The following is a 42,509-nucleotide window of genomic DNA, read 5'->3' on the forward strand; positions in this document are numbered from 1 at the left end:
GCACGCAGGAGCGGCGAGGCCAGGTCCCCTTTGTCAAGGGTCGAAATCAATAGAGAGCTCGATCCTTGCGGTCATCGTAGTGCTTGCCTGAAAGCTGACTAAGCACCAGTCACTTTGTAGAGGCGCCAAAGCCGATCGAAAAACGACTCGATCCGACCGAACGCCTGGCCGCCAACGAGCTCGTTCGAGCCGAAACGGTAGATTTCGTAACCGGAAAGACGAAGATCACGGTCAGCAGAGACCATATCGGCATAGACGTTCAGGGAAGGCTTGCCGTCTTGGCTGAAATGCTGCGATCCGTCGACCTCGATCACAATGCGAACTCGATCGCGGAGCAAGAGCAGGAAATCCATGCGTTGTCGCACAAATCCCTTTCGGTGTCGTAACGCGCTGACGACTGCTGGATCATAGTGCAAGTAGACTTGGGGAATCAGCGCCGGCAGGGCTCCTCCGAGCTTTGGGTGATAAAGCTGGAAGTATGTTTTGAACATCTGGCGCTCGGCGTCTGATGCAAGCGATTGGTGCAGGCGTTGGCCGAGATCCTTGGCTGCATCGGCTGAATGGTCCTGCAGATCTCTCCACCATTCGACAAGTTCGCGCCACAAAAGTCCGTCCTGGCCGATCGGCTTGTCATAGACAAGGCAGCTCGACGCGTTGGATAGGATTGTAATATCATTGTTGATGGCGTCGCCGAGACCAATCTCGGGTTTGGGGCCATTCGAGGCGAAGATTAGGTTCTTTGGGGAGCCTGTGGGAGAGCGGGAAATAGTACCCAGACGATAGATCGGGTGACCGGACAGTTCGCTTTCAATTGCAAGTCGGTAGCCGTCGAGCCTCAAGACCTCGTTGATTGCGGTCACGAGTATCGGCAGTTCAGGACCCCGTCGTCCGAGGGGGTGCAGGGCAGCCTCGAGAAGCCGGCCAAAGCGATCAATTGAGCATGTCAGGGCTCCGATCTGCTCGAAAAGGGTTTCGACACTCCAGTCGCCCGGGAAGTTGACCATATGCTGCTGAATCTCTTCCTCAAGGATGCGCAACGAGAATGTCCCGAACGTCATCATCTCGATCGGAAATAGCTCCTTGACCAGCGCTACGACGTCGCGCTCGCCGCAGAGATCGTCGCCGAAGCATTTGGCGATGTCGCGCCGTGTAATTTCACTGATCGCGGGCGTGTTCCTTTCTAGGATCGCAAGCGCTTCCTCTTCCAATCCAAAGGCGCGGCTTTGACGACCAAGATCTCGCGCGATCTCGGCCAGCTCATATTCGGTCTTGCCAGCAAGCGCCTGTAAAGCGCGCTCTTTCTTGCTGCTGCCATCGGCTGCCGACGGCATAGTCAGGCCGAACTCTTCTCCAATCGCCGGGAGGGTCGCATGGGTGTAAGCATTGCTCAGTTTGTTGGCGATCATTTCCGAAATATGAATGCGTCTAGCCATCGAGCATTCTCATAGGCATCTACGGTCCACTTTTCGACTTCTTGCGTACCAATCCGCGTCTACTCGGCCGCTTGCATGGCTGCGCCAAGCGCAGCTCGCAGAGCAAAGGCTGGTGGGCCCGGCAGGACTCGAACCTGCAACCAGACCGTTATGAGCGGCCGGCTCTAACCATTGAGCTACAGGCCCCGCCGCGAGACGGCCGCGAAAGCGGCGGCCGGCAACGGTGCGCGGTTCGTTTACAGGGACGGAGGCGGGGGTGCAATGCTGGCTCGGGCGGATGCAAACGCCGGCGCTGCAGGGCCTGACCATTTACGAATAACCGAAATTGGCGATGATGCCCTTATAGTCCTGTTTTGCCCGACGGCGCAAGCCGCCTCCGCCCGGGACTCGGTTTTCGATTCCGTAACCCCTTGTGATCCCTACATCTTTCTACTGTGCATGGGGTTGTTTTCGCACATTTGTTGGGAGGGGTCTTCCGATCCCCTCCGATGTCGCGTTGGCGCGCTGCAGACTCGCGGCAGTTCCACAGGCCTAGTCCACCGACACGCCGGCGAACTCCACCACCTTGCGCCACTTCTCGGTCTCGTCGGTGACGAGCTTGCCGAACTCGGCCGGCGTCATCGGCTTGGGGATGCCGCCGGTCTCGGTGAGGCGCGCGACCAGCTTCGGGTCCTTCAGCGCCTCGTTGACGGCCTTGTTGAGGATCTCGATCACGTCGGCCGGCGTGCCCTTCGGCGCGGAGATGCCGTAGAAGCCGACCGATTCGAAGCCGGGCAACGTCTCGGCGATCGCGGGCACATCGGGCACGCTCGGCCAGCGCTGCGGCGAGGTCACGCCGAGCGCGCGGACGTTGCCGCCCTTGGCCTGCTCCATCGCGGAGGGCAGGTTGTCGAAGATCAGCTGCACCTTGTTGGAGATGATGTCGGGGAAGGCGATCGCAGATCCCCGATAGGGCACGTGCACCATGTCGCACTTGGACATCACCTTGAACAGCTCCGCCGACATGTGCACCGAGGTGCCGTTGCCGGACGAGGCAAAGGAGATCTTGCCCGGGTTGGCCTTGCAGTAGTCGATGAACTCCTGAACCGTCTTGGCGGGAAACGCATTGGAGACGACCAGCATGTTGGTGAGCTGCATGATGCTGGCGACCGGCACGGTGTCGCGCAAAAAGTCGAACGGCAGCTTCTTGTAGAGCGAGGTCGAGATCGCGTTGTTGGGCGCGACGAACAGCAGCGTGTAGCCGTCCGCCGGTGAGGTGATCGCGGCAGCGGCCGCGATGTTGCCGCCCGAGCCGGTGCGGTTCTCGACGATGAACTGCTGGCCGAGGCGGTCGGTCAGCCACTGCGCCATGATCCGCGCCACGATGTCGACCGGGCCGCCGGCGGAGAAGCCGATGATCCAGTGCACGGGACGGTCGGGATAAGCGGCGGAGGCGGGAGGTGCGGCGCCCAACAGCGTTGAAAGGAAAACCAGCCCGAAAACACTGTTACGCAAAATTCGCAACATGACGCCTCCCATTGTTCTATTGTCGTTGGGCTGCATGCTTTCACAAAATCGGGGCGCTGCCTACATCGCCGCAAGTCGATGTTGACGCGCCCCCGCCGGGACCGACCATGAGATTCGCGATCACCCTTGTTCTCGGCGCGGCGCTGCTTTCAAGCCCCGCGGCCGCTCAAACCGGAGGCAACGCCATTCCGACCACGACACCCGGCCTGGCGATCAGCTTGGGCACCGCGACGCCCGGCGGCGGCTTTCCGCTCTATGGCAACGCCTTTGCGCAAGCGATGAACGCCGCCGATCCGCAAGCCATCATCGCCCCGCGCAACACCAAGGGCAGCAACGAGAACATTCCGCTGCTGGAGAAGGGCGAACTCGATCTCGCTCTGGTCGCGGGCGAGCCGGCCTATGAAGCCTTCGCCGGCATCGGCCGCGCGCCGGTACGGTTGAAGATTCTCACCGCGATCTATTCTAACCCCGGCATGTTCGTGGTGCGCGCGGACAGTCCATACAAGACCATTCGCGATCTCTTCGGTCAGCCCGTCGCATTCGGCGCCAAAGGCTCCGGCCTGCCGATCCTGGCGCGCTACGTGCTGGATGGTCTCGGGTTGAAGCAGGACGAGGACTTCAAGGCCGTCTATCTCGACCGCGCCGGCGACGGCCCCGCGATGGTCGAGGATGGCCGTGTCGCCGCACTCTGGGGCGCCGGCATCGGCTGGCCCGGTTTTGCGGCGGTGGCCTCGAGCGCGTCAGGCGCGCGCTTCATCGCGCCTGACAGCGAGGAGATCGCGCGCATCCGCGCCAAGCACGCGTTCCTCAAGCCGCTGACCGTGCCGGCCGGCAGCTATCCGAACCAGTCCGAGCCGATCGCCTCGCTGGGGTCCTGGAGTTTTGTGCTGACGCGCGAAGATCTGCCCGACGATGTCGCTTATCGGCTCGCGAAGACGCTTCACGGCGTCGAGCCGACATTCTGCAAGCAGCTCGCGCAAGCCTGCGAGACCACGGCCGCGAACACCGTCGCCGCCGCGCCGAAGCCCGAGCTGATCCATCCCGGCGTGATCAAGTATTTTCGCGAGATCGGGGTGGTGAAGTGACGGTCGCTCCTTAAGCGGCCGTCATTCCGGGGCGCGCACGGCGCGAACTCCGGTGCGCACTTGCGCACCTGAGAATCTCGAGATCCCGGGTCTGGTCCTTCGGACCGTCCCGGGATGACCTCTACGCGGTCACTTCTTCACCATCGCACACGCTGGGTCCGGCGGACCGAACGCCTTGTCGCCCGAGATCGTCGTGAGGATCTTGTAATAGTCCCACGGATATTTGCTTTCCTCCGGCGTCTTCACCTGCACCAGCCAGAGGTCGTGCACCATCAGATTGTCCTCGCGCAGTTTGCCGTTGCGGGCGAAGAAATCCTCGATCGGCTTTTCCCGCATCTTGGCTGCGACCTTGAGCGGATCGTCGGTGCCGGTGTCCTTGATGGCGTTGAGATAGTGCATCACGCTCGAATAGACGCCGGCCTGCCACATCGACGGCATCTTGTTCATCTTGGCGAAGTAGCGCTTCGACCATTCGCGGGTCTTGTCGTCCAGGTCCCAATAGAACGACGTCGTCAGCAACAGCCCTTGGGCCGCCTGCAGGCCGAGGCCATGGATGTCGGTGATCAGCGCCAGCAGCGCCGCCATCTGCTGGCCGCCCTTGAACACGCCGAACTCGGAGCCGGTCTTGATCTCGTTCATGTTGTTGGGCGGACCCGCCGCGATGCCGATGATCTTGGCCTTGGAGGCTTGCGCCTGCAGCACGAAGGAAGAGAGGTCGGGCGTTGCCAGCGGCGGCTTCACCGAGCCCAGCACCTTGCCGCCATTGGCGGTCACGACCGCCGAGGCGTCGCGCTCCAGCGAATGGCCGAACGCATAATCGTCGGTGATGAAGAACCAGCTGTCGCCGCCGCGCTTGACCACCGCGTCAGCGGTGCCGACCGCGAGCGCGCGGGTGTCGAACACCCACTGGATCGCGTAAGGCGAACAGAACTTGCCGTGGAAATCGGCGGTGCCGGTCGAGTGGGTGATGAACAGCCGCTTCTTTTCGTTGGCCATGTTCTGCACCGCGAGCCCGACCGCGGAGACCGGCACGTCGACGATCAGATCGACCTGGTCGACGTCGTACCAGCGCCGTGCAATCGCGCCGCCGATGTCGGCCTTGAGCTGGTGGTCGCCGACGACGATGCTGATCGGCTTGCCGAGCACGGTCCCGCCGAAATCGTCGATCGCCATCTGCGCTGCCGTCACCGAGCCCTGGCCGGTCGGCGCCGAGGCCGGACCGTTCATGTCGGTGAGCACGCCGATCTTGACGACGTCGTCGGACACCTGCGCCATTGCGGCGCCCGGCATCAGCGTCGCCAGGAATGTCGCTGCAAAGCCGGCAGCGACCGGCAGTCCAAATCTCGTTGGCTTCATGCTTGTCCTCCCCTGATCCGGCGCGTTGGCCGGTGTGTCCCGGGTATGGCCCGGCTGAATTGGTTTCTTTTGCAACTATTTGGGGGCGGGCGTCAACGTCAGCCGGCGAAGCGGATTTGTCCGGCCGGCGAGGGATCGTAGCCGGTCAGCTCCGCGGCGCGCTGGAGCAACCGCTTTTCGCTGAGGAACCGGATCAGGCCCTGCATCGCGGGCCGGAAATAGCTGCGATGCCGCATCGCGAGGTCGAAGTTTTCCCAGACCAGCGGCACGAAATCGAGGCCGGCCGAGCGCGCGGACGCACGCGTCGCGATTCCGCAATCGGCTTGTCCCGCGCGGACGATCTCGGCGAGATCCGGCCCGGTCAGGGCCGGCGTCTCGATCCGACGCAAATCGCGCGTCGACGCGGCGGCGCGCTTGAGCAGCACATCGAGCAGCATCTGCGCGCCCGTGCCCTGTTGCCGCACCGCCATCCTGGCCCCGAGCGCGAGCACGTCGGAAAGGCCGCGCAGCCGCTTGGGATTGCCCGGCGGCAGCACGAGACCTTGCTCGCGGCGCACGAACGCGACCAGCAATGCATCATGCAGGTCCGGAGCGTCTCGCAGGACGGTTGCATTGGCATCGGCGGCAAGATTGCCGTCGGCATCGAGGCTGTGGAAGTGCATCGCCACGGCCATCACCTCGTCACGCTGCAACCGCTCGAGCCCGCGCGCGCTGCCCTCGCTCATCGAGCCCAGGCCCGAGCCGGATTCGCGCAGCCCCCAATCCAGAAGCTCGTCCTGGCTGCCGCCGACGACCGGCGGCGGCTCCGCGATCAGCATGCCGGCCGGGCGCGCCAGTCCGGACAGCACCCAGAGGTCGAGTTCGTGCCGCGGGAAGAGCCACTTTCCGGTCACCTTGGTGCAGGGGATCGCACCGGTGGTGACGAGTTCGTATAGCTTGCGTTCGCCGAGCCGAAGATAATCGGCGGCTTCGCTGGTCGTCAGGAATTCCATCCTGCATTCCTATGCAAATTCTTGCTTCTTTTTGACGGTCGACGCAGGTGGAATTCTGCATTTCAAGTTTTGTCCGCCACGACCATGCCTGATCATCTCGCTGCTTTGCAACACATCCTCACGCGCGATCTCTGCTTTGGTGAACGATCCTGAATCGCTCGCGTGGTGCCCATCTTGCGGGCTGTCGCGCGCGCAACTGCAATGGGCATATGCCGCTCCGCGTGTTGCCGAGATTTCCCGAGTCGTCGGCGCGCGGACGCGGAGGGTAAAGTCTGTGGCCGGTAGTGGCTTGACCTGCGCTCTATCTGTTGTTGTCTGCATCCGGCGCGGCAACGAGCAAACGCGTCACGAGTGCGGCGCAATCGATCATCATCATGATCGCGTCATAGCCAGTGGGAACCCGATCATGGCCGTCCGCCGCCTCTCCGTTGCACTCGTGCTTCTCTGCGGCCTTGCCGCAGGCGTTGCGGCGTCATCCGCGGAGGACCGCGCGATCGTGCTTGCCACGACCACAGCGACGCAGGAGTCCGGCCTGCTCGATTACCTGCTGCCGATCTTCCGTGAGAAGACCGGCATCGACGTGACCGTGATCGCGCGGCGCGCCGACGAGGTGCTCGAGGGGGCACGAAGGGGCGAAGTCGACGTCGTGCTGATGCATGCACGGCCGCAGGAGGAGAAATTCGTTGCCGACGGTTTTGCGGTGAAGCGCTTTGACGTGATGTACAACGACTATGTGCTGATCGGGCCGAAGAGCGATCCCGCCGGCGTGAAGGGCAAGGACATCGCGACCGCGCTGAAGGCGATCGAGGCCAAGGGCGCGCCGTTCGTGACGCGCGGCGACCGTTCGGGCACCCATGCCGCCGAGCTCGCGCTCTGGATCGTCGCCGGCATCGACATCGCGAGCACCAAAGGCGGCTGGTATCGCGAGGCCAAGCAGGGCATGGCCTCCGCCCTCGATGCAGCGCGCACAGCGAACGCCTATGTGCTGTCCGACCGCGGCAGCTGGATCGCTTTTCGGGAGCGCGGCGATCTCGACGTCGTCGTCGAAGGCGACAAGCGTCTGCTCAATCAGTACGGCGTGATGCTGGTGAACCCCGCGAAGTTTCCGAACGTGAAGAAGGAGCTGGGGCAAGACTTCGTCGACTGGCTGATCTCGCCTGACGGGCAGGCGGCGATCGCCGGATACAAGGTGGACGGACAACAACTGTTCTTCCCCAATGCGGACAAGTCGGGCGGCTGACGTTCGTATCGCCAGCGGTTGCCAAACCGGGCGATGCATGGTCCATCATGGCGCATGACCCAGCGCCTGCCGCCCTTGCTGACGCCGCTCGACGCCGCGCTCGCCGCGTTGCTGAAGGGGCTCGATCCGCTCGCGCCGGTGGAGTTGCAGCTGACTGAAGCGGCCGGCTGCATCGCGGCGGGCAATCCGCTGCTCGCGGCCCGACCGTCCCGTGACGTCGCTGCCGCCGACGGCTGGGCGTTTTGGGCCAACGATCTGGTCGGCGCGTCCTCCTATTCACCGCTGCCTCTCGCAACAGCGCCCGCCTGGGTCGATGCCGGCGACGCGATGCCGGCGGGATGCGACTGTGTGCTCGATGCCGACGCAGTCGAGATGTCTGGTCCGCTCGTCCAGGTGTTGGCGGAGAGCGCACCGGGGCAGGGCGTCAGGCGCGCCGGAAGTGACATCGACGGACGCACGCCTGCCGCGGCAGAGGGGTATCCGGTCGGTCCTGGCGCTCTGCTGCTTGCGCGCGCCGCCGGACTGGACCGACTGAGCGTGCGGCGTCCGCGACTGCGCATTGTCAATGTACCAGGTGCAACGCTGACCATGCATCTGATTGCGGACATCGCACGCACCGCAGGGCTGGATGTGCAAACGCACGAGGCCGGCGCGCGCGACGCGGGATCGATCGCGGAGGCGATCGGGGCGCCCACCTGCGATCTCCTGCTGACGATCGGCGGCAGCGGTGTCGGTCGCAACGATGCAGCGGTCACGGCGCTGGCCCAGCGTGGTGACGTGATCGCCCATGGTCTTGCGCTCCAGCCCGGACGCACCGCCGCGATCGGGCGGCTCGGAACCATTCCTGTCGTCGCCTTGCCCGGATCGCCGGAACATGCGCTTGCGGTCTGGCTTGCGCTCGTGCTGCCGCTCCTCGACCGTCTGTCAGCGCGGCTGCCGCGCCGACCGATAGCCTTGTCGCTCGCGCGAAAAATTGCATCCAGCGTCGGCATCGCCGAAATGGTCCTGCTGGCCGAGGAACATCATGCGTGGGTGCCACTTGCGGTAGGAGAATGGCCGCTCCAGGCAATTGCCCGCGCGGATGCATGGCTGCTTGTTCCCGCCAGTCACGAGGGATTTGCAGCGGGCGCGCCGGTCGATGCCTATCTGATGCGGGAATGATATGGGTTTAGCATGACCATGATCCCGCAATCGCAAGTCCGCAGCGCGCTCGAACAGGAACAGTTCCTCAAAATCCTTTCCCGCGAGGAGGCGCTGGCACGCTTCGAGGCCGCGCTGTTCCCGCGCGCTCTTTCGAGCGAAACGCGCAAGCTCGGTGCTGCGCTTGGCGCGTCGCTCGCTGAAGACATCACTGCGCCGATCGACGTGCCGCCGTTCGACCGTTCCAATGTCGATGGTTTTGCGGTGCGCTCTGCGGATCTTGCGACAGCCGGCGAAGGCGCGCCGGTTCGCCTCGGGCTGAATGGCGAGACCATTCACTGCGGCACCGTACCGGCGGTGCAAGTGGCGGCGGGAACGGCAACGCCGATTGCCACCGGCGGTCCGCTGCCGCGCGGTGCCGATGCCGTGATCATGGTCGAGCATACCCAGCCGGCGGGGTCCGGTGCGATCGACGTCCGTCGCGCGGCCTCGCCCGGGCAATTCATATCCTACGCAGGATCCGATATCGCGCGTGGCGAGGCGCTGCTGCGCGCCGGCACCATCATCGGCTCACGCGAGGTCGGCATGCTGGCGGCTTGTGGTATTGCCGAGGTGAGCGTCGTGCGCAAACCTCGTGTTGCCGTGATCTCCACCGGTGACGAATTGGTTCAGCCGGGCGAGGTGCTCGCGCCCGCTGCGATCTACGATACCAACGGCGCGATCGTCACTGCTGCGATCGACGAGAACGGCGGAGAGGCGGTTTTCCTCGGCGCCATTCCGGACGACGAAGCTCAGCTCGAAGCCGCCATGAGGGGTGCGCTGGCGGACGCCGACATGCTGGTGCTCTCCGGCGGCACGTCGAAAGGCGCGGGCGACCTGTCCCATCGCATCATCGGCCGGCTCGGCCAGCCCGGCATCATCGCGCATGGCATTGCGCTCAAGCCCGGCAAGCCGCTGTGCCTTGCGGTGTGTGACGGCAAGCCGGTGGTGATCCTGCCGGGTTTTCCGACTTCGGCGATGTTCACCTTTCACGACATGATCGTACCGGTGCTGCGCAAAATGGCCGGACTGCCGCCGCGTTCCGATGCCAAGGTGAACGCGACCGTGCCGGTGCGCATTGCTTCCGAGCTCGGCCGCACCGAATTCGTCATGGTCTCGCTGGTCGAAGGCAAGGACGGCTTGATCGCCTATCCCTCCGGCAAGGGGTCCGGTGCGATCACGTCGTTCGCGCAGGCCGACGGCTTTCTGCGCATCGACGCACTCGCCGACAAGATGCCGGCCGGGACCGAGGCCGAGGTGACGCTGTTTACGCCGCATGTGCGGGTGCCCGATCTCGTTATCGTCGGCAGCCATTGCACCGGCCTCGATCTCGTCACGGCGCAACTCGCGCATGCCGGCCTGACCGTGCGCTCGATCGCCGTCGGCAGCCTCGGCGGACTTGCGGCGGCGCGGCGCGGTGAATGCGATCTGGCGCCGATCCATCTGCTCGACGAAAAGAGCGAGACTTACAATACGCCTTACCTCGCCGAAGGACTCGAGCTCGTGCCGGGCTGGCGGCGGATGCAGGGCATCGTGTTCCGCAAGGGCGACAAGCGTTTTGAAGGCCACAGCGCGAAGGATGCCGTGGCCGCGGCGCTCGCTGATCCCTCCTGCATCATGGTCAACCGCAACCAAGGCGCCGGCACGCGCATCCTGATCGACCGGTTGCTCGGTGGTGCGCGCCCGGAGGGCTATTGGAACCAGCCACGCTCGCACAATGCGGTGGCCGCGGCGGTCGCACAGCACCGCGCCGATTGGGGCATGACCATTGCGCCGGTCGCCAACGCGGTTGGCCTCGGTTTCATTCCGCTCGCGGAGGAACATTATGACTTCGCGCTGGTGACGGCGCGCAAGCAGCGTCCGGCAGTGCGGGCCTTTCTCGATGCGCTCGGCTCGGACGAAGCGCGCGCCGCGCTGGAGCGCGCCGGCTTCCGACCGGCGTAGTCTGGCGTCGTTCGGTCAGCGCTCCGCTACGAGGTTTGGATTGTCTCCCCGCCGGTCTGTTCGCGCACGCGCTGCCGCTCCTCGGCTTCGGCAAGTGCGCGCTGCGCGGCGGGTGGCAGCGGGCCCTCAACGATTTCAGGCTTGCTCCGCCACTTCGTGTCGTCGACTGCGACCGAGCAATCGAGTGCGAAATCGATCACTTCGAAGATAACGTTCAAGAGGGGGTCCGTCATGGCTGATCCGGGCAATGTCCCGATCATTGGTCGCTCGCGTTCTCGTCTCGGTTCACGGCCCGCGAACCCAAGCTCACGCGGCCTTAAGCGGCGTCATCGAGTGCGGTCAGCCGTTCCGCTTCCGCGATATCTTCAACGGTGTTGGCATTGAAGAACGGATCGAGCGGCTCCGTCGGCCACGTCACGGTCGCGAGCGGGTAGCGCGCGGTCCAGCGGTCGATCTTGCGGAGGTCTTCGACCACCAGCGCATGACGCAGTTCGTCGCGCAAGCCAACGCGCCACAGGCCGATCACCGGATGCGATTGATCGCCTGATGCCGCAACGGCGAGCTCGGCATTCGCCGCGATGCGTTTTTCATGCAAGCGCGCGACCAGATCGCGCGGCAGGAACGGGCAATCGCAGGCGGCACTGAGCACCCACTTCACCTCGGGCCGGTTCGCCGCGGTCCAGTCGAGCGCGGCAAGGATGCCGGCGAGCGGGCCGGGAAAGCCGGGCACGTCGTCGGCGATGACCTGCAATCCGAACGCGGCGAAGCGGACGGGATCGCCGTTGGCATTGAGGATCAGCCCGCTGCATTGGGGCGATAGGCGCGCGATCACGCGTTCCAGAATGGTGCGGCCGCCAATGGTACGCATCGGCTTGTCGCCGCCGCCCATACGCCGCGCGAGGCCGCCGGCGAGCAGCACGCCTTGCGTGGTCGGAAAGCTAGTCGTCACCACCTTCACCCTTGCGCTTGTGCTTGGCCGATTCTTCCTCGACGTAAGCGAGGTTCTGGTCGTAGACGATGCGCTCTGCCCCCGACAACGCGATGAACCGTTTGCCGCGGGCGCGGCCGACCAGCGTCAAGCCCACCTGCCGGGCGAGATCGACACCCCAGGCGGTGAAGCCGGAGCGCGACACCAGGATCGGAATGCCCATGCGGACCGTCTTGATCACCATCTCCGAGGTGAGCCGTCCCGTGGTGTAGAGGATCTTGTCGGATGCATCGACGCCGTGGCGGTACATCCAGCCCGCGATCTTGTCGACGGCGTTGTGACGGCCGACATCCTCGGTGTAGCAGAGCGGCTCGCCCTCCCTGCACAGCACGCAGCCGTGGATCGCACCAGCCTCCAGATAGAGCGAGGGCATGGTGTTGATGGTCTGAGTCATCTGGTAGAGCCAGGAGGTGCGCAGCTCGGCCTTCGGCAGCGCCACGCTCTCGACCGCCTCCAGCAGATCGCCGAAGGCGGTGCCCTGCGCGCAGCCCGAGGTCTGTGTGCGCTTCTTCAACTTGGCTTCGAAATTGGTGTGGTGCTCGGTGCGCACCACCACCACTTGGAGGTCGTCGTCGTATTCGACCTCGGTGACCGCGTCATTATACTTCAGCATATTCTGGTTGAGCAAATAGCCCAGGGCCAGATATTCCGGATAGTCGCCGATCGTCATCATGGTGACGATCTCCTGCGAATTCAGGTAGAGCGTCAGCGGGCGCTCCACCGGCACCTTGATTTCGATCCTGGCGCCGGACTGGTCGGTCCCGGTCACGCTCTCGGTGAGGCGCGGGTCCTCGGTGTCAGGGACGATCAGGGGCACGGGGGCTTTGTCGATCTTCATCATGGCCGCGACGTTAGCATGACATTCGGGTCAAGCCGATATAAGCATGCTAGCGAGAGAACGAAATGCCGCCTATTCGTCATTGCGAGCGAAGCGAAGCAATCCAGGCTGCCGCCGTGGATGCATTCCTGGATTGATTCGCTGCGCTCGCAATGACGGAGAAGAGAGTGGTTCCATCAAGGACCGGGTCGCTCGCGGAGACGGAGCTGGAATGAAAGTCATCGGCCTTGCAGGCTGGAGCGGTGCGGGCAAGACCACGCTGTTGACGCGGCTGATCCCGCATTTCAATGCGCTTGGCTTGCGCGTCTCGGTCATCAAGCATGCGCATCACCAGTTCGACGTCGACGTGCCCGGCAAGGATTCCTGGCGCCATCGCGAGGCCGGCGCGGCCGAGGTGCTGGTTGCTTCGTCAAATCGCTGGGCGCTGATGCACGAATTGCGCGGGGCGGCGGAGCCGCGTCTGCCGGAACTGTTGAGCAAATTGTCGGCCGTCGATCTCGTCGTGGTCGAGGGTTTCAAGCGCGAGCCGCATCGCAAGATCGAGGTGCATCGCGCCGCCAACGACAAGCCGCTGCTGTTTCCCGATGATCCCGGAATTTTCGGGATCGCGGCCGACGTTGCCATTGAAACCCGACTGCCGACCGTCCATCTCGACGATATCGCCGCCGCCGCGGAATTGCTGCTGCGCGCCGCGATGCCAGTCGAGGAAGCGGTCGCGAAAAGCGCTGCGATGCGCTGACGAGGCACCATGGCGCAATTGTCGGACGATTGTTTTGCCTTCGGCGGACCGATGATGTCGGTCGACGAGGCCGTTGGCCTGATCACGACGCGCGTCAACGCGATTGTCGATCTCGAAACCGTGGCGCTCATCGATGCAGATGGGCGCGTGCTGGCCCGCGATATCGCGGCGCCGCTGCCGTTGCCGCCCTTCACCAATTCCGCTGTTGACGGCTACGCCGTGCGCAACGCAGATCTTCCTGATAGCGTTGAGCGGGCATTCCCGCTCGACGGCCGCATCCAGGCCGGCGGTCTGGCACTGGCGCTGATCAAGGCCGGCCACACCGCGCGCATCTTCACCGGCGCGCCGATGCCGCCGGATGCCGAAACCGTCTTCATGCAGGAAGATGTCCGCATCGACGAGGCCGGTCGAATTGTGCTGCCGCCGGGGCTGAAGCCGGGCGCGAATGTCCGCCCTGCGGGAGAGGACATTCCCCAGGGCCACATCGCGCTGCGCGCAGGCCAGCGCTTGCTGCCGCAACATGTCGCGCTCGCGGCGGCGTTCGGCCTGGTCCGGCTCGACGTCGTCAGGCGCATCCGCGTCGCAGTGTTCTCGACTGGTGATGAACTGGCCTCGCCCGGCGAGCCGCGCGCGGCCTCGCAGCTGTTCGACTCCAATCGCTTCATGCTGATGGCGATGCTGCGCCGGCTCGGCTGCGAAGTCAGCGATCTCGGCATCTTGCGCGACGAGCGGACGTTGCTCGCGAATGGCTTGAAGCAAGTCGCAGGCAGTCACGATCTGATCCTCACCACCGGCGGCGTCTCGACCGGAGAGGAGGATCACGTCAAGGCGGCGGTCGAGAGCATCGGCTCGCTGGTGTTGTGGCGGATGGCGATCAAGCCGGGACGGCCCGTGGCGATGGGCATCATCGAGGGCACACCGCTGATCGGATTGCCGGGCAATCCCGTCGCGAGTTTCGTCACCTTCGTGCATGTGGTGCGGCCGACGGTGCTCGCGCTTGCGGGCAGCCTGCCGGAGCCGCCGTTGCCGATCCCGGTGCGCGCGGCATTCACCTACAAGAAGAAGGCGGGGCGTCGCGAATATGTTCGCGCTTCCTTGCGGCGCACGCCGGACGGTGCACTCGAGGCCATCAAGTTTCCACGCGAGGGCGCTGGGCTGTTGTCCTCACTGGTCGACACCGACGGCCTCATCGAGCTCGATGAGGAGGTCACGCGTGTCGAGCCGGGGCAGAGCGTGGGTTTCTTGTCCTATGCCGATCTGCTCTGAGTCTTGGCGTTGCGTTGGCGCTGTCCTGGCGTTGACGCCATCGGCCCCTCCCGCCATGTTGCGCCGATGACCAGAACGACGCTCGATCTCACCGGACTGAAATGCCCGCTGCCCGCCCTGAAGACGCGCAAAGCGCTGAAGCCCTTGCAGCCGGGCGATCAGCTCGAAGTGCACTGCACGGATCCCCTGTCGGTGATTGACATTCCAAACCTGATCCGGGAGACCGGCGACACGGTGGAGATCACCGAGCGCAACGACGCGCGCATCGTGTTCTTGATTGAGAAGGCCGATCGGTCGATAGAAAACATCAATGGTGCGCCGCCCACTTAGCCGGCGGTCACTCGGTTGATACCTACCTTTTGTCTATCGACATCGATCATCACTTCTGCCCCAATTGACTTCCTCCGCCGAGACGCGGAGGTCGAGTCTTGCCTGCGATATGCGGAGCAAATGGGCCATCGAAAGAAGCCCGACCGTGGCGTCGGGCATAGCCCCCAAGGTTAGGGGTTTAACGTCTCGGATGCGCGTGACGATCCTGGCGCGCGTCGATCATTGTGCGGAGCAGCAGGGACAAAGGCTGCGCTGCAGGCTGAGGAACAGGACCGTCGTGGCAGGCCGTTCAGAAGCGCGGCTTTAGGGGAGGAATGCATGTCTACCATCGAGAGCGCGGGAACACTTTCGGGTGCCGGCGCAGGTTTTCTGGATCGCGAGCGGACCATCGCGACCGCCGGGTTCAATCGCTGGCTGGTGCCGCCGGCTGCGCTGTGCATCCATCTCTGCATCGGCATGGCCTACGGCTTCTCGGTGTTCTGGCTGCCGCTGTCGCGCGCGATCGGCGTGACCGCGCCGAAGGCGTGCGCAGACATGTCGCTGTTTCAGGAGCTGTTCACGACCAGCTGCGACTGGAAGGTCGCCAGCATGGGATGGATGTACACGCTCTTTTTCGTGCTGCTCGGTATCGCGGCTGCGGTCTGGGGCGGCTGGCTGGAGCGCGTAGGCCCGCGCAAGGCCGGCTTCGTCTCGGCGCTGTGCTGGTGCGGCGGCCTCTTCCTCGGTGCGATCGGGGTTTACACCCATCAGCTCTGGCTGTTGTGGCTGGGTTCGGGCGTGATCGGCGGCATCGGTCTCGGCCTTGGCTATATCTCGCCGGTGTCCACGCTGGTGAAATGGTTTCCGGACCGCCGCGGCATGGCGACCGGCATGGCCATCATGGGCTTCGGCGGCGGCGCCATGATCGGCGCGCCGCTGGCGAACCTCTTGATGAACTACTTCAAGACCCCGACCTCGGTCGGCGTCTGGGAGACCTTCGTCACGATGGGCGTCATCTACTTCGTGTTCATGATGATCGGCGCGTTCCGCTATCGCTTGCCGCCGCCCGGCTGGCAGCCCGAGGGCTGGACCGCGCCGTCGAAGGCCAACGCGATGATCTCAAAGGCCAACGTCCATCTCAACGACGCGCACAAGACGCCGCAGTTCTGGCTGATCTGGTGGGTGCTGTGCCTGAACGTGTCGGCCGGCATCGGCGTGATCGGCATGGCCTCGCCGATGCTCCAGGAGATCTTCGCCGGCAAGCTGATCGGCCTGCCTAACGTCGGCTTCAACGCGCTTGATGCGGGACAGAAGGCGCAGATCGCCGCGATCGCCGCGGGCTTCGCCGGATTGCTGTCGCTGTTCAACATCGGCGGCCGCTTCTTCTGGGCATCGCTGTCGGACAAGATCGGGCGCAAGAACACCTACTATACGTTCTTCATCCTCGGCATCGCGCTTTACGCGCTGGCGCCGACTTTTGCGGCGATGGGTTCGAAGCTCCTGTTCGTGCTTGGCTTCGGCATCATCCTGTCGATGTATGGCGGCGGCTTCGCCACCGTGCCGGCCTATCTCGCCGACATGTTCGGAACCCAGTTCGTCGGCGCCATCCATGGCCGGCTGCTGACGGCGTGGTCCACCGCGGGCATCATCGGCCCCGTCGTGGTGAACTACATCCGCGAGTTCCAGCTCGCGGCGGGCGTGCCGCGCGACCAGCTCTACAACACGACCATGTACATTCTCTGCGCGATGCTGATCGCCGGTCTGATCTGCAACTACCTGATCAAGCCGGTCGATTCGAAATGGCACATGAAGGAGGCCGATGTCGCCAAGTTGCAGGCGGCAAGCGCCAGCGCCGCAGCCGCGGGGCCGCACGGCTCCTACGGCATCGGTTTTGGCGGGCTTGACGCCAAGGCGGCGCTGTTCTGGGCCTTCGTCGGCGTTCCCCTGCTTTGGGGTGTCTGGAAGACATTGGAGAGCGCGGTCAAGATCTTCTGACCGCCGTCGAGACAGAAGCGGGATGCTCATCAGGCGTCCCGCTTCGTTGGCCTTTCAGACATCATCAGGAATGGGACTTAGGGGGATTGAAATGATTCGCACCCGAATTTGTATTCGAATTGGCCTTGCGGCCGTATTGCTCGTCGCTGGACTTCATACCGCATCCGCGCAGACGACAACGACACCTGCGGCGCCCACTGCAACGACGGAAGCAAAGCCTGGCAAGATGAAGCTCACCATGCAGAAGCTGAAAGACATGAAGGCGAAATGGGCGGCCAACAAACCGAAGCTCAAGGCCTGTCGCGCCGACGTGAAAGCCAAAGGCCTCGCCGGCGATGACCGCTGGTTCTACATCGAAGAGTGCATGAGCAAGACCTGAGATCGGGTTCCGTCCGACGCTTGCGTAAAGGGGCATGGCGGGCGACCGCCTGCCTCCTAAATCACTCTAGACACGCTCTAAATTGTCTTGCATCTGGCATACCAGAGACTAGAGTTGCTTCGAATTTGGCTTGGTGGCGCGACGCGGGAACCGGTCGTTCCGCTGATCGAATCAGGAAACGAAGGCGCATCGCTTGGCGATCCGGCCTAAAGTCATTACGCATTTGAAGAGAACGCGACGTCTCCATGAGCAGCAACGACGACGTTCACAAGGTCAGAGAATTCGAGCATCCGGGCCAGGGACGGAAGCGCGCCAAATCCACCCCCAAGGGACGGCAGGTTGATCCCACCGCCGCGCATGAGATCGCGCAGCTGCTCGGCGACAGGCCGCGGCGTCGCGACCCGTTGATCGAATATCTGCACCTGATCCAGGACAAGTACCGCCAGATCTCGGCCGCGCATCTCGCCGCGCTCGCCGACGAGATGAAGCTCGCGTTCGCCGAGGTGTTCGAGACCGCAACCTTCTACGCGCATTTCGACGTGGTGAAGGAAGGCGAGCCCGATATCGCGCCGCTGACGATCCGCGTCTGCGATTCGCTGACCTGCGCGATGCTCGGCGGAGAGAAGCTGCTCGCCGATTTGCAGGACGCGTCGGGCCCCGGCATTCGCGTCGTGCGTGCGCCCTGCGTTGGCCGCTGCGATACGGCGCCTGCCGCGGAGGTCGGACACAACTTTGTTGACCACGCGACGGTGGCCAATGTCATGGCGGCGGCGAAGGCTGGCGACACCCACGCGCATCTGCCCGACTATATCGGCTATGACGCCTATGTCGCCGGCGGCGGCTACAAGCTGCTCAATCGCCTGCGCTCGGGCGTGCTGCCGACGGACGACCTGCTGAAGGCGCTCGACGACGCCTCGTTGCGCGGTCTCGGCGGCGCCGGCTTCCCGACGGGACGCAAATGGCGCGCGGTGCTTGGTGAACCCGGCCCGCGGCTGATGGCGATCAACGGCGACGAGGGCGAGCCCGGCACGTTCAAGGATCGCGTCTATCTCGAAAGCGATCCGCACCGCTTCCTCGAGGGCATGCTGATCGGCGCCCATGTGGTGCAGGCCTCGGATATCTACATCTACCTGCGCGACGAATATCCGGCATCGCGCGAAATCCTCGAACGCGAGATAGCAAAGCTGCCGCCGGGCGGTCCGACGCTGCATATGCGCCGCGGCGCCGGCGCCTATATCTGCGGCGAGGAATCCTCGCTGCTGGAAAGCATCGAGGGCAAGCGCGGCCTGCCGAGGCACAAGCCGCCTTATCCATTCCAGGTCGGCCTGTTCGGCCTGCCGACCTTGATCAACAATATCGAGACCTTGTGGTGGGTGCGCGATATCGTCGAGAAGGGCGCCGACTGGTGGAAGGGCCACGGCCGCCATGAGCGGCACGGCCTACGCAGCTTCTCGGTCTCGGGCCGCATCAAGAACCCCGGCATGAAGCTCGCGCCTGCTGGCATCACCGTGCGCGAGCTGATCGACGAATATTGCGGTGGCATGGCCGACGGCCATCAATTCTATGCGTACCTCCCGGGTGGTGCGTCCGGCGGCATCCTGCCGGCGGCGATGGACGACATCCCGCTCGATTTCGGCACGCTTGAAAAATACGGCTGCTTCATCGGCTCTGCCGCGATCGTGATCCTGTCGCAAAAGGACAGCGTGCGCGCGGCCGCGTTGAACCTGATGAAGTTCTTCGAGGACGAGAGCTGCGGCCAGTGCACGCCGTGTCGCGTCGGAACCCAGAAGGCCGCACTGCTGATGCAGCAACCGGTCTGGAACCGCGCTCTCCTGGACGAATTGAGCCAGGCGATGCGCGATGCCTCGATCTGCGGGCTTGGACAGGCGGCATCGAATCCGCTTGCCACCGTGATTAAATATTTCCCTGACGAGTTCAAGGAAGCGGCCGAATGACGAAGATTACGTTCGAGCTCGACGGCAAGCAGGTCGAGGCCAATGCAGGCGAGACGATCTGGCAGGTCGCAAAACGCCAGGGTCGCGAGATTCCGCATCTGTGCTATTCGCCCGCGCCGGACTATCGTCCCGACGGCAATTGCCGCGCCTGCATGGTCGAGATCGAGGGCGAGCGCGTGCTCGCGGCGTCCTGCAAGCGCACGCCATCGGTCGGCATGAAGGTGAAGACGGAGAGCGCGCGCGCGGTTTCCGCGCAAAAAATGGTCATGGAGCTGCTGGTTGCCGATCAGCCGGCGCGCGAGACCTCGCACGATCCGGAGTCCAAATTCTGGCATTGGGCCGAAACCACTGGGGTCACCGAGAGCCGCTTCCCCGCCGCCGAGCGTTGGGCGACCGACGCCAGCCATCCGGCGATGCGCGTCAATCTCGATGCCTGCATCCAGTGCGGCCTCTGCGTGCGCGCTTGCCGCGAGGTCCAGGTCAACGACGTCATCGGCATGGCCTATCGCAGCCACGGCTCGAAAATCGTGTTCGATTTCGACGATCCCATGGGCGAGTCCACCTGCGTCGCCTGCGGCGAATGCGTTCAGGCCTGTCCGACCGGGGCCCTGATGCCGGCCGTAATGCTGGACGAGAAGCAGACCCGTGTCGTCTATGCCGACAAGAAGGTGGATTCGCTTTGCCCGTTCTGCGGCGTCGGCTGCCAAGTGACCTATGAGGTCAAGGACGAGAAGGTGATCTATGCCGAGGGCCGCGATGGCCCGGCCAACCGCAACCGTCTTTGCGTCAAGGGCCGCTTCGGCTTCGACTACATCCACCATCCGCATCGACTGACCAAGCCGCTGGTGCGGCTGCCGAATGCGAAGAAGGATTCCAACGACCAGGTTGATCCCGCCAATCCGTTCACGCATTTCCGCGAAGCGAGCTGGGAAGAAGCGCTCGACATCGCGGCCAGGGGCCTCGTCAAGATCCGCGACGAGAAGGGTGTGAAGGCGCTGGCCGGCTTCGGCTCGGCCAAGGGCTCGAACGAGGAGGCCTATCTGTTCCAGAAGCTGGTGCGCACCGGCTTCGGCTCCAACAACGTCGACCATTGCACCCGCCTGTGCCACGCCTCGTCGGTCGCGGCGCTGTTCGAAGGCCTGAGCTCGGGCGCCGTGTCGGCGCCGTTCTCGGCGGCGATGGACGCCGAGGTCATCATCGTAATCGGCGCCAACCCCACCGTGAACCATCCGGTCGCTGCGACTTTCATCAAGAACGCGGTCAAGCAGAACGGCGCGAAACTGTTTGTGATGGATCCGCGCCGTCAGACGCTGTCGCGTCATGCGACCAAGCATCTGCAGTTCAAGCCGGGCTCGGACGTCGCCATGCTGAACGCGATGATCCACACGATCATCACCGAAGGGCTGACCGACGATCAGTACATCGCCGGCTACACCGAGGGGTTCGAGGACCTCAAGGAGAAGATCAAGGAGTTCACGCCGGAGAAGATGGAGCCGATCTGCGGTGTCCCGGCGCAGACCCTGCGTGAGGTCGCGCGAACCTATGCGCGGGCAAAATCGTCGATCATCTTCTGGGGCATGGGCATCAGCCAGCATGTCCACGGCACCGACAATGCGCGCTGCCTGATTGCGCTGGCGCTGATCACCGGCCAGGTCGGCCGGCCCGGCACCGGCCTGCATCCGCTGCGCGGCCAGAACAACGTGCAGGGCGCTTCCGATGCCGGTCTGATCCCGATGTTCCTGCCGGACTATCAGCCGGTCGGCCGCGACGACATGCGCGGTGCCTTCGAGAAGCTGTGGGGCCAGGATCTCGATCCCGTGCGCGGCCTGACCGTGGTCGAGATCATGAACGCGATCCATGCCGGCGAGATCAAGGGCATGTATATCGAGGGCGAGAACCCCGCGATGTCCGATCCCGATCTCCAGCACGCGCGCCAGGCGCTTGCCATGCTCGATCATCTCGTGGTGCAGGACCTCTTCGTCACGGAGACCGCATTCCACGCCGACGTCATCCTGCCGGCCTCGGCGTTTGCCGAAAAGGAAGGCTCCTTCACCAACACCGATCGTCGCGTGCAGCTCGCGCGCCAGGTGATCAAGCCGCCGGGCGATGCGCGGCAGGATCTCTGGATCATCCAGGAGATCGGCAAGCGCATGGGGCTGCCGTGGAATTATGCTGGTCCCGGCGAGGTCTTCACCGAGATGGCGGAGTTGATGCCGTCGCTGAAGAACATCACCTGGGAACGTCTGGTCCGCGAGGGCGCGGTCACCTATCCCGTCGACGGTCCCGACGTGCCCGGCAACGAGATCATCTTCACCACGGGATTTCCGACCGCGAGCGGCCGCGGCAAGATCGTTCCGGCCCACGTCATCCCGCCGGACGAGATTCCCGACGCCGAGTATCCGATGGTGCTCTCGACCGGCCGCGTGCTCGAGCATTGGCACACTGGCTCGATGACCCGCCGCGCGCAGGTGCTCGACCAGATCGAGCCGGAGGCGGTCGCGTTCATGTCGCCGAAGGACATGCACAGGAAGAAGCTCGCGCCGGGCGATTTCATCCGGCTCGAGACCCGCCGCGGCGCGGTCGAGGTCAAGGTCCGCTCCGACCGCGACGTTCCCGAGAACATGGTGTTCATGCCGTTCTGCTACGCGGAGGCGGCGGCCAATCTCCTGACCAACCCGGCGCTCGATCCATTCGGCAAGATCCCGGAGTTCAAGTTCTGCGCGGCGAGAGCCGAGCGCGCCGAGTTGCGGGACGCGGCCGAGTAGGCGCTCGGTGGTGTTGTGGCGGCACGGCGTTGCCAACCCTCAGTGTCGTCCTGGCGAAGGCCAGGACCCATACCGCGGAATCTATCGATTTCGGGTGATAGTAGTATCGAACGACAGGTCTTCGCCAACGCCTCCCTGGGGTAATGGGTCCTGGCTTTCGCCAGGACGACTCGGGGAGAGACTGCGCCGTACTCGTCCCTTCGCTCCTCGCAGCGGCGGTGCTAGACATCGCATATGTCCAAAGCCACCCCAGCCACACGCGCGCTCACAGCCGCAAAGGTTGCCTTCACCGTCCACGCTTATGACTACGATTCCGATGCCGAGAGCATCGGCCTCCAGGCGGCTGCTGCGCTTGGCGAAGACCCCGCGCGTGTATTGAAAACGCTGATGGCGCTGGTCGACGGCAAGCCGGTCTGCGTGATCGTCCCATCCGACCAGGAAGTCTCGATGAAGAAGCTTGCCGCTGCTGTTAGCGGCAAGTCAGCGCAGATGATGAAGCCGCCGGAGGCCGAGCGACTCACCGGCTACAAGGTTGGCGGCATCAGCCCGTTCGGGCAGCGGAAGCCCGTACGCACCGTGATCGAGCAGAGCGCGCTCGCACATGACCAAGTGTACGTCAATGGCGGTCAGCGCGGACTGCAGGTGCGGCTCAGTCCAGGCGATGTGCGGGACGTGTTGAAGGCGATCGTCGCGGAACTGGTCGCCTGAGCGCGGCGTTCTGCTACTGCTTTTGCAACAGCTTCAGCCGACAGCGCAGCGCTTCGCCGATGTGTGCACGCGCAAGCTGCTCCGCTTTGCCGCCGTCGCGAACCGCGATGGCGTCGATGATGGCCTGGTGCTCGCCGTGGCTGGTCGAAGGGCGGCCCGATACGGTGAACGTAGTCGGACCGAGCAGAGCGATCCAGTCCTGCAATTCCCGCGAAGCGTTGTCGAGATAGCGGTTGCGCGCGGCGCGGCAGATCGCTTCGTGGAAGGCGCGGTTGAGCCTTGCCATTTCTCCTGCCATGTCGGTCGCGTCGGCCCCGGACGCTTCGACAAAGGCCTGCTCGATGTCCCTGAGCGCATCGATCTCGGGCGCAGACGCGTGCTCGGCGGCAAGTCGGGCGGCGGCGCCCTCCATGATCTCGCGCATCGCATAGAGTTCGAGTACCTCGGAGATGTCGAGGTTGCGTACGATCAGGCCGCGGCCGCCGGCAGGTTCGACGAACCCACGTGCCGCAAGCCGGCCCAGAGCCTCCCGCACCGGCGTGCGGCTGACCTTCAGCCGCTGGGCGACCTCTTCCTCGCGCAGGCGGTCGCCAGCGCGATAGCTGCCGGCCTGCAGCGCCTCGCAGAGCGAGCGGAACACGGCTTCGCCGAGCGCCACGCCGCCGCCGCGCGCGACCGAGCCGCCTGCCTTTGTCGGGCGCCTTGCCATGCAATCCTCGTGCTCGCCACGCGCATCCTGCCCATGCAGCGATGGCGCTTGCTGGATTTCTGTATATCTTTGTATACAAAAGTGCGCAATGGCGAACCGGATTGACCGGGGCCGCCTGCGGGGCAGAATGTCTCCAACTTCGTCGCATCGGGCAGACGGCATGAGCAGCAAATACGATGTGCTGGTGATCGGCGGCGGCAACGCGGCGCTGTGTGCGGCGATCAGCGCCCGACGTGGTGGGGCGTCGGTGCTGGTGCTCGAAGGCGCGCCAAAATTCTATCGCGGCGGCAACACGCGTCACACCCGCAACATGCGCTGCGCCCATGACGAGGCGACCGAAATCCTGACCGGGCCCTACACCGAGGAGGAGTTTTGGGAGGATCTCCTGCGCGTCACCGGCGGCCAGACCGACGAGATACTCGCCCGGCACATGATCCGCGAGTCCAAGGACATTTTGAACTGGATCGTCGAGCAGGGGGTGCGCTGGCAGCCCTCGCTGGGCGGCACGCTGAGCCTCGGCCGCACCAACTCCTTCTTCCTCGGCGGCGGCCGTGCGATGTTGAACGCCCTGTATCTGACCGCCGAGCGGCTCGGCGTCGAAATCGAATACGACGCCGAGGTCACCGACCTCGTGATCGAGGATGGCATGTTTCTCGCCGCCCGCCTCAAGCGGCCGATCAAGGGCGACACCGAGATCCGCGCGACGTCGCTGGTCGCCGCCGCCGGCGGATTCGAGGCCAACATCGAATGGCTGAAGCAATATTGGGGCGAAGCCGCCGACAATTTCCTGATCCGCGGCACGCCCTATAACCGCGGCTCGATCCTGAAGATGCTGCTCGCCAAGGGCGTGCAGGAGGTCGGCGATCCCACCCAATGCCATGCGGTCGCGATCGACGCGCGCGCGCCGAAATTCGACGGTGGCATCATCACGCGCCACGACTCCGTTGTGTTCGGCATCGTCGTCAACAAGCACGCGCAGCGCTTCTATGATGAAGGTGAGGACATCTGGCCGAAGCGTTACGCGATCTGGGGCCGGCTGGTGGCCGCGCAACCCGACCAGATCGCCTACATCATATTCGATTCCACCGTGGTCACGAGCTTCATGCCGACGCTGTTCCCGCCGATCGCAGGGCAGACGATTGCCGAGCTCGCCGGCAAGCTCGAGCTCGATCCGGCCGCGCTGGAAAAGACCATCACCGAATTCAATGCCGCGGTGCGGCCCGGCACCTTCGACCACACCATTCTGGACGATTGCCGCACCGAAGGCATCACACCGCCGAAGACCCATTGGGCGCGGCGGATCGAGACGCCGCCCTACCTTGCCTATCCGGTGCGGCCCGGCATCACCTTCACCTATCTCGGCACGCGCGTGACCAGGGAGGCGCGGATGCTGATGGCTGACGGCAAGCCGTCGGCCAACATGTTCGCGGCCGGCGAGATCATGGCCGGCAACGTGCTCGGCAAGGGCTATGCCGCCGGCATAGGCATGACCATCGGCAGCGTGTTCGGGCGGATCGCAGGACGGGAAGCGGCACGCCACGCCAAGAACTAGGACGAAGAAAAGACACGAGGGAGGAACCATGTCACGCATTGCCATTGCCTCGATCGCGGCGCTGCTGATCGTCGGCCACGCCCACGCGGCCGAGCCGATCACGCTGCGAGACATGGGTTCGTTCCATGTCGGTGGGCGTCTTGTCGAAATCTCCGGCAAGCCGGTGAGGGAGGTCGTGTTCGCGCCCGGCGGAGTGCCGGCCAAGGTCGATCCCAACGGCACGTATCAGGTCGAGCAGATGTACGTGCAGTATTTCCTGCCGGCAAACGAGAAGGGTGCCTATCCTTTGCTGATGTGGCACGGCGGCGGATTGACCGGCGTCACCTACGAGACCACGCCTGACGGACGCGAAGGCTGGCTGAATTATTTTCTGCGCAAGGGGTGGGCGGTCTATAACTCCGACGCGGTAGAGCGCGGACGCGCGGGCTGGGCGCAGTACCCCGATATTTTCAAGAGCGAGCCGGTCTTCCTGACCACGGCCAATCCGTTCGAGCGTTTCCGCATCGGCGATGGACCGAACTCCTACGATCCCGATCCCGCCAAGCGAAAATTGTTGCCGGGCAACCAATTCCCCGTCGAGGGTTACGAGAATTTCGTCAAGCAGAACGTGCCCCGCTGGACCACGACCGACGATGCGACCATCGCCGCCTATATCGCCGAGATCGATCGCGTCGGCCCCTCGGTGCTGCTGTTCCACAGCCAAGCCGGCACCTTCGGCTTCAAGGTCGCGCAAGCCCGCCCCGACAAGGTGAAGGCGCTGATTGCGATCGAGCCGGCCGGCATCGGCGATCCCGCCAAAGCGGATGTGCTGAAGAACATTCCGACCCTCATCATCTACGGCGACTATATCGAGCGCGATTCGCGCTGGCCCAAGATCCGCGCCAACGGCATCGCCTTTGCGGACGCCGTCAAGGCGGCCGGGGGCAGCGTCGGCATCGTCGATCTCCCGCAGGCCGGCATCAAGGGCAATTCGCATATGGTGATGATGGACAAGAACAACCTCGAGGTCGCAGCCCTGATCCAGAAATGGCTCGAGAGCAAAGGCCTGACGAAGTAAAGCCATGCACGGAACCAAAATTCTGGACGAAGCCGACCGCCTGATGACGGTCTGCAATTCCTGCCGTTACTGCGAGGGTCTTTGCGCGGTATTTCCCGCCATGGAGATGCGTCGCGCCTTTTCCGACGGCGACCTCAATTATCTCGCCAATCTCTGCCATGGCTGCGGCGCCTGCTACGTCGACTGCCAGTTCTCGCCGCCGCACGAATTCAACGTCAACGTTCCGCAGACGCTGGCGATCGCGCGCGCGGAATCCTACGCGGCCTATGCCTGGCCACAGGCGCTGTCCGGTGTCTTCGCGCGTAACGGTCTCGTCATCAGCATCGTCGCCGCGCTCAGCATGGCCGCCTTCATCCTCGGCTTCGCGGCCCTGAACGACCGCACCGTGCTGTTCGGCGTGCACACCGGCCCCGGCGCTTTCTACAAGTTGATGCCGCACAACGCGATGGCGGCGTTGTTCAGCGCGGCCTTCCTTTATGCGATCTTCGCGCTGGTGATGAGCGTGCGCGCGTTCTGGCGGGATATCGGTCCACCGATCGGCGGCCGTCCGGACGGTGGCTCGATCTTTCAGGCGATGCGGGACGCTGGTGAGTTGCGCTATCTCCATGGTGGCGGCGTCGGCTGCTACAATGAGGATGACAAGCCGACCGACCGGCGCAAGCTTTTCCATCACCTGACCTTCTACGGCTTCCTGCTCTGCTTCGCCGCGACCTCGGTCGCCACGCTGTATCACTATCTGCTCGGGCGCGAGGCGCCGTATCCGTGGTGGGATCTGCCGGTGGTGCTCGGCACGCTCGGTGGCATCGGTCTGATCATCGGGCCGATCGGCCTGTTCGTCGCCAAGATGCGGCGCGATCCGGCGCTGCTCGACGAGCAGCGCTATGGCATGGATGTCGGCTTTATCGCCATGTTGTTCCTCACCGGCTTCACCGGCATGCTGCTTCTGATTCTGCGCGAGACTGCAGCCATGGGGCCGCTGCTGGCGCTGCATTTGGGTGCAGTGTTCGCGCTGTTCGTCACCATGCCGTACGGCAAGTTCGTGCACGGCATCTATCGCTTCGCGGCACTGGTGCGTTACGCGCAGGAGCGACGCAGCGATGCCGGTTCTTGATTCAGATGGTGCGGAAGCGGCCATCGCGCAGGAAAGCGATGGTCTGTTCGATGGCGGCGGCGTGACGCGGAAGTCCGGTATGGGACGCCTTCACGACGATATGGTCGGCCATGCCGGCGACCATCGCGCTTTGCACTGAGACCCGTCCGTCATTTGGCTTCGGCAGAACCAAGAGGCCGGCGACGGGATCGATGAAGCGGTTTCCCGCGATCACGCCGACGGGATAGTCCACCGCGGGCAGGGCGTCAGACCGGGGCGTGGACGTGGTGGTGAGCTCGAGTCCGGCGGGTCCGTAGAATGCGCTGTAGAGGCGATATCCGCTCAGGAGATCGGCGACCTCGCTGCCGCCGTTTGGCGTGCCCAGCATCACCACGCCGGCAAGCCGGTCCGGACGATATTTCGCGATATAGGCGCGCGTCACCAGACCGCCCATCGAATGCGCGACGAAATGCAGCGGCGCCTCACGCTCGGCGAAGCGGGCGACTTCCAGGTGAATATCGTCCGCGTGCGCCGTGATCGTCTTGCGGCGGCTGGCATAGTCGATGTTGAGCGTTGCAAAGCCGCTGGCCCGGAGCGCCCGTTCCAGTCTGATCAGGGACGCCGAGGTGCGCGCGATGCCGTGAAGCAGAACCACTCCAGGGCATCGCGCCTCGCTTGATTGAGACGCCTCGTGCATCTCTCTTACGCCACCTCGCGCTCCGGCGCGGATGCCTGCTCGCGGGCCATCGTCGTTGCGGTGACGTAGTCGGTCTTGCCGGTGCCGAGCAATGGCACCTTGTCGACCACCATGATCGCTGCGGGAACGGTCAGCTCGGACGCGCCGATCGTCTTTGCGTGGCCCTGCATGGCGCTACGCTCGGCGTTCTTTTCCGTCGTCAGCAGCACGATGCGCTCGCCCTTGCGCGGGTCCGGGATCGACACCGCGACCGATGCGGCCTGCGGCCACAGCGTCGTCGCGATGTTCTCGACCGCCGACAGCGAGACCATTTCGCCGGCGATCTTGGCAAAGCGCTTGGCGCGTCCCTTGATGGTGATGAAGCCGGCCGGGTCGATCGCGACGATGTCGCCGGTGTCGTGCCAACCCTCGGCGAGCGGTTCGAGAACGCCCGGATTTTCGGCCCGCAAGTATCCGAGCATCACGTTCGGTCCGCGCACCGACAGGCGTCCACCTTCCTCGATGCCGGGGACGGGGTCGAGGCGGCTTTCCATCAGCGGCGACAGGCGGCCGACCGTGCCGGGACGATTGGCCATGGGCGTGTTCATCGCCAGCACCGGCGCGGTCTCCGTGACGCCATAGCCTTCGAGGATGCGGATGCCGTAACGCTCCATGAAGACCTGCCGGGTGCGATCCTTGACCGCCTCGGCGCCGGCGATCACCAGACGCAGGGTGCGGAAGTCGTAGGCATGGGCCGAGCGTGCATAGCCGGTGAGGAACGTGTCGGTGCCGAACAGGATCGTGGCGCCGGTCTGGTAGATCAGCTCGGGAACGATCCGGTAGTGCAGCGGCGAGGGGTACATGTAGATCGGAATGCCCGCGAGCAGCGGCATCACCATTCCGCCGGTCAGCCCGAAAGAATGGAACACCGGCAGCACGTTGAACACCTTGTCATTGGCGTTGGCATCGACCCGCGCCAGCGCCTGTGCGGCGTTGGCAAGGATATTGCGGTGGGACAGCACCACTCCCTTCGGCGTGCCTTCCGAGCCCGACGTGAACAGCACGACGGCCGGATCGCCCGCCTGGCGGACGACGCGCGGCGTGGTACCGGCGAGCAGGCCCTTGATCTTGTCGGCCGCGCCGATCGAGGCGCGGACATCCTCGAGATAGACGACGCGAACTTCCGCGGAGATTGCCGCCATCAGCTTGTCGAGCTTGCCCTTCTCGATGAAAGCTTTCGACGTCAGCACGGTCTTGACCTGTGCGGCTTTCATGGCGGCGAGCACGTTGACCGGGCCGGCCGAGAAGTTCAGCATCGCCGGCACCCGGCCGATATTTTGCAGCGCCATGAAGACGACGGCAACGCCTGCGGAATTCGGCAGCAGCACGCCGACATTCTCACCGACAGCGGTGCCGTTCTCCAGCTTGCGGCTCAAGACCTGGGCGCCCAGGATCAGCTTGCGATAGGTCAGCTTGGTGCCGAGCGCGTCCTCGACGATGACCTTGCCGGTGTCGCGGTCGCGATAGGCGTGTCCGAGCGCTTCGAAGAGAGTGTGATCGAGCATGGCGTTCTTCACCATCGCGTCGATCATCACGTCCTGAAGTGCTGCGCCCGCGGCATTGCGGCGCGTCTTGCCCTTGAGCGACGGATCGACCGGCAGCTTAACCGGCGGCAGGATGGTGACGGTCACCCGCGGAAACCACGTGCGCTTGATCTGGCTGCCGTTGAGATAGCTGAGATGCGAGCGTTGGGCGCCTTCGATGCGGATCGGGACGACGACCGCGTCGGCCTTGTCCGCGATCATCGCGGTGCCGTCATAGACCTTCATCAGCGAGCCGGAGACGGTGATGCGTCCCTCCGGGAAGATCACCACCGGCTCTCCGGCGGCGACGAGCTTGATGAGGTCGCGCGCGGCCAGCGGCTTGCTGGGGTCCATGGTGTAGTGCTTGACCACCCGCAGGAACGGCTTGGCCCACCAGGCCTTGGCGATGCCGGTATCAACCGCGAAGCTCGCGTCGATCGGCAGCACGGCGTGCAGCAGCGGGCCGTCGATCAGGCTGACATGGTTGGGCGCGATCAGCATGCGCGTGCCAGCAGGCGGCAGGTTCTCCAGCCCGCGGACCTCGGTGCGGAACAGCGCGCGGAACAGCAGCCCGCCAAAGTCGCGAACGCCTTCCTTGCCCCACTTCGTCAGCACGAACCAGACTGCGCCGAAGCTGGCGACGCCGAGGCCGAAGAAAATCCAGCCGATGTGCAATCCGCCGGCCTGCAACAGCGCGACGAACAGCGAGCCGGCTACCATGAAGGCGGCCTGCAGCACGTTTCCGGCGGCGATGATGCGGGCGCGCTCGGAGGGGGCGGACCAGGCCTGGACGGCGGCGAAGGAAGGCACGACGAACAGCCCGCCGCCGAATGCGAAGGCGACGAAATCGACCAGCATGCGCAGGCCCGCGAACGAGGTCGCGAAGTCGGCGGCGGTGATGTCCTGGCCCTTGGCGGTCACGCCGATCGCCCAGGCGAGGTCGAGGCCGGCAAACCCCATCATGATGGCGCCGATCGGCACCAGCGCGAGGTTCGGGCGAACATGGCTCAGATTCGCGGCGAACAGCGAGCCGATGGCAATGCCGATTGCGAAGATCGCGAGACACAACGTCACCACGCCCTCGGTGCCACCGATGACCTCCTTGACCAGCGCCGGCAGCAGCGAGAGCACGATGGCGCCCACCAGCCAGAACCAGGAGACGATCACGGTGCCGTCCCACAGCCGATGGTCGGCGTGCAAGGTCTTCAACAGGCCGAGCGTCGAGGTCCAGGGATTGCCGTTGACCGGCAGATCGGGTGCGGACGGCGTCGTCGCGGGAATGCGGGAGGCGAAGGCCCAGGACAGCAGGGCCAGCACGACCACGGCCGATGCGACCCAGCCCATATGCGCGGAGCCGGCCACGAACTGGCCGCCGGCAACGGTGCCGAGCAGGATGGCCATGAAGGTCGCGCCTTCGACCAGCGCGTTGCCGGTCGCGAGCTCGCCGAGCTCGAGCTGGTCCGGCAGCATCGAATATTTCACGGGACCGAACAGCGCGGCGATGACGCCGAACAGTGCGAGCGCTGCGAACAGCAGCGGCACCGAGTGCAGGAAGAAACCGGCCGCGGCAAAGCCCGCGGCAAAGATCTCGGCGAATTTGAGCCGCCTTGCGACGACGGATTTGACATATTTGTCGGCGAGCTGGCCGCCGAGCCCGGACAGGATGAAGTAGGGGAAGATGAAGACGGCGCCCGCGACCGTCACCAGCGCATCTCCGTGGCCGGTCGCGGCACTGTAAAGCAGGATGATGACGAGTGCGTTCTTGAGCACGTTGTCGTTCAGCGCCGAGAAGAATTGCGCCCAGAACAGCGGCGCGAAGCGGCGTGACGACATCAAATCCCTGATCATGACTAGTCCTGTTTTGGAAACGCTGTCTGAGGTTGTTTCATTGTCCGATGGGCGTCGGGACCGGAGGAGATGCGACGGGCATTTGCGGGTTGACGACGATCGTCCCCGGCCTGCTCTACGCCTTTGCCTTCCGATCCTGTTGGTCTCCGCGTGGCGACATTTGGTTCGCAAATGGTTGGTCGCGGCTCTATCACGCTCCGGCAAGGAGGCGTGCGCGCCTCAGGTGAGATGGGCGAGGCGGCGAAAGGGCGAGAGGCGGCCGAGCAGGTTAAAGCGGCGGCCCTCACGACGAACGCGGCGGTTGGCCCGCCACATCCGGAAGGTCGCGCGGCGCTCGGTCAGGACGCCGGCAATGTCGCAGGCATTTGCGATGCGATCGATCGGCCCCATTGCGAGCCGCAGGAGGGCGCGGCCAAATCCGGTCACGAGAGCTGTGGCGTCATCGACGAAGGTGGAGGCGATATCAACAGCGAGGGTTTGCATTTTGAAGGTCTCCCGACTAACTTGAACATTGTTCAGATGAGTAGCCTGAAAATGAACAATGTTCAAGACGAATCGTTGCGAGACCGAAAAAAATCTCGACGGCGGCAGCAGATCGTGGAGATCGCTCGCAGCATTATTGCCACTAAAGGGCTGAAATCGTTGAAAGTCCGGGACGTCGCTGACGCCGCCGGCTGCTCGGTTGGAAGTGTCTATAACGAGTTCGGCGACTTCGACGGCGTAATCCTGACCGTGAATCGGGAGACCGTTAATGCCCTAACGGTGCGGCTGGGCCAAGTTCCAGCCGAGGATCCGGTTCGCCAGCTCTATGGGCTGGCTGCGACCTACCTCGAATTCTTCGCGGAGCACGCCAATCTGCTGCGCTCGCTGTTCGAACATCGGATGGAGGACGACCGCCCTTACCCCGATGACATCCTTCAGATGGTGCTGGAGGCCTTCGCGCTGATGCATGCGCCCCTGGTGCGGCTGCTTCCGAAGGCAGACGACGTGCAGATCGCGCTGCTGTCACGCACACTGTTTTCCGCCGTGCACGGGATCATCTCGCTCGGCCTCGAAGAGCGCATGGTGGCCGTACCGCCGCAGATGCTGCGCCAGCAGGTCGAACAATTTCTGGATGCGCATCTCGCGGGGCTCGGGATTCTGCCAATGCGATAACGTGCTGAGCGCTGCTATGCGCTGGCGGCCTTGCGCTGCCGCGAGGTGACGACGACGACGTCCGTCGTCCCGTTGTCGACCTGAACACGGTTGCGTCCGTTCTCCTTGGCGCGATAGCAGGCGGCATCCGCGCGCCGCATCGCGTCCTCGAGCGTGGCGTTGCCGTCGGTGATGCAGGCAACGCCGATACTGGCCGTCACTGCAAAGCAACGATCGTCCCAGGCGAAGACGGATAGCTCGAGCGACCGGCGCAGCCGTTCGGCGATATCCACGGCGTCGTACGGCGTGCATCGGGGAAGGATTAAGCCGAATTCGTCACCGCCGAGCCGGGCCACCAGGTCATGCGGCCGCCGCTCCTGTAGCAGGAGGCGCGAAATCTGGCGGAGCAGACGGTCGCCGGCGAGGTGACCGCAACTGTCGTTGACGTCCTTGAACTGGTCGAGATCGAGCAGGATCAGGCCCACCGAACCCGCCGCGGTGTCGTCCAACTCGCTTTGCAGGCGGGCCTCGAAGGCGCGACGGTTGGACAGGCCGGTCAGCCAGTCGTGCGACGCCTGCCAGGCCAGGCGCTCTTTCTCGGCATGCAGGGCATCCTCGAACGCCTGTCGTTGCAGCACCAATCGCCGCGTGTGCCAGATCAGGAGCAGGATCAGCGTCGCGGCTGTGACGATATTGACGCCAGTCAGCGTCATCTTGATGGCGCGCGAGCCTTCACCGAGAACGGTGGAGAACCGCTTGGCGTGCACCGTGAACTGAGTGTTGAGCTCCGACAGCCGCGACGACAACAATTGCCGGCGCTTGCCGTCCTGAACCGGCCCGTTCTTCGACTCTGACCGGATGACCTCGCCGAACACGCTCAGCTCCAGCAGCATGGGGTCGGTGGCAGCCCACTCACGGATCGCTTCCTTGAGAAAGCTGACCTGTTTGAAGTAGCGAAACAGCCATATCAGTCCCGGCACGTCATCGGGATGGTTGCCGCCTTGCAGGAAGCCGATGCGAGCGGCCTCGACGTCGACCGGATCGCGCTCGAGCGCCCAGCGCGCGAACTCGTCGCCGATGGGAACGGCCAGCGAGGTCTGATATTGCGCAAACTGGCTGGCGTCGCCCGAATGCAGATAGAGATTGAGGAAATAGACGGCGTTCTTCTGCGAGCGCGACCATAGCGCTTCGCCCGCGACATAGGCGCGGACCGAGGACATAACCTCCAGGCTGAATCCGGCGATCGCCGCCTGCAGCAGAACGACCGTGACGAAAGGCGAGACGAGTTTGACGACGTGAAGGAAGTTGCGTCCCTTCGTTGACGGCGCTGTTCTGCGAAACACGTTGCGTTTCCCCAAGTCGCTCAACGACCCCAGCGGAGCGATCCGCTCATAACGCGGATTACGCGCGAAAGGTGCTTAACTCGACTTGAAAATGCCGGGAGACTGCGTCGCAGGGTGAAGGCGTTGTGAAGCGGATGCTGGCAGATCGTTGCAAATGCCGTCGAACCGGAACTGACGCGACATCGGCGAGCCGATGTCGCGCATTCGCCCCAAGTGGTTTACCCGATGGAGAGATTGCCCTGCCGCTAGACCAGCACCGGCTTGCGCACGCGGCCGGCGTCGCCGAAGACGCGCAAATAGCGCTCGATCTCCGAAGGCAGGCCGGTCGCCTTCTCGGGATTGTCGGAGAGCTTGACGGCCGGATGTCCGTCGACCGATGACACCTTGCAGACCAGCGAAATCGGATCGAGATTGAACGATCCGTCCGGCGTGCAGCCGACGAAATCATTGGTGAGATTGGTGCCCCAGCCGAACGAGAGCCGCACCCGGCCGGTGAAGTGGTGGTAGGTCTCCTCGATCGAGCCAACGTCCATCGCGTCGGAGAACACCAGCAGCTTGTCCCTGGGATTGCGGCCCTTCTGCTCCCACCATTTGATGATCTCCTCGCCGGCCTGGATCGGCGGCGCGCTGTCGGGGCGGAAGCCGGTCCAGTCTGCAACCCATTCCGGCGCATCGCGCAGGAACGCCTTGGTGCCAAAAGCGTCGGGCAGCGCGATCAGGAGGTTGCCGCCATAGGTCTGGCGCCACTGGTCGAGGATGCGATAGGGCGCCCAGCGCAATTCCTCGTCGTCCTTGGCGAGCGCCGCGGCGACCATCGGCAGTTCATGGGCATTGGTGCCGATGGCTTCGAGATCATTGTCCATCGCGAGCAGCACGTTGGAGGTGCCGATGAAGGACGGGCCCAGGCCTTCCTTCACGGCCTCCACGCACCAGCGCTGCCAAAGGAAGCCATGGCGGCGACGGGTGCCGAAATCGGAGAGCCGCAAGCCATCCAGTTTGCGCAGCCGCTCCACCTTGGTCCAAAGCTTGGCCTTGGCGCGGGCATAGAGCACGTCGAGCTCGAAGCGGCCGCGGCCCTTCATCGCTGCGCGCGAGCGCAATTCGTTGAGAATGGCGAGCGCAGGAATCTCCCACATCGTGGTATGGCTCCACGGCCCGTGGAAGTGCAGCTCGTACTGGCCTTCGACCTTGCGCAGCTCGTATTCGGGCAGCCGGAATTCGGCGAGCCAGCGGATGAAGTCCGCCGAGAACATGTGGGTCTTGCCGTAGAAAGTGTTACCGGCAAGCCAGATCAGCTCTTTCTTGGTGAAGCGGATGGTGCGGGCGTGGTCGAGCTGGGCGCGCAGCTCGCCCTCGTCGATGATTTCGGCGAGCCGCACATGGCGCGATCGGTTGATGACCGAGAATGTCACCTGCTGATGCGGGTAAGATTCCCGAATCATTTGCAACATCAATAGTTTGTAGAAGTCGGTATCAAGCAGGCTGCGGATGATGGGATCCAGCCGCCAGCTGTGATTATAGGTTCGGCTCGCAATGTCGGTCACTGTCATGGGGGAATTCTAGCGTGGCTCCCGGTGCGCAACCAGTGGATTTGGCGAAGGGCAGGTCACCGCCGAGCATCCGGTTGCGCGAGGGCGGCTCGAAATCGCCCAGAGATCCCGTTCGCGTACCGGTCTGCGGATGGCCGGGTGGCCTACCTGGCCTCGGACCTCCCGCGAGCGTGACGCGGGGGCCGTGCCGATCGTTGCCCGTGTTGAGCGTATTCGCGATTGGAACGAGGAGAGAAAGGACCGACGGCGTTACCGAGAACAGGTTCGACGAACTGGTCGCCGACCGTTGCCGGCCGAGGAGCAGGGCGGCGTCGCCGGCATATCGAACGACCATTTGCCGGCAAATGGGAACGGGCCTTCGACACCGATGAGTGGTCCGGCGCCAAGGAAGCTCGCGCGCGTATCGCGCAATGTCGAGAGCGTTGTGGAAAAGCTGGTGATCGCCGGAAAGCCAGGCAACGCAACACCAGGGCTCGTCGCAGCCCGGACGTCCGAGCTTGAGCTCCGGGTGACGAATTCGGCAACGCGAAGGCTTGCGGCATATGCCCGCGACGGATTTCTGGCCCGTTGCGAAACAGCAGCGATCGCCAGGACTACGGAATTGTCCTGCTGTGATCGGGCCCCCGGTCCTGGCAGGTTCGCTCGTCGCGCGTTCGCCTTGCGATTGCGAGCGTGCAGAGCCGTTGTCTACACTTCCCGTCGACTCAGAAACGCCAGCCGCTCGAACAGATGCACGTCCTGCTCGTTCTTGAGCAGCGCACCGTGCAGCGGCGGGATCAGCTTGCGCGGATCGCGTTCGCGCAACTGCTCGACGCTCATGTCTTCGTTGAGCAGCAGCTTGAGCCAGTCGAGCAGCTCCGAGGTCGACGGCTTCTTCTTCAACCCGGGCACTTCGCGGACCTCGAAGAAGATGCGCAGGGCTTCCTCGACCAGCCGCTTCTTGATGCCGGGGAAGTGGACATCGACGATCCGGGTCATGGTATCGGCATCGGGGAACTTGATGTAGTGGAAGAAGCAGCGGCGCAGGAACGCGTCCGGCAGCTCCTTCTCGTTGTTGGAGGTGATCATCATGATCGGGCGCTGCTTGGCCTTGATCGTCTCGCCGGTCTCGTAGACATGGAATTCCATGCGGTCGAGCTCGAGCAAGAGATCGTTCGGGAATTCGATATCGGCCTTGTCGATCTCGTCGATCAGCAGCACCGGGCGCTGCTCGGCGGTGAAGGCATCCCACAGCTTGCCGCGCTTGATGTAGTTCTTGATGTCGGACACGCGCGCATCGCCGAGCTGGCTGTCGCGCAGGCGCGACACCGCGTCGTATTCGTAGAGGCCTTGCTGTGCCTTGGTGGTGGACTTGATGTGCCAGGTCAGAAGCGGGGCGTTCAGCGCCTTCGCCACTTCCTCCGCCAGCACCGTCTTGCCGGTGCCGGGCTCGCCCTTGATGAGCAGCGGGCGCTCCAGCACGATCGAGGCATTGACCGCGACCTTGAGATCGTCGGTCGCAACATAGTCCTTGGTGCCGGTAAATTTCATCGCGCGTCCTTGTTGGTCGTCGTCCCGGCATTGCCCCGGTCGCGACATGGGAACGGCCGCGCGTGGCGGCCGTTCCTGGTTCGGTCAGGCTTTCAGACCCGTTTTATCAGCGAAAGGATGACGAGCACAATCACCGCGCCGATCGTGGCATCCACGATGGCTCCGACCGTGCCCGTTGCGAGCTGGATGTGCAGCTGAGGCAGAATCCAGCCGGCCACGAGTGCACCGATGATGCCGACGACGATGTTGCCGATCAGCCCAAATCCCGCCCCGTGGACAATCTTGCCGGCAAGCCAGCCTGCGATCGCGCCAATGATGAGCGCTGCGAGAATTCCCATTGCAAACGTCCCCAAAACAACCCCGTGAGACCGCCAATTCTAGAGCAAAAAGCCTCCCGGTCCAGCGCAGAGCAGTGGCCTCCGCCCCTTGACGTTCGCCCCCCGACGGGCAATCTGTCACCCATGTTCCTGCAATTCTTCACTTCTCTGCGCGATGCGCAGGTCCCCGTGACGCTGCGCGAATACCTCACGCTGATGGAGGCGCTCGATGCTGATCTGTCGGACTATTCGGTCGAGAATTTCTATTATCTGTCGCGCACCTCGCTGGTGAAGGACGAGCGCAACCTCGACAAGTTCGATCGCGTCTTCGGCACCGTGTTCAAGGGACTGGAAAGCCTGCTCGACGCCATGGAGGGGGCCGAGATCCCCGAGGAATGGCTGAAGAAGCTCGCCGAGAAATACCTGACCGACGACGAGAAGAAGCAGATCGAGGCCATGGGCTGGGACAAGCTCATGGAGACCCTGAAGAAGCGCCTCGAGGAGCAGAAGGGCCGCCATCAGGGCGGCTCGAAATGGATCGGCACGGCGGGCACCTCGCCGTTCGGCGCCCATGGCTACAATCCCGAAGGCATACGCATCGGCCAGCACAAGAACCGCAACAACCGCGCCGTGAAGGTGTGGGACAAGCGCGAGTTCAAAGACCTCGACGGCAATGTCGAGCTCGGCATCCGCAACATCAAGGTGGCGCTGCGGCGCCTGCGCAAATTCGCGCGCACCGGCGCGCCTGATGAACTCGACCTCGACACCACCATCCGCGAAACCGCCAATCACGGCTATCTCGACGTGCACATGCGGCCCGAGCGCCGCAACGCGGTGAAGCTGCTGGTGTTCTTCGACATCGGCGGCTCGATGGACGCGCATATCGAGCAGGTGGAGGAGTTGTTCTCGGCGGCGAAGAGCGAGTTCAAGCACATGGAATATTTCTACTTCCACAACTGCCTCTATGAAGGCGTGTGGAAGCAGAACAAGCGCCGCTTCACCGACCGCACCCCGACCTGGGACGTGCTGCACAAATACCCGCACGACTACAAGATCGTGTTCGTCGGTGACGCCTCGATGTCGCCTTACGAGATCATGGTACCCGGCGGCTCGGTCGAGCACGTCAACGAGGAGCCCGGCTCGGTCTGGCTCGACCGCATCATCCGCACCTATCCGCATGCGGTGTGGCTCAACCCTGTGCAGCAGAAGCATTGGGACTATTCGGAATCCACCACCATCATCAAACGCATCTTCGCCAACCGCATGTATCCGATCACGATCGAGGGGCTCGAGGGTGCGATGAAGGAATTGACGCACTAGCTGATGACGAGGCGCTCCATCGGCGATGGGATCGCGCTCCCTCCCCCGCTTGCGGGGGAGGGTCGGGAAGAGGGTCTCTCCACGGGCGACGCTCCCCTAGAGGAGAGAGCCCTCACCCGCGTCGCTTCGCTCCGCGACCTCTCCCGCAAGCGGGAGAGGTGACCACCGCCTCCGGCAGATCGCCTGGGATCGGCGACAGAACAAGAGGGAGAGCCACATGCCCCAGACCATCACCCGCGGCATCAAGGCGCTGATCGACGAGGCCAATGCCGAGATCGAGACGCTCACCGCCAAGGGCGCCATCGAGATCTCGAAGAACGGCGACGTCGTTATCGTCGATATCCGCGATCCCCGCGAGATCGAACGCGACGGCCGCATCCCCGGCGCGTTCGCCTGCACCCGTGGCATGCTCGAATTCTGGATCGATCCGCAGAGCCCTTATGCCAAGCCGGTGTTCCAGGAGGACAAGAAGTTCGTCTTCCATTGCGCCGGCGGCCTGCGCTCCGCGCTCGCCGCCAAGACCGCGCAGGACATGGGCCTCAAGCCCGTCGCCCACATCGCCGGCGGCTACGCCGCCTGGCGCGACGCCGGCGGGCCGGTGGAGCAATGGGAGCCGAAGAAGAAGGGGTGAGGGTCCTGCGCTGCCGCTCCAATTTTCGGCGTCATTCCCCGAAGGCGGGGAATCCAGGCCGGGCGATGACAGCGGAATTTGCCGCGCGCCGTATCAAACTCTCTCGCGCTGCGCGCGCACCGTAATGACTGCAAGGAAAAGCCAATGACCACCCCCACCGATCCCCTCGTCTCCACCGAATGGCTCGCCGCCCACATCAACGATGCCAACGTCAAGGTGCTCGACGCCAGCTTCAAGCTGCCGGGCGTGCTGCCGCTGCCGAAGGACGATTACCTCGCCGCGCATCTGCCGGGCGCGGTGTTCTTTGACGTCGATGCGGTCTCGGACCATTCCAACCCGCTGCCGCACATGTATCCGAGCGCCGAGCAGTTCGGCCGCGACGTCGGCCAACTCGGCATCTCCAATGCCGATACTGTCGTGCTCTACGATGCCGGCGGCTGGGTCGCTGCTCCCCGCGCGTGGTGGATGTTCCTGGCCTTCGGCCACGGCAATGTGCGCATTCTCAATGGCGGCCTGAAGAAGTGGCGCGCCGAGGGGCGTCCGGTCGAAAGTGGCGAGGCGAAGCCGAAGCCCGCGACGTTCAAGGCGAGCTACGATTCCAAGCGCGTGCGTAGCATGCAGCAATTGATCGCCAACGTCGAAAGCCGTGTCGAGCAGGTGATCGACGCGCGCGCCGCCGACCGGTTCGAGGGCCGGGCGCCCGAGCCGCGCGCGGGCATTCGCTCCGGCCATATCCCGGGCGCTCGCAACGTGCCCTATAACCTGCTGTTCGACGCCGCGACCGGCACGATGAAGCCGCTCGATGATCTCCGCGCGGCCTTCGCGAACGCCGGCGTCAGGCTCGATGCGCCGATCGTGACGAGCTGCGGCTCCGGCGTCTCCGCCGGCGTGCTGACGCTGGCGCTCTATCGCCTCGGCATCACCGACACCGCGCTCTACGACGGCTCATGGTCAGAATGGGGCCAGGAAAAGGGACCGCCAATCGAAACGGGGCCGGCGTAACCCTACTGGCGTGCGCGCGCGGTCGTCGTTGCGGCGAGCGTGGGTTGCGGCTGCCCGAACGGATCGAGTTGCTGAACCGGCGGCGGCGGACGCCGGACAATGCGGCGGCGCTTCTTCACCCGGTGCGCCCGCGGCTTGGTCGCCTTGCTCTCCGGCGAACTGCTGTCGGCCTTAGCGTCGGCCTTGGCGTTCGCCGGCGGATCCTTCCAGGCCGTGGTCGCCAGGTTATTCAATGCGGCGAACTTCGCGCTCGCCATGTCGAACGTGGACGAAGCCGAGGCTGCGCTGGGGGCGGCAGGTGTTGGTTTGCTTGTGAGAGCGATCGAAACCGGCTTGGCCTCGGCGATGGATGCGCTGGCGTCGGCCGGAGTAAGCGTGTTGCTTGAGGCCGGCGCCGCGGCGTCCGTCGTCGTCTCGGCCTTGGCCTCGACATTGGCCGGTTCGGCCGGGACGTCAGCCGGAGCTGCAACGACCTGCGGCTGACCGTCGGTCTCGGTTGTCACCATGACGACCGGCTCGGGCTCGCTCATCGGCAGCGCGATGGTCGGGACTTGATCGCGCAGCGACGGCGTCGGATCGGTGGCCGCCTCCGGCTCGGCGCGCAGGACCGCGAGCACCGGCTGGGCCGGCTCGGGAGCTTGTGCAAACACCTGCTCCTGCGGACCATTCCGCCAGGAGGGGTTGCTGACATACTGCTCGTGGCTCGCCCGCAGCAGCGCGGCGGCGCCCAGGCCGAATACCAGGATAGAGGCTGACAGCAGGATCGCGGCAAACAGAAAGCGAAAGCCGGGAAGCATCGAGGGATTGCGAATTTCCGCCCCAGCGGCGAAGTGGCCAGGGCCCATGAGCCATCTGAACGCGGTGACGGTACTGCTTGCCGCGTTCGCCACGCGGGGGATCGAAGCTCAAAGCGGCGGCGAATCAGGCTGATTCGAACATACCGCAACGATTCCGCGCCGTTCCGTAAAAAACAGAGCCGGCTAGTCCAGCAATCTCGGGCGTGGGCTGATTTTCGTCCCGTGATGCAAGGAGGCAACGGTAGTCTTGCGGATCACAAATCGGCAAATCGGGCACAAATCCGCCTGTAATGTCTTGAATGTGCCGCTATCTTCCGTCATCTGGCCGTTAACGGTCCGGACGGGGCCCGGGGACTATACAAGAGCGATGATGATCAAACATTTTCTGACGATATGCGCTGCCGCAACAGTCGCTGCGGCGGGAACCTCGCTCGCGCAGGCCCAGAGCTATCCGGTCCAGCAGGCGCCGAGCTATGGCGCGCCGGCCGAATATCGGCCCGGCGACCGCGCGCCGAATTTCGACGCTATGGACGATGAAGACGATTCGATGCCGCAGGCAGCGCTGCCGCCGCCCGGCCCGGATCCGCGCTACGGCCGTCCGCCCGGCGCTCCCCCGGTGTATTCCGCCGCGCCGCCGCAGGGTCCGGTGATGTCGCCGGATGATCCCCGTTATGGCCGTCCCGCAGGTGCCCCCGTCTACTCGGCTGCGCCGCCGCAGGGTCCCGTGACGTCGCCCGACGATCCGCGCTATGGCCGCCCTGCCGGCCCGCCCGCGGTGATCTACGCCGATCGTCCGGCACAGGCGCCCGGCAGTGACGGCCTGCGTCCGCCCGAGGCGGTCGGTGGTCCCGGCGCGACCGGAACGGTCCAGGCCGGTCAGCCGCCCGTGGGTGCCGACGGCCGGCCGATGGCGATCGCCTCGCTGCCGCCCGAGGAGCAGCCTGACGCCGCTCCGGCGCAGCTGCCGCAGAACCTGCGCCGCCAGGAGGTCTCGCTGGCGACCAAGGAGCCGGCCGGAACGCTCATCGTCGATACCCCGAATACCTACCTCTATTACGTGCTCGGCAACGGTCGTGCGATCCGCTACGGCGTCCGCGTCGGCCGCGACGGTTTCACCTGGACGGGCGTGCAGAAGATCACCCGCAAGGCCGAGTGGCCGGATTGGCATCCGCCGACCGAGATGATCGAGCGACAGCCCTATCTGCCGCGCTTCATGGCCGGCGGTCCCGGCAATCCGCTCGGCGCCCGCGCGATGTATCTCGGCTCGACCGTCTACCGCATCCACGGCACCAACCAGCCCTCGACCATCGGCAAGTTCGTGTCCTCCGGCTGCATCGGCATGCTGAACGAGGACGTCTCCGACCTGTTCGATCGCGTCAAGGTCGGCACCCGCGTGGTCGTGATGCCGGGTGGTCCGCCGCCGGGAACTGCGACCGCATCCGCCGCGCCCGTGCCCGGCGCTGCCGGCCCCGCTCCGATGGCCGCGCAGGCCGGCCCGGTCGGAGGCACCCAGCCGACAGTGGTGCCGCCGCTGCCCGCACCGGTCACCGTGCGCTGAATCGGCCTCGCAAGAATTGATCTGATGACGGGGGGGGGGGGGGGGGGGGGGGGGGGGGCGGGGAGGAGAAAAAGAGCGAACCCAAGAAGAAAGGAGGGAGAGAGACAAAAGACCACCACGACGGAAGAGAAAAAA

Annotated in this window: 35 protein-coding genes and 1 tRNA gene; 20 read left to right on the top strand and 16 right to left on the bottom strand. The window is 64.4% G+C overall.

Annotated elements, in window-relative coordinates; genetic code table 11:
- Positions 1-98: 98 nt before the first annotated feature.
- The 3 genes from AC0L3A_RS05805 to AC0L3A_RS05815 form a co-directional block, all read right to left on the bottom strand.
- Positions 99-1,433 (bottom strand): AbiJ-related protein, encoded by a 1,335-nt coding sequence (locus tag AC0L3A_RS05805; RefSeq protein ID WP_473253815.1) that lies wholly within the window; start codon positions 1,431-1,433, stop codon positions 99-101.
- A gap of 110 nt (positions 1,434-1,543) precedes the next feature.
- Positions 1,544-1,619: transfer RNA gene (locus AC0L3A_RS05810), tRNA-Ile, on the bottom strand.
- A gap of 345 nt (positions 1,620-1,964) precedes the next feature.
- Positions 1,965-2,939, bottom strand: coding sequence for a Bug family tripartite tricarboxylate transporter substrate binding protein (locus AC0L3A_RS05815; protein ID WP_007600653.1), 975 nt, complete (start codon positions 2,937-2,939; stop codon positions 1,965-1,967).
- 107 nt (positions 2,940-3,046) lie between these two features.
- Here AC0L3A_RS05815 and AC0L3A_RS05820 point away from each other — a divergent pair, with 107 nt between their 5' ends.
- Complete coding sequence (locus AC0L3A_RS05820) at positions 3,047-4,024, top strand: TAXI family TRAP transporter solute-binding subunit (RefSeq protein ID WP_473253816.1); 978 nt, start codon at positions 3,047-3,049, stop codon at positions 4,022-4,024.
- Positions 4,025-4,153: 129 nt separating this feature from the next.
- Here the strand turns inward: AC0L3A_RS05820 and AC0L3A_RS05825 are convergent, their stop codons facing one another.
- Both AC0L3A_RS05825 and AC0L3A_RS05830 read right to left on the bottom strand, forming a co-directional pair.
- Complete coding sequence (locus AC0L3A_RS05825; protein ID WP_007600658.1) at positions 4,154-5,380, bottom strand: ABC transporter substrate-binding protein; 1,227 nt, start codon at positions 5,378-5,380, stop codon at positions 4,154-4,156.
- A gap of 98 nt (positions 5,381-5,478) precedes the next feature.
- The gene (locus AC0L3A_RS05830) at positions 5,479-6,372 is read right to left on the bottom strand and encodes a helix-turn-helix transcriptional regulator (RefSeq protein WP_007600659.1); all 894 of its coding nucleotides are present in this window, start codon (positions 6,370-6,372) and stop codon (positions 5,479-5,481) included.
- A gap of 406 nt (positions 6,373-6,778) precedes the next feature.
- Here AC0L3A_RS05830 and AC0L3A_RS05835 point away from each other — a divergent pair, with 406 nt between their 5' ends.
- Genes AC0L3A_RS05835 through AC0L3A_RS05845 form a run of 3 tightly spaced genes read left to right on the top strand, consistent with a single transcriptional unit; the run spans position 6,779 to position 10,735 of the window.
- Complete coding sequence (locus AC0L3A_RS05835; RefSeq protein ID WP_007600660.1) at positions 6,779-7,612, top strand: ABC transporter substrate-binding protein; 834 nt, start codon at positions 6,779-6,781, stop codon at positions 7,610-7,612.
- 54 nt (positions 7,613-7,666) lie between these two features.
- Positions 7,667-8,773, top strand: a complete 1,107-nt coding sequence (locus tag AC0L3A_RS05840; RefSeq protein ID WP_007600661.1) for a molybdopterin-binding protein — start codon at positions 7,667-7,669, stop codon at positions 8,771-8,773.
- A 12-nt stretch (positions 8,774-8,785) separates the two neighbouring features.
- On the top strand, positions 8,786-10,735 hold the full coding sequence (locus tag AC0L3A_RS05845) for a molybdopterin biosynthesis protein (protein ID WP_007600662.1): 1,950 nt from the start codon (positions 8,786-8,788) through the stop codon (positions 10,733-10,735).
- A 26-nt stretch (positions 10,736-10,761) separates the two neighbouring features.
- Here the strand turns inward: AC0L3A_RS05845 and AC0L3A_RS05850 are convergent, their stop codons facing one another.
- The 3 genes from AC0L3A_RS05850 to fdhD are packed head-to-tail and all read right to left on the bottom strand — an operon-like array spanning position 10,762 to position 12,564.
- Entirely contained in the window at positions 10,762-10,995 is a 234-nt protein-coding gene (locus AC0L3A_RS05850) for a hypothetical protein (RefSeq protein WP_245285994.1), read from the bottom strand.
- A gap of 56 nt (positions 10,996-11,051) precedes the next feature.
- Positions 11,052-11,687 carry a molybdenum cofactor guanylyltransferase MobA gene (gene mobA / locus AC0L3A_RS05855; RefSeq protein ID WP_007600664.1) on the bottom strand — a complete coding sequence of 212 codons (636 nt, stop codon included), beginning with the start codon at positions 11,685-11,687 and terminating at the stop codon, positions 11,052-11,054.
- Positions 11,674-12,564 (bottom strand): formate dehydrogenase accessory sulfurtransferase FdhD, encoded by an 891-nt coding sequence (gene fdhD, locus AC0L3A_RS05860; protein ID WP_007600665.1) that lies wholly within the window; start codon positions 12,562-12,564, stop codon positions 11,674-11,676. The genes mobA and fdhD overlap by 14 nt, the downstream gene beginning before the upstream one ends.
- A gap of 208 nt (positions 12,565-12,772) precedes the next feature.
- On the opposite strand from fdhD, the gene mobB reads away from it, so the two are divergent.
- The 8 genes from mobB to ybaK all read left to right on the top strand — a co-directional run bounded on the left by mobB (position 12,773) and on the right by ybaK (position 22,677).
- The gene (mobB, locus tag AC0L3A_RS05865; RefSeq protein WP_007600666.1) at positions 12,773-13,300 is read left to right on the top strand and encodes a molybdopterin-guanine dinucleotide biosynthesis protein B; all 528 of its coding nucleotides are present in this window, start codon (positions 12,773-12,775) and stop codon (positions 13,298-13,300) included.
- Positions 13,301-13,309: 9 nt separating this feature from the next.
- Positions 13,310-14,566, top strand: coding sequence for a molybdopterin molybdotransferase MoeA (locus tag AC0L3A_RS05870; protein WP_007600668.1), 1,257 nt, complete (start codon positions 13,310-13,312; stop codon positions 14,564-14,566).
- 66 nt (positions 14,567-14,632) lie between these two features.
- Positions 14,633-14,896 carry a sulfurtransferase TusA family protein gene (locus AC0L3A_RS05875; protein WP_007600670.1) on the top strand — a complete coding sequence of 88 codons (264 nt, stop codon included), beginning with the start codon at positions 14,633-14,635 and terminating at the stop codon, positions 14,894-14,896.
- A 318-nt stretch (positions 14,897-15,214) separates the two neighbouring features.
- Positions 15,215-16,870 (top strand): OFA family MFS transporter, encoded by a 1,656-nt coding sequence (locus AC0L3A_RS05880; protein ID WP_219685301.1) that lies wholly within the window; start codon positions 15,215-15,217, stop codon positions 16,868-16,870.
- Positions 16,871-16,961: 91 nt separating this feature from the next.
- Positions 16,962-17,249 (top strand): hypothetical protein, encoded by a 288-nt coding sequence (locus tag AC0L3A_RS05885; RefSeq protein WP_007600673.1) that lies wholly within the window; start codon positions 16,962-16,964, stop codon positions 17,247-17,249.
- A gap of 245 nt (positions 17,250-17,494) precedes the next feature.
- Complete coding sequence (locus tag AC0L3A_RS05890; RefSeq protein ID WP_007600674.1) at positions 17,495-19,204, top strand: NADH-ubiquinone oxidoreductase-F iron-sulfur binding region domain-containing protein; 1,710 nt, start codon at positions 17,495-17,497, stop codon at positions 19,202-19,204.
- The gene (fdhF, locus tag AC0L3A_RS05895) at positions 19,201-21,969 is read left to right on the top strand and encodes a formate dehydrogenase subunit alpha (RefSeq protein ID WP_007600675.1); all 2,769 of its coding nucleotides are present in this window, start codon (positions 19,201-19,203) and stop codon (positions 21,967-21,969) included. The genes AC0L3A_RS05890 and fdhF overlap by 4 nt, the downstream gene beginning before the upstream one ends.
- Before the next feature lie 234 nt (positions 21,970-22,203).
- Positions 22,204-22,677, top strand: coding sequence for a Cys-tRNA(Pro) deacylase (gene ybaK / locus AC0L3A_RS05900; RefSeq protein ID WP_354128871.1), 474 nt, complete (start codon positions 22,204-22,206; stop codon positions 22,675-22,677).
- Positions 22,678-22,690: 13 nt separating this feature from the next.
- On the opposite strand, the gene AC0L3A_RS05905 is transcribed toward ybaK, so the two are convergent.
- Positions 22,691-23,386 (bottom strand): GntR family transcriptional regulator, encoded by a 696-nt coding sequence (locus tag AC0L3A_RS05905; protein ID WP_007600679.1) that lies wholly within the window; start codon positions 23,384-23,386, stop codon positions 22,691-22,693.
- A gap of 160 nt (positions 23,387-23,546) precedes the next feature.
- Between AC0L3A_RS05905 and tcuA the strand changes: the two genes are divergently transcribed.
- Genes tcuA through tcuB form a run of 3 tightly spaced genes read left to right on the top strand, consistent with a single transcriptional unit; the run spans position 23,547 to position 27,106 of the window.
- The gene (tcuA, locus tag AC0L3A_RS05910; RefSeq protein WP_007600680.1) at positions 23,547-24,938 is read left to right on the top strand and encodes an FAD-dependent tricarballylate dehydrogenase TcuA; all 1,392 of its coding nucleotides are present in this window, start codon (positions 23,547-23,549) and stop codon (positions 24,936-24,938) included.
- 28 nt (positions 24,939-24,966) lie between these two features.
- Entirely contained in the window at positions 24,967-25,995 is a 1,029-nt protein-coding gene (locus AC0L3A_RS05915; RefSeq protein ID WP_007600682.1) for an alpha/beta hydrolase, read from the top strand.
- A 4-nt stretch (positions 25,996-25,999) separates the two neighbouring features.
- On the top strand, positions 26,000-27,106 hold the full coding sequence (gene tcuB / locus AC0L3A_RS05920; RefSeq protein WP_473253818.1) for a tricarballylate utilization 4Fe-4S protein TcuB: 1,107 nt from the start codon (positions 26,000-26,002) through the stop codon (positions 27,104-27,106).
- 1 nt (position 27,107) lies between these two features.
- Here the strand turns inward: tcuB and AC0L3A_RS05925 are convergent, their stop codons facing one another.
- Positions 27,108-27,782, bottom strand: coding sequence for an esterase/lipase family protein (locus AC0L3A_RS05925; RefSeq protein ID WP_473253820.1), 675 nt, complete (start codon positions 27,780-27,782; stop codon positions 27,108-27,110).
- A 5-nt stretch (positions 27,783-27,787) separates the two neighbouring features.
- The gene (locus tag AC0L3A_RS05930; RefSeq protein ID WP_473253821.1) at positions 27,788-31,192 is read right to left on the bottom strand and encodes an acyl-[ACP]--phospholipid O-acyltransferase; all 3,405 of its coding nucleotides are present in this window, start codon (positions 31,190-31,192) and stop codon (positions 27,788-27,790) included.
- A 534-nt stretch (positions 31,193-31,726) separates the two neighbouring features.
- Between AC0L3A_RS05930 and AC0L3A_RS05935 the strand changes: the two genes are divergently transcribed.
- Complete coding sequence (locus AC0L3A_RS05935; protein WP_473253848.1) at positions 31,727-32,347, top strand: TetR/AcrR family transcriptional regulator; 621 nt, start codon at positions 31,727-31,729, stop codon at positions 32,345-32,347.
- A 14-nt stretch (positions 32,348-32,361) separates the two neighbouring features.
- On the opposite strand, the gene AC0L3A_RS05940 is transcribed toward AC0L3A_RS05935, so the two are convergent.
- From AC0L3A_RS05940 to AC0L3A_RS05955, 4 genes are all read right to left on the bottom strand, one after another.
- Positions 32,362-33,669: a GGDEF domain-containing protein gene (locus tag AC0L3A_RS05940; protein ID WP_007600691.1), complete on the bottom strand. Its 1,308-nt coding sequence runs from the start codon at positions 33,667-33,669 to the stop codon at positions 32,362-32,364.
- Positions 33,670-33,914: 245 nt separating this feature from the next.
- Complete coding sequence (pncB, locus tag AC0L3A_RS05945) at positions 33,915-35,219, bottom strand: nicotinate phosphoribosyltransferase (protein WP_007600693.1); 1,305 nt, start codon at positions 35,217-35,219, stop codon at positions 33,915-33,917.
- 687 nt (positions 35,220-35,906) lie between these two features.
- Complete coding sequence (locus tag AC0L3A_RS05950) at positions 35,907-36,749, bottom strand: AAA family ATPase (RefSeq protein ID WP_007600695.1); 843 nt, start codon at positions 36,747-36,749, stop codon at positions 35,907-35,909.
- Between the two features lie 92 nt (positions 36,750-36,841).
- Positions 36,842-37,087, bottom strand: coding sequence for a GlsB/YeaQ/YmgE family stress response membrane protein (locus tag AC0L3A_RS05955; protein ID WP_007600697.1), 246 nt, complete (start codon positions 37,085-37,087; stop codon positions 36,842-36,844).
- 123 nt (positions 37,088-37,210) lie between these two features.
- Between AC0L3A_RS05955 and AC0L3A_RS05960 the strand changes: the two genes are divergently transcribed.
- From AC0L3A_RS05960 to sseA, 3 genes are all read left to right on the top strand, one after another.
- Entirely contained in the window at positions 37,211-38,386 is a 1,176-nt protein-coding gene (locus AC0L3A_RS05960; protein WP_007600698.1) for a vWA domain-containing protein, read from the top strand.
- 217 nt (positions 38,387-38,603) lie between these two features.
- Positions 38,604-39,017: a rhodanese-like domain-containing protein gene (locus AC0L3A_RS05965; RefSeq protein ID WP_007600700.1), complete on the top strand. Its 414-nt coding sequence runs from the start codon at positions 38,604-38,606 to the stop codon at positions 39,015-39,017.
- Positions 39,018-39,161: 144 nt separating this feature from the next.
- A complete protein-coding gene (sseA, locus tag AC0L3A_RS05970; RefSeq protein WP_473253822.1) occupies positions 39,162-40,019 on the top strand; it encodes a 3-mercaptopyruvate sulfurtransferase in 858 nt (285 codons plus the stop codon).
- Between the two features lie 2 nt (positions 40,020-40,021).
- On the opposite strand, the gene AC0L3A_RS05975 is transcribed toward sseA, so the two are convergent.
- Positions 40,022-40,864 carry a hypothetical protein gene (locus AC0L3A_RS05975; RefSeq protein ID WP_473253849.1) on the bottom strand — a complete coding sequence of 281 codons (843 nt, stop codon included), beginning with the start codon at positions 40,862-40,864 and terminating at the stop codon, positions 40,022-40,024.
- A 322-nt stretch (positions 40,865-41,186) separates the two neighbouring features.
- Here AC0L3A_RS05975 and AC0L3A_RS05980 point away from each other — a divergent pair, with 322 nt between their 5' ends.
- Positions 41,187-42,374, top strand: coding sequence for a L,D-transpeptidase family protein (locus AC0L3A_RS05980; RefSeq protein WP_354201073.1), 1,188 nt, complete (start codon positions 41,187-41,189; stop codon positions 42,372-42,374).
- Positions 42,375-42,509: the final 135 nt, after the last annotated feature.

It is taken from the genome of Bradyrhizobium sp. MI1.3, assembly GCF_055811695.1.

What these genes read in the sequence shown, in the direction of transcription:
- AC0L3A_RS05805 (WP_473253815.1), bottom strand. Translation starts at nt 1,433, where the DNA reads ATGGCTAGACGCATTCATATTTCGGAAATGATCGCCAACAAACTGAGC.
- AC0L3A_RS05815 (WP_007600653.1), bottom strand. Translation starts at nt 2,939, where the DNA reads ATGTTGCGAATTTTGCGTAACAGTGTTTTCGGGCTGGTTTTCCTTTCA.
- AC0L3A_RS05820 (WP_473253816.1), top strand. Translation starts at nt 3,047, where the DNA reads ATGAGATTCGCGATCACCCTTGTTCTCGGCGCGGCGCTGCTTTCAAGC.
- AC0L3A_RS05825 (WP_007600658.1), bottom strand. Translation starts at nt 5,380, where the DNA reads ATGAAGCCAACGAGATTTGGACTGCCGGTCGCTGCCGGCTTTGCAGCG.
- AC0L3A_RS05830 (WP_007600659.1), bottom strand. Translation starts at nt 6,372, where the DNA reads ATGGAATTCCTGACGACCAGCGAAGCCGCCGATTATCTTCGGCTCGGC.
- AC0L3A_RS05835 (WP_007600660.1), top strand. Translation starts at nt 6,779, where the DNA reads ATGGCCGTCCGCCGCCTCTCCGTTGCACTCGTGCTTCTCTGCGGCCTT.
- AC0L3A_RS05840 (WP_007600661.1), top strand. Translation starts at nt 7,667, where the DNA reads ATGACCCAGCGCCTGCCGCCCTTGCTGACGCCGCTCGACGCCGCGCTC.
- AC0L3A_RS05845 (WP_007600662.1), top strand. Translation starts at nt 8,786, where the DNA reads ATGACCATGATCCCGCAATCGCAAGTCCGCAGCGCGCTCGAACAGGAA.
- AC0L3A_RS05850 (WP_245285994.1), bottom strand. Translation starts at nt 10,995, where the DNA reads ATGATCGGGACATTGCCCGGATCAGCCATGACGGACCCCCTCTTGAAC.
- fdhD (WP_007600665.1), bottom strand. Translation starts at nt 12,564, where the DNA reads ATGATGAAGATCGACAAAGCCCCCGTGCCCCTGATCGTCCCTGACACC.
- mobB (WP_007600666.1), top strand. Translation starts at nt 12,773, where the DNA reads ATGAAAGTCATCGGCCTTGCAGGCTGGAGCGGTGCGGGCAAGACCACG.
- AC0L3A_RS05870 (WP_007600668.1), top strand. Translation starts at nt 13,310, where the DNA reads ATGGCGCAATTGTCGGACGATTGTTTTGCCTTCGGCGGACCGATGATG.
- AC0L3A_RS05875 (WP_007600670.1), top strand. Translation starts at nt 14,633, where the DNA reads ATGACCAGAACGACGCTCGATCTCACCGGACTGAAATGCCCGCTGCCC.
- AC0L3A_RS05880 (WP_219685301.1), top strand. Translation starts at nt 15,215, where the DNA reads ATGTCTACCATCGAGAGCGCGGGAACACTTTCGGGTGCCGGCGCAGGT.
- AC0L3A_RS05885 (WP_007600673.1), top strand. Translation starts at nt 16,962, where the DNA reads ATGATTCGCACCCGAATTTGTATTCGAATTGGCCTTGCGGCCGTATTG.
- AC0L3A_RS05890 (WP_007600674.1), top strand. Translation starts at nt 17,495, where the DNA reads ATGAGCAGCAACGACGACGTTCACAAGGTCAGAGAATTCGAGCATCCG.
- fdhF (WP_007600675.1), top strand. Translation starts at nt 19,201, where the DNA reads ATGACGAAGATTACGTTCGAGCTCGACGGCAAGCAGGTCGAGGCCAAT.
- ybaK (WP_354128871.1), top strand. Translation starts at nt 22,204, where the DNA reads ATGTCCAAAGCCACCCCAGCCACACGCGCGCTCACAGCCGCAAAGGTT.
- AC0L3A_RS05905 (WP_007600679.1), bottom strand. Translation starts at nt 23,386, where the DNA reads ATGGCAAGGCGCCCGACAAAGGCAGGCGGCTCGGTCGCGCGCGGCGGC.
- tcuA (WP_007600680.1), top strand. Translation starts at nt 23,547, where the DNA reads ATGAGCAGCAAATACGATGTGCTGGTGATCGGCGGCGGCAACGCGGCG.
- AC0L3A_RS05915 (WP_007600682.1), top strand. Translation starts at nt 24,967, where the DNA reads ATGTCACGCATTGCCATTGCCTCGATCGCGGCGCTGCTGATCGTCGGC.
- tcuB (WP_473253818.1), top strand. Translation starts at nt 26,000, where the DNA reads ATGCACGGAACCAAAATTCTGGACGAAGCCGACCGCCTGATGACGGTC.
- AC0L3A_RS05925 (WP_473253820.1), bottom strand. Translation starts at nt 27,782, where the DNA reads ATGCACGAGGCGTCTCAATCAAGCGAGGCGCGATGCCCTGGAGTGGTT.
- AC0L3A_RS05930 (WP_473253821.1), bottom strand. Translation starts at nt 31,192, where the DNA reads ATGATCAGGGATTTGATGTCGTCACGCCGCTTCGCGCCGCTGTTCTGG.
- AC0L3A_RS05935 (WP_473253848.1), top strand. Translation starts at nt 31,727, where the DNA reads ATGAACAATGTTCAAGACGAATCGTTGCGAGACCGAAAAAAATCTCGA.
- pncB (WP_007600693.1), bottom strand. Translation starts at nt 35,219, where the DNA reads ATGACAGTGACCGACATTGCGAGCCGAACCTATAATCACAGCTGGCGG.
- AC0L3A_RS05950 (WP_007600695.1), bottom strand. Translation starts at nt 36,749, where the DNA reads ATGAAATTTACCGGCACCAAGGACTATGTTGCGACCGACGATCTCAAG.
- AC0L3A_RS05955 (WP_007600697.1), bottom strand. Translation starts at nt 37,087, where the DNA reads ATGGGAATTCTCGCAGCGCTCATCATTGGCGCGATCGCAGGCTGGCTT.
- AC0L3A_RS05960 (WP_007600698.1), top strand. Translation starts at nt 37,211, where the DNA reads ATGTTCCTGCAATTCTTCACTTCTCTGCGCGATGCGCAGGTCCCCGTG.
- AC0L3A_RS05965 (WP_007600700.1), top strand. Translation starts at nt 38,604, where the DNA reads ATGCCCCAGACCATCACCCGCGGCATCAAGGCGCTGATCGACGAGGCC.
- sseA (WP_473253822.1), top strand. Translation starts at nt 39,162, where the DNA reads ATGACCACCCCCACCGATCCCCTCGTCTCCACCGAATGGCTCGCCGCC.
- AC0L3A_RS05975 (WP_473253849.1), bottom strand. Translation starts at nt 40,864, where the DNA reads ATGGGCCCTGGCCACTTCGCCGCTGGGGCGGAAATTCGCAATCCCTCG.
- AC0L3A_RS05980 (WP_354201073.1), top strand. Translation starts at nt 41,187, where the DNA reads ATGATCAAACATTTTCTGACGATATGCGCTGCCGCAACAGTCGCTGCG.